General features: G+C 59.2%; 50 protein-coding genes, 1 tRNA gene and 3 pseudogenes (2 of these 54 cut by a window edge). 9 read left to right on the top strand and 45 right to left on the bottom strand.

Annotation, left to right across the window (positions count from 1 at the left end):
• The 9 genes from BXA07_RS10345 to BXA07_RS10305 all read right to left on the bottom strand — a co-directional run.
• Positions 1-1,174: the 5' portion of a lipopolysaccharide kinase InaA family protein gene (locus BXA07_RS10345; protein ID WP_076567858.1), read on the bottom strand. 260 nt of this gene lie to the left of the window's left edge; 1,174 of the gene's 1,434 nt are visible here — the first part of the coding sequence; its start codon is at positions 1,172-1,174; its stop codon lies off the left edge, out of view.
• Between the two features lies 1 nt (position 1,175).
• Entirely contained in the window at positions 1,176-1,883 is a 708-nt protein-coding gene (locus BXA07_RS30785; RefSeq protein ID WP_280175049.1) for a protein phosphatase 2C domain-containing protein, read from the bottom strand.
• A gap of 38 nt (positions 1,884-1,921) precedes the next feature.
• A complete protein-coding gene (locus BXA07_RS30780) occupies positions 1,922-2,428 on the bottom strand; it encodes a hypothetical protein (RefSeq protein ID WP_076567856.1) in 507 nt (168 codons plus the stop codon).
• Between the two features lie 77 nt (positions 2,429-2,505).
• Complete coding sequence (locus BXA07_RS10330; protein WP_076567855.1) at positions 2,506-3,189, bottom strand: vWA domain-containing protein; 684 nt, start codon at positions 3,187-3,189, stop codon at positions 2,506-2,508.
• A gap of 59 nt (positions 3,190-3,248) precedes the next feature.
• On the bottom strand, positions 3,249-3,554 hold the full coding sequence (locus BXA07_RS10325) for a DUF4258 domain-containing protein (protein WP_076567854.1): 306 nt from the start codon (positions 3,552-3,554) through the stop codon (positions 3,249-3,251).
• 146 nt (positions 3,555-3,700) lie between these two features.
• A complete protein-coding gene (locus tag BXA07_RS10320) occupies positions 3,701-5,203 on the bottom strand; it encodes an RNA repair transcriptional activator RtcR family protein (protein ID WP_076567853.1) in 1,503 nt (500 codons plus the stop codon).
• 598 nt (positions 5,204-5,801) lie between these two features.
• The gene (locus tag BXA07_RS10315; RefSeq protein WP_076567852.1) at positions 5,802-8,504 is read right to left on the bottom strand and encodes an ATP-binding domain-containing protein; all 2,703 of its coding nucleotides are present in this window, start codon (positions 8,502-8,504) and stop codon (positions 5,802-5,804) included.
• A gap of 333 nt (positions 8,505-8,837) precedes the next feature.
• The gene (locus tag BXA07_RS10310; RefSeq protein ID WP_076567851.1) at positions 8,838-9,425 is read right to left on the bottom strand and encodes an MBL fold metallo-hydrolase; all 588 of its coding nucleotides are present in this window, start codon (positions 9,423-9,425) and stop codon (positions 8,838-8,840) included.
• A gap of 3 nt (positions 9,426-9,428) precedes the next feature.
• Positions 9,429-10,160: an HNH endonuclease gene (locus BXA07_RS10305; protein WP_076567850.1), complete on the bottom strand. Its 732-nt coding sequence runs from the start codon at positions 10,158-10,160 to the stop codon at positions 9,429-9,431.
• 371 nt (positions 10,161-10,531) lie between these two features.
• On the opposite strand from BXA07_RS10305, the gene BXA07_RS10300 reads away from it, so the two are divergent.
• The 3 genes and pseudogenes from BXA07_RS10300 to BXA07_RS10290 all read left to right on the top strand — a co-directional run bounded on the left by BXA07_RS10300 (position 10,532) and on the right by BXA07_RS10290 (position 11,567).
• Positions 10,532-10,813, top strand: a complete 282-nt coding sequence (locus BXA07_RS10300) for a transposase (protein WP_139335521.1) — start codon at positions 10,532-10,534, stop codon at positions 10,811-10,813.
• Positions 10,746-10,883 (top strand): annotated as a pseudogene (locus BXA07_RS10295) (transposase); the annotation flags it as partial. The gene BXA07_RS10300 and the pseudogene BXA07_RS10295, both read left to right, overlap by 68 nt.
• A 327-nt stretch (positions 10,884-11,210) precedes the next feature.
• Entirely contained in the window at positions 11,211-11,567 is a 357-nt protein-coding gene (locus BXA07_RS10290) for a hypothetical protein (RefSeq protein ID WP_076567848.1), read from the top strand.
• A gap of 95 nt (positions 11,568-11,662) precedes the next feature.
• On the opposite strand, the pseudogene BXA07_RS10285 reads toward BXA07_RS10290, so the two are convergent.
• The 3 genes and pseudogenes from BXA07_RS10285 to BXA07_RS10275 form a co-directional block, all read right to left on the bottom strand.
• Positions 11,663-13,212 (bottom strand): annotated as a pseudogene (locus tag BXA07_RS10285) (IS66 family transposase).
• Positions 13,213-13,241: 29 nt separating this feature from the next.
• Positions 13,242-13,589: an IS66 family insertion sequence element accessory protein TnpB gene (tnpB, locus tag BXA07_RS10280; RefSeq protein WP_076567847.1), complete on the bottom strand. Its 348-nt coding sequence runs from the start codon at positions 13,587-13,589 to the stop codon at positions 13,242-13,244.
• On the bottom strand, positions 13,586-14,011 hold the full coding sequence (locus BXA07_RS10275; RefSeq protein WP_244556237.1) for an IS66-like element accessory protein TnpA: 426 nt from the start codon (positions 14,009-14,011) through the stop codon (positions 13,586-13,588). The genes tnpB and BXA07_RS10275 overlap by 4 nt, the downstream gene beginning before the upstream one ends.
• A gap of 59 nt (positions 14,012-14,070) precedes the next feature.
• Here BXA07_RS10275 and BXA07_RS10270 point away from each other — a divergent pair.
• From BXA07_RS10270 to BXA07_RS30095, 3 genes and pseudogenes are all read left to right on the top strand, one after another.
• Positions 14,071-14,499, top strand: a pseudogene (locus BXA07_RS10270) (transposase); the annotation flags it as partial.
• Between the two features lie 321 nt (positions 14,500-14,820).
• Positions 14,821-15,018 carry a hypothetical protein gene (locus BXA07_RS10265; RefSeq protein ID WP_076567845.1) on the top strand — a complete coding sequence of 66 codons (198 nt, stop codon included), beginning with the start codon at positions 14,821-14,823 and terminating at the stop codon, positions 15,016-15,018.
• A 604-nt stretch (positions 15,019-15,622) separates the two neighbouring features.
• The gene (locus BXA07_RS30095; protein ID WP_170909639.1) at positions 15,623-15,778 is read left to right on the top strand and encodes a TIGR04141 family sporadically distributed protein; all 156 of its coding nucleotides are present in this window, start codon (positions 15,623-15,625) and stop codon (positions 15,776-15,778) included.
• A gap of 469 nt (positions 15,779-16,247) precedes the next feature.
• On the opposite strand, the gene BXA07_RS10255 is transcribed toward BXA07_RS30095, so the two are convergent.
• From BXA07_RS10255 to BXA07_RS31065, 11 genes are all read right to left on the bottom strand, one after another.
• Positions 16,248-19,451, bottom strand: a complete 3,204-nt coding sequence (locus BXA07_RS10255) for a type I restriction endonuclease subunit R (RefSeq protein ID WP_076567844.1) — start codon at positions 19,449-19,451, stop codon at positions 16,248-16,250.
• Between the two features lie 203 nt (positions 19,452-19,654).
• The gene (locus tag BXA07_RS10250) at positions 19,655-21,301 is read right to left on the bottom strand and encodes an ATP-binding protein (protein ID WP_076567843.1); all 1,647 of its coding nucleotides are present in this window, start codon (positions 21,299-21,301) and stop codon (positions 19,655-19,657) included.
• Positions 21,298-22,518: a restriction endonuclease subunit S gene (locus tag BXA07_RS10245; protein ID WP_076567842.1), complete on the bottom strand. Its 1,221-nt coding sequence runs from the start codon at positions 22,516-22,518 to the stop codon at positions 21,298-21,300. The genes BXA07_RS10250 and BXA07_RS10245 overlap by 4 nt, the downstream gene beginning before the upstream one ends.
• Before the next feature lie 14 nt (positions 22,519-22,532).
• A complete protein-coding gene (locus BXA07_RS10240; RefSeq protein WP_076567841.1) occupies positions 22,533-24,098 on the bottom strand; it encodes a type I restriction-modification system subunit M in 1,566 nt (521 codons plus the stop codon).
• Between the two features lie 652 nt (positions 24,099-24,750).
• Positions 24,751-26,382: an ORC-CDC6 family AAA ATPase gene (locus BXA07_RS10230; protein ID WP_076567839.1), complete on the bottom strand. Its 1,632-nt coding sequence runs from the start codon at positions 26,380-26,382 to the stop codon at positions 24,751-24,753.
• Positions 26,375-27,034: a hypothetical protein gene (locus tag BXA07_RS30090; RefSeq protein ID WP_139335519.1), complete on the bottom strand. Its 660-nt coding sequence runs from the start codon at positions 27,032-27,034 to the stop codon at positions 26,375-26,377. Before BXA07_RS30090 ends, BXA07_RS10230 begins: the two co-directional genes overlap by 8 nt.
• Positions 27,035-27,292: 258 nt before the next feature.
• Positions 27,293-28,903 carry an AAA family ATPase gene (locus BXA07_RS10220; RefSeq protein ID WP_076567837.1) on the bottom strand — a complete coding sequence of 537 codons (1,611 nt, stop codon included), beginning with the start codon at positions 28,901-28,903 and terminating at the stop codon, positions 27,293-27,295.
• Between the two features lie 652 nt (positions 28,904-29,555).
• On the bottom strand, positions 29,556-29,897 hold the full coding sequence (locus tag BXA07_RS10210; RefSeq protein ID WP_139335518.1) for a plasmid mobilization protein: 342 nt from the start codon (positions 29,895-29,897) through the stop codon (positions 29,556-29,558).
• Positions 29,898-30,006: 109 nt separating this feature from the next.
• Positions 30,007-30,312 (bottom strand): H-NS histone family protein, encoded by a 306-nt coding sequence (locus BXA07_RS10205; RefSeq protein ID WP_076567835.1) that lies wholly within the window; start codon positions 30,310-30,312, stop codon positions 30,007-30,009.
• A 324-nt stretch (positions 30,313-30,636) separates the two neighbouring features.
• Entirely contained in the window at positions 30,637-31,557 is a 921-nt protein-coding gene (locus BXA07_RS30085) for a hypothetical protein (protein ID WP_139335517.1), read from the bottom strand.
• A gap of 3 nt (positions 31,558-31,560) precedes the next feature.
• Positions 31,561-31,779 carry a plasmid-related protein gene (locus BXA07_RS31065; RefSeq protein WP_076567997.1) on the bottom strand — a complete coding sequence of 73 codons (219 nt, stop codon included), beginning with the start codon at positions 31,777-31,779 and terminating at the stop codon, positions 31,561-31,563.
• 86 nt (positions 31,780-31,865) lie between these two features.
• Between BXA07_RS31065 and BXA07_RS30080 the strand changes: the two genes are divergently transcribed.
• On the top strand, positions 31,866-33,170 hold the full coding sequence (locus tag BXA07_RS30080) for a P-loop NTPase family protein (RefSeq protein ID WP_139335516.1): 1,305 nt from the start codon (positions 31,866-31,868) through the stop codon (positions 33,168-33,170).
• Positions 33,171-33,349: 179 nt separating this feature from the next.
• Here the strand turns inward: BXA07_RS30080 and BXA07_RS10190 are convergent, their stop codons facing one another.
• The 9 genes from BXA07_RS10190 to ybiB all read right to left on the bottom strand — a co-directional run bounded on the left by BXA07_RS10190 (position 33,350) and on the right by ybiB (position 43,390).
• Positions 33,350-34,423, bottom strand: coding sequence for an integrase (locus BXA07_RS10190; RefSeq protein ID WP_076567830.1), 1,074 nt, complete (start codon positions 34,421-34,423; stop codon positions 33,350-33,352).
• A 108-nt stretch (positions 34,424-34,531) separates the two neighbouring features.
• Positions 34,532-34,610: transfer RNA gene (locus BXA07_RS10185), tRNA-Ile, on the bottom strand.
• Positions 34,611-34,721: 111 nt separating this feature from the next.
• Entirely contained in the window at positions 34,722-36,965 is a 2,244-nt protein-coding gene (rpoD, locus tag BXA07_RS10180; protein WP_076567827.1) for an RNA polymerase sigma factor RpoD, read from the bottom strand.
• 464 nt (positions 36,966-37,429) lie between these two features.
• Positions 37,430-39,226 carry a DNA primase gene (dnaG, locus tag BXA07_RS10175; RefSeq protein ID WP_076567825.1) on the bottom strand — a complete coding sequence of 599 codons (1,797 nt, stop codon included), beginning with the start codon at positions 39,224-39,226 and terminating at the stop codon, positions 37,430-37,432.
• 128 nt (positions 39,227-39,354) lie between these two features.
• Positions 39,355-39,807 carry a GatB/YqeY domain-containing protein gene (locus BXA07_RS10170; RefSeq protein WP_076567823.1) on the bottom strand — a complete coding sequence of 151 codons (453 nt, stop codon included), beginning with the start codon at positions 39,805-39,807 and terminating at the stop codon, positions 39,355-39,357.
• A gap of 196 nt (positions 39,808-40,003) precedes the next feature.
• On the bottom strand, positions 40,004-40,216 hold the full coding sequence (gene rpsU / locus BXA07_RS10165) for a 30S ribosomal protein S21 (RefSeq protein ID WP_008451879.1): 213 nt from the start codon (positions 40,214-40,216) through the stop codon (positions 40,004-40,006).
• 154 nt (positions 40,217-40,370) lie between these two features.
• Positions 40,371-40,976 carry an FxDxF family PEP-CTERM protein gene (locus BXA07_RS10160; protein WP_076567821.1) on the bottom strand — a complete coding sequence of 202 codons (606 nt, stop codon included), beginning with the start codon at positions 40,974-40,976 and terminating at the stop codon, positions 40,371-40,373.
• A gap of 150 nt (positions 40,977-41,126) precedes the next feature.
• The gene (locus tag BXA07_RS10155) at positions 41,127-42,341 is read right to left on the bottom strand and encodes a BaiN/RdsA family NAD(P)/FAD-dependent oxidoreductase (RefSeq protein WP_076567820.1); all 1,215 of its coding nucleotides are present in this window, start codon (positions 42,339-42,341) and stop codon (positions 41,127-41,129) included.
• A 56-nt stretch (positions 42,342-42,397) separates the two neighbouring features.
• Entirely contained in the window at positions 42,398-43,390 is a 993-nt protein-coding gene (ybiB, locus tag BXA07_RS10150; RefSeq protein ID WP_076567818.1) for a DNA-binding protein YbiB, read from the bottom strand.
• 241 nt (positions 43,391-43,631) lie between these two features.
• Here ybiB and BXA07_RS10145 point away from each other — a divergent pair, with 241 nt between their 5' ends.
• Positions 43,632-44,693 carry a 3-deoxy-7-phosphoheptulonate synthase gene (locus BXA07_RS10145; RefSeq protein WP_076567816.1) on the top strand — a complete coding sequence of 354 codons (1,062 nt, stop codon included), beginning with the start codon at positions 43,632-43,634 and terminating at the stop codon, positions 44,691-44,693.
• Between the two features lie 56 nt (positions 44,694-44,749).
• Here BXA07_RS10145 and BXA07_RS10140 read toward each other — a convergent pair whose 3' ends face one another.
• Entirely contained in the window at positions 44,750-45,157 is a 408-nt protein-coding gene (locus BXA07_RS10140) for a Rieske (2Fe-2S) protein (protein WP_076567815.1), read from the bottom strand.
• Positions 45,158-45,367: 210 nt separating this feature from the next.
• Between BXA07_RS10140 and tsaD the strand changes: the two genes are divergently transcribed.
• Positions 45,368-46,408 (top strand): tRNA (adenosine(37)-N6)-threonylcarbamoyltransferase complex transferase subunit TsaD, encoded by a 1,041-nt coding sequence (tsaD, locus tag BXA07_RS10135; protein ID WP_076567813.1) that lies wholly within the window; start codon positions 45,368-45,370, stop codon positions 46,406-46,408.
• Here tsaD and eutC read toward each other — a convergent pair whose 3' ends face one another.
• The 12 genes from eutC to BXA07_RS10075 all read right to left on the bottom strand — a co-directional run.
• Entirely contained in the window at positions 46,409-47,182 is a 774-nt protein-coding gene (gene eutC / locus BXA07_RS10130; protein WP_076567811.1) for an ethanolamine ammonia-lyase subunit EutC, read from the bottom strand.
• Between the two features lie 9 nt (positions 47,183-47,191).
• A complete protein-coding gene (locus BXA07_RS10125; protein WP_076567809.1) occupies positions 47,192-48,580 on the bottom strand; it encodes an ethanolamine ammonia-lyase subunit EutB in 1,389 nt (462 codons plus the stop codon).
• Between the two features lie 43 nt (positions 48,581-48,623).
• Complete coding sequence (locus BXA07_RS10120) at positions 48,624-50,087, bottom strand: TIGR01777 family oxidoreductase (protein WP_076567808.1); 1,464 nt, start codon at positions 50,085-50,087, stop codon at positions 48,624-48,626.
• Positions 50,084-50,725, bottom strand: a complete 642-nt coding sequence (locus BXA07_RS10115) for a DUF4166 domain-containing protein (protein WP_076567806.1) — start codon at positions 50,723-50,725, stop codon at positions 50,084-50,086. Before BXA07_RS10115 ends, BXA07_RS10120 begins: the two co-directional genes overlap by 4 nt.
• Positions 50,722-51,276 carry a GbsR/MarR family transcriptional regulator gene (locus BXA07_RS10110; protein WP_076567804.1) on the bottom strand — a complete coding sequence of 185 codons (555 nt, stop codon included), beginning with the start codon at positions 51,274-51,276 and terminating at the stop codon, positions 50,722-50,724. The genes BXA07_RS10115 and BXA07_RS10110 overlap by 4 nt, the downstream gene beginning before the upstream one ends.
• Before the next feature lie 67 nt (positions 51,277-51,343).
• Positions 51,344-52,459 carry a fatty acid desaturase family protein gene (locus BXA07_RS10105; protein ID WP_076567995.1) on the bottom strand — a complete coding sequence of 372 codons (1,116 nt, stop codon included), beginning with the start codon at positions 52,457-52,459 and terminating at the stop codon, positions 51,344-51,346.
• On the bottom strand, positions 52,459-53,574 hold the full coding sequence (locus tag BXA07_RS10100; RefSeq protein ID WP_083708140.1) for a sterol desaturase family protein: 1,116 nt from the start codon (positions 53,572-53,574) through the stop codon (positions 52,459-52,461). The genes BXA07_RS10105 and BXA07_RS10100 overlap by 1 nt, the downstream gene beginning before the upstream one ends.
• A complete protein-coding gene (locus BXA07_RS10095) occupies positions 53,571-54,209 on the bottom strand; it encodes a phosphatase PAP2 family protein (protein ID WP_083708139.1) in 639 nt (212 codons plus the stop codon). The genes BXA07_RS10100 and BXA07_RS10095 overlap by 4 nt, the downstream gene beginning before the upstream one ends.
• The gene (locus BXA07_RS10090) at positions 54,206-55,501 is read right to left on the bottom strand and encodes a F390 synthetase-related protein (protein ID WP_076567802.1); all 1,296 of its coding nucleotides are present in this window, start codon (positions 55,499-55,501) and stop codon (positions 54,206-54,208) included. Before BXA07_RS10090 ends, BXA07_RS10095 begins: the two co-directional genes overlap by 4 nt.
• Positions 55,498-56,328, bottom strand: a complete 831-nt coding sequence (locus tag BXA07_RS10085) for an MBL fold metallo-hydrolase (RefSeq protein WP_076567800.1) — start codon at positions 56,326-56,328, stop codon at positions 55,498-55,500. The genes BXA07_RS10090 and BXA07_RS10085 overlap by 4 nt, the downstream gene beginning before the upstream one ends.
• Positions 56,321-57,358, bottom strand: a complete 1,038-nt coding sequence (locus BXA07_RS10080; protein WP_076567798.1) for an NAD-dependent epimerase/dehydratase family protein — start codon at positions 57,356-57,358, stop codon at positions 56,321-56,323. The genes BXA07_RS10085 and BXA07_RS10080 overlap by 8 nt, the downstream gene beginning before the upstream one ends.
• Before the next feature lie 10 nt (positions 57,359-57,368).
• Positions 57,369-57,671, bottom strand: the 3' portion of a protein-coding gene (locus BXA07_RS10075) for a 3-oxoacyl-[acyl-carrier-protein] synthase III C-terminal domain-containing protein (protein WP_076567796.1). The gene runs 678 nt beyond the window's last position; the window shows 303 of its 981 coding nt (coding positions 679-981); the start codon falls outside the window, past its right edge — the gene reads right to left on this strand; its stop codon occupies positions 57,369-57,371.

Genomic DNA, 57,671 nt, shown 5'->3' with positions numbered 1-57,671 from the left:
GGCCCGGCAACTGCGCTGCGGCGTCGAGGCTGTCCAGCGCCATCAGAAATACCCAGCATGGTGCTGGCAGAACCTCGGGCCAGCGGTGACTGTCGATACGCAGCAGGCGCGGGCGCGCGGCGCTGCAATAAGGGCATTGCGCACGATCAAGGGCAAAGTACGACATGCCACACGAATTGCAATGCAAGCTGCAGTCGGCGGCCGCGGCAAGCGCCTCGGGCCAATGCAGCATGGCGGGACGGCGCCACGGGGTCGTGCGGCCGGAACCGAACGTTTCCTCGAACAGGTCGGCAAGTCGCGACGTGCAGGTAAGCTCCAGTGGCAGTCCCTCGTCGGTGCGGTTGCTGTTGTCGCCAGCATCATGAATCCACGGTAAGTGGCCGTGCATTGCCTGCTGCTGCGGGTCCGCCTCATCCCGGCTCCAGTCGCCGCCGGCCCGAACCAGTTCGCCGACGAACGGATGATTCAGGCAAAGAACACTGAAAGCGATGACTCCGAACGCGTGGCAATCGGTACGGAACGAGACGCCGCTGTCGCCCCGTGCCAGTTCCGGTGCGGCGAACCCTTCCGTGAAAAAGTCGTCGCCGACCTGCCCCTCGTAATGGACATTGTCGGCGTCGATCAACCACACCTGCGCGTCGGCTCCGACCCCAGTAACAAACACATTCGAGGTCGAGAGGTCGCCGTAGACCAGGCCCGCCGCGTGCAGCCGCGCCAGCACAGCGGCGCACTTGGCTAGCAGCAGCAAGCGGCCCTTGGTCGAGCCGGTTGACGCATAGTCAGCCAGTTGCGCCGCCGCGCGCACGTCGTGGCGGGCAACCTCGGCCAGCCACGACGGCAACTCGCCCGGCTCCTCGGAACAAGGACGCTCGAAGACATCCTTAAACGAGTGCATGGCATCGAGCAGTCGCATCACGTAACCGGCGCGGTCGCGCAGTGCCGCGACTGGGCGGGCCAGGGGCAAGTCCGCCGGCAACGGCAGGACGCGCAGGCGGCGCAAGCGCTCCAACGCAGCAACGCGCGCAACCGGGTCGGACAGAGGTTGGCCCGCGCGGTCGGTGACCAGCTTGACGGCAATGTCGCTGTCCCGGGTGCGCAGCACGATGCCCTGTCCGCCTTGGCCGATCACCCCGGCGCTGTAGTAAACATTCTCGAACTCGTCGACTAAGCGCATATCACCTAACATTTTCCGTCCCTTCCGGTGCCATCATGCACACGATTGTCTTGTCATCCGTATGGCCCGCAACGGGCCAGTCCTGGAGCCAGCGGCGCGCTTCCCGCCGTTGCGTGCGGGCGCTGCTGCCGTGGCCGGCGGCGAGCAGTCCGGCGGCGAAGGCGGTCTCGCTGCCTGCGACGAGGTCAGCGGCGATACCGTCAGTGCACAGCACCACGCCGCCGAAATCCGCCGCTTCCAGGCTGGCCACGCGCCATGCCTCCGGAGCGTGCCGCTCGTGCAGGCATTCGGTCACATTGGCGAAGTCCGTGACGCCGGCGTGCAACAGAAATGACGCCTTGCCGGGCGGTCCGCATGCCACGGCCATGCCGTCGCCTAGTTGCGCCAGCAGCAGCAGCGGCCCGCTTCGCAAGGCCAGCACGCAGGTGGTAGCGCACTCGCGCACGGCGTGGGGCCACAGATTCTCCAGCCAGGCCGCGTGCAGCGCCGCCAGTAAGGGCTGTGCGGCCACATTCCCCGGCGTGCAGCAATGCGCGGTGGCGGCCTGTAAGGCTGCCCGGCAGGCGGCACGAGCGCCCTGATGCGACATCGCACGGCTGCCGAGGCCGTCGGCAACGACGGCTAGCTCACCCCAAGGCATGCATCGCAGCAGCCACGCATCCTGGTTCGGCAAGCCGTTGCGACGGTGCCCGGGCCCGACGCGTGACACTCCCCACCCCGTCCATTCGGGCGCCGATGTCACTGTGCTCACTGCCAGTCGTCCGCAGCGCAATCTACCACGAGCGCGGCCACCGTTTCCGCTAGCGAGCGCGGGGCGGCCTGCGGGCTCGCCCAGTCGTGCAGGGCCGCACCGATCTCCTCGGCGCCGTACAGCGCGCCCTTCCCGGCCAAGGCTTCGAGCGCTAGGCGCGACGCATCCGCGCCCAGCGCCACGGCACGGATGTCGAGTGCGAAGCGCGCGCGCCAAGTCTGCCAGCGCTTTTGGCAGGCATGGTCGATACCGCCATCCGACATCAACAGCAGGCGCACCGCTCCCCCGGCACCGACCAATTCACGCTCCAGCACATCCATCAGCACGTCCAAGTCAGCCCGGCCGGCCGGTCGGGGCGCCGCCAGTCCGGTTGTCAGCAGCAGGCCCAGTGGCAGTGGCTGAACCGTTGCGGCCCAGCTCAGGGCATGCACCCCGGCGCACCAACTGGGCATTTGCCCCAGGCGCATGCATTCGGCCACATAGGACAGCAGATAGGAAAGCATGCCTGATTTTCCGGGCTCGGCCATACTCCCCGAGCAGTCTGCTATGACGTACAGCGGAATCTTGGACATTCGAACGATCAGAAAAATTGGGGTGTCTCGTCCGCCGACATTGCCGGTTGCGCCGGGATGTCCGGCACCTCGTTCGGATTGTGCGCCTTCGAGCGGATTGACATGGACATCGTTACGCGCTGGAAGAAGGTGTGGATCTCGGCAGCCTTGCCAGCATCGAATACGTCATGCTCGGTGCCTTGCAGGAATTTCTCGAGCGGAAGAAGGCTGGCACCTTTGCCGATCGCCATCGACATACGGTCGCACTTGGCGCTGCGGCCGGAGCCGATAAACGCTTCCATGTGCTGCTCCCATGCATCGTTCGGAGCCCCATCGGACACTAAAACGATGGTCGGGCGGTAAGCGTTCGACGGGGTCACGCTCGGATCCTCGATCATTGCTTTCGCCATGGCCAGCGCTCCACCCATTGGCGTCATTCCATCCGCGGGCAGGTCATGATAGGTTGCATGCGCTTCCGATGCTGGCACGGTCTGCATTTCCAGCTGCACGCCATTGTGGCCGAACGAGATGAGAGTCACGTCGATGCGGGTTTCGCGCTGCTGTTCCCCCTCGAACGCCGCTAACATAGTACGGACAGCAGTGTTGAGTGCGCCAATATTATTGCTTTCCTTCATGCTGAAACTCGTGTCCAGCAGCAGATATAAAGGAATTGGCCTGGCTTTTGCGACGGTGAATTTTTTGGGATCGAACATGGTGGCTCCAGGTGAACGGGTATTTTAATGCTTCATTGAAATAAGTAGTGAAAACAATGCTAATGATTTTTTTGCAACCGCAGCTTTCGCAACTCGTGCGTGCGATAAGCAGTGATCACGACGCCTTCAGCAGAAAGGAGGAGATGGACGCCTTCAGCTGCCGAAAGCAGGGGGTCGATGAGGCCATAACGCTGGATTTCCTTACGACCTACCACGTGAAATATGGCGGCTCCGTGTGCGCGAACGGTTCTGCCATAGCGTAAAACTTGCTCGATGTGATTGCGATCGATACCGCGTTGCTGCATGCGCAGTTTAGCGTGGGTGCTGAGAAAGTACGGCTGGACAGGAAGATCGGTGGTAGACATCGTAGGCTCCTTGAAGGTGACCTAACCCATATAGCTAAAAGCGTGCCAGCCACCGTATGCCAATGGAATCAATCACTTATAGACAACACCCATCCTTCACGGCAGCACATTTCATATGCTTTCGAATACAGCCATATGAAAACGTATTACTCTTCATCACTTATCATGCCGAGCGCTTTCCTCCGGCGATTCATCTGCTGGTAATTGTTGTATCCGAGCAATTCAGACGCTGCGGTACGATTCGACGGGGACTGTTCGTGTGCACGCATTAGGTAATGGCGTTCGACGTCCGCTAGCAGATCGAGGATGTTAAAGCCGTGGCCCAGCGAATGATTCAATACGGCTTCGCTTGCTGGCGCGCCGCTCGGCAACAGCGCTGCCTCGACATCTTCCGCACCGATTTCCGACGAGGTCGACCATATAGCGGCGCGGAACAAGGTTCCGTACAGCTCCCGAATATTTCCCGGCCATGAATGCTTGAGCAATAACGCAACGGCGTGTGCTGACAGGGTTTTCGACTGCGCTTCAGGAGTTCCTGCAGCGTCAAGATTGATCTGCCCGAGAAAATAGTCGACCAACATCCGGATATCTTGGCCGCGTTCGCGCAATGGCGGAATGTTGAGAATGCCTACAGCTAAGCGCTGAAACAGGTCCTGGCGAAACTTTCCCGCCACCACTTCGGCCGCCAAGTCCTTGTGCGTGGCTGCGATGATCCTGACGTTGACAGGCACCGCACGGGTGTCGCCCACCGGGGTCAGCTCCTTTTCCTGCAAGACCCGCAGCAGCCTGACTTGGGAATCCAGGGCCAGATCGCCGACCTCGTCGAGGAACAGGGTACCGCCGTTCGCAGCCGTGAAAAAGCCTGCATGATGACGGTCGGCCCCGGTAAATGCCCCCTTCATGTGACCGAAGAGTTCGGAATTCGCGAGTTCGCGGGAAATAGCACCGCAATTGACCGCAATGAAGGGGCGCTCTCGGCGCCGGCTGGCGGCATGGATGGCCTTGGCGAACAACTCCTTGCCGGTGCCCGTTTGCCCTAAAACCAGGATCGGCACTTCAAACTCGGCCATACGCCTCGCCAGCGTGATCTGGTGGCGCATGACGTCACTCCCGTGGATGACCGCGGCAAACTCGGGCGGCACCACGGCCGGCGACTGCAGGCGCGTAATACGCGCTTCGCTGCGGCGCAAATACTCCGGCAGAAAGTCGCTGGCCAAGTCGAAAAGGAAGTCGGCCGTTTCCAGCCCCCGCTCAACCGAAGTCTGGATCAGGCGGGCGGGAAAACGCGTCTTTGCCAAAATGATCCAAATCGCGATCATCGCCGGGGTGCCGGGACTCAGGTGAAAGGTCAACTCGACCGCAGGGCTCAGCAATTTGAGATCGGCAAGAAAATCGCTGACCTGCTCATAGATTTCGCCATAATGCGTCGGACTGATCAACTCAACCTGATGCAACTCGACATCGCAAGCAACTCCGTCCTGCAACCACTGGCGATAACGGTCGCCCTGCTCAATCGGAAAATTGTTGAGCAGCCATACTTTGGCGAATCCATGATCGTAGCGAACAGCAGATGCGATCGGACCGCGGGGGCCGCCCGTCATTGCGTTCAGATCGTTTTTTCCCACCCAAGAAACCAGCCATCGCTCCATACCGCTTTTTCACTCCAATTATTACAGTGTTGTACATTCCACAAAAGGCATTGTGTCCGCCTTGATATGAGAAGTAGTGTCCGTTTTGAGAAGAATATTCACGAAGAACAGCGTGACATCAAGATCGGCACAAGTTCGCCCGCTGCGCATCAGGTATCCGACCCATTACAGGACAGCATTCGCTTTTTCCTCGTTTCTGTGCCAGCATCGCCATGGGTGGTCCTTGCGGGCGGGCCGCGGTCCCCGAGGGGAGCGATACGGAGTTTCCACGTTCAGCTTGTAAAAGTGCGTCGGGTTAAGTGCCTGCTGTCGACCGGGAGGCATTGAACAATGGTCTATCTTTGCACGATTGTTGGCGCCGACGATTTTTTGACCCAAACTGCCGATTTTCGATGACCCTCGCCCGTAGCCAGCAAACCCGCGTGCAACAATGGTTCCAGAGGATTTGAGTTGGGTCAGTTGGAATCGGGAGCCTGGATCAATTTGACGTCGGCGCTAACAGTTCAGGGGCTGTGTATGCGCTAAACCGGCTCGCCAGTGCCTCAGCTCGCTGGTGGCGACTGCCAGCCGAGAGAATCTGAACAGCAAATCGGGCTGTCTAGGTGCTCCCCCAGTCAGTGGTAAAGTGGGTTCGCAGCTCATTCATTGCTGGAGGCAAGCTTTCTTCACAAGTCAAGCCAAGGTAGGTAGCGGCCCGAGTTGCGCCAACGTATAGATACTTATCGAACAAGGCCGGCTGTTTAACCGCCAAACGGTCGATGCCCACGAAGAAGACCGCCTCAAACTCAAGCCCTTTAATGTGCTGAATATCGAATACGCGGATGTCATTATCTTGGCCCATCACTTGCCCCTTAGGGCAGGCTACGACGCGAATATTGCTGTCTTCCAGCTCAGCGCTAAGAGAATCGGCTAGGCCTTGCACTTCATCTTCTGCGTTGACGAAAACTGCGGTAGATGGCAACTGCCCCAAAAAGCGCTCGACTTCACGAATACGCTCAGCCAACCAGAGTACGGTGTCCATTGCATCTGATACATTTTCAAGTAACGCGGGTGGCCGTCCTTCGCTATCAACATTCAAAGGGAGACTTACATGCTGTTCAGCTCCTCCCAAAACAGAAATGATCGCCCTTGCAAGTTCGTTCAGTTGCCGACTCTGCCGATACGCTACGTTGACCTCACGAATTTCAATCTCGGGAAAGACCCAGCGCATGTCAACGACAGAGCGGCTCCCCCAAGTCGTGAGCCGCTGATTGAAGTCACCACAGGCGAAAAATGAGCGCAGTTGCGGATTCGCTAATGCTGCCATGCAAGCGAGTTGAATTGGCGAAAAATCAGTCGCCTCGTCCACCAAAATTTGGAGCTTATACAAACCGTGTACGGTTTGCAGCGCGGACCAATATGGCTCCTCCATCCGCCGCGTGATGTTAGGCCTACTTAAAAGCTCCCCTGCGCCACGGAGGCTGGCCAATATCAAGACATCAAGTTCCAATGGATGCAGGTCCGTCGCAAGGAAGCTGTTGGCGCTATACCATTTTTTCTGGCCTTGGTGTTCGCGTCGGAAAGCCCTGTAACGCTTATTAACACCCGCCAAGTAACGCTTCACAGGATTCATGAAACGACGCGTTGCAACCAGCATTAGCAACTGGGCACCAACTGCTGGACGGTCATTGACGGCAATCGAATGGTCGCCTATCCATTCAATAATCCGACCCGTTCGAGAGGTCTTACTAATACTACGCTTAGAAGCCAGCGCTCGAGCCTGGGAACGTACGGCTCGCATATAAACAGCTACAGCAGCGCTTCTACCTACTTTAGGCAGTGCTGGATCTTCGTCCTCGCCATCTTGCTCATCGGCGTCATCTGGGTCGTCGAGATCGACGTCCACAGCTGTATTGGCGCGAAGCTGCTCCAGAAATTTAGCCAACTCATCAACAAATCCACGATCACGATTAAACGCAAGATTGAACGCTTCGGAGATCTTCTTGTCGGACGCGTCCTTGAACGCAGTGACGAGAGATTGCACCTGCGTCAACTCTCCTGAAAGATCCAGAAACATCGATGGCAAATTGGTCGGTGACGCCTTCTCAAGCAAGCCAACGATCCGCCCTCCCAGCTTGGCTAGTTCAGGATTCTCGGCGACACTCATAGTCAGCGCTGCTTGGCGTAAATCTTGAATATAAGATTGCCGTTGCCAAGCATCAAAATCAGAAAACCAACCCGTCAAATCATGGGCCGCATCGTCAAGCAAAGTTGCGGCCGATTCTTTCAACGTAAAAGAACCCGTTGATCCCGCCGTTCGCAAAATACCCAAGACATTACGCCCCAGCACGCGCCGATAGTTATCCCACGTCTTGAGCCGCTCATCGGACGCCGGCACACCTTCGCGATTGAAAGCCTCCTTCAGGAATTGCTTGAGCAGCTCCGTCGGAGTAAACATTAGCCAGCTATCCGAGAGACTAACGCCGCCAGCTTGGCTTGCACTGGCGATCATCTGTTTTTCGTCATCCAATAGATATTCCGCGTCTAACTTTTGACCGAGGCGACGAATAAGAGTTGTTGTTTTCCCGGTCCCCGGCGGGCCAAGGATCAATAAACGTTGATTCAGCGGCAACCGAAATATCTCATCTTGATATTGGTCCAAGATCGGTTGATCACGCAAACTCATCTTGGTGATCACGCCACGCCGGATGCCCTCACTGATATTGGCTGCATCGCCCTCTTCAGCAATCAACTTCGCCAACAAATCTTCGAGTTGCTCGGGTTCAACAACTTGGCCCAAGAACCTGCGCAACGACTCAATTGTGAACGGAATACCTCGATCTGATTCAAAAACTGTGCTCTGTGAGTCCCAGATACCAGAAACGTCGACGGGACGTAACCGAGTCCGCTCGATGACCTCCACCACTTGACCGTTAGGGAGTGATACGACCGAGCCTATCGGCTGCGCGGCCAACTGCCCAATTGAGGCTTTGTAGCTCGCCAGGTTATTGATGCCGCTTACTGGCGTCGCACGACAAATGTAATAGACTCGCTCACTGCCGTCCTCACACAGTACGACAATACGAGCAATGGCGGGCTCTAGGGCTAGTGCCTGAGCGCTGCCAAGCATAGCATGGTTGATTGCGCCCACATTCTGAACTGCCTGTGCCGAGGTCAACGTGTTGACAATAGCCAATGCGCTCGAATTAAACCCGCCATTATTCAGTTCACTTCTCGCTCGACTAGCTATGCTAGCCAACATATCAAGCGACTCGGTTGCTACGCGGTCCACGTCTTTTTTTGATTCCGGCGACAGTAGCATCAGTTAATCCATCCACGAAAAGCTGTTCTTGTCCAAACGGACCCCACAAGGTTGCACGCAATTCACCACAAAAACGAAGCGCGTTGATATTTATTAAAAGTCAAGTTTCCACGTCAGCCAATCGGCTTTGCCAACTCAAATCAATGCCGACTCAACAATAATTCACCTGGGGAAATTGTAATCGAAATTCCTATAGACAAGGGAAATCCGCATGCTCATCTGTCAGCGTGATTAAGCTTCCCCTGAAATTTTGCCTTCCAAAGGTGACGTAAAATAATGTTACTTTGGAAGAGTTAGAAAGTAAGCGTCCGGCCACTCTTCCGATCTAGGCGCTCAAAGAGTGGCAGCAAAAGAAGCCGGAGCTATTCGTAAAGCGCGTTTATGATCAAACGGGACTGGACACCTAACTCCTAAGCCAACATCTGCCGATAGGCTCCTCCTACCTTCACCTTCATTCCAATGATAGTTCCCGGCCAACAACGCGGCGCCTAGTGAACTTCCCTCACCAGCGCTAATTTCTCTGACGGTCTCAGAAATACTGACTGCTGGGTAACCGCGGCTGGCGGCTGCCTGTAGAATGAACAAGTCCTCGCTCCCGACAGTTATTGACCCCTTCCCGTAGATACTTCTGACGCTGTTGTGCCAGACCGAATCGACTTCGATTAGCGAAGGGGTGGAAGCATTGCCGTTAAATTTGAAAAACTCTAGCAGTCCAACAACATGGTCTGCGTCGATATGTGATGCGATGACCAAATCAAGCTTATTTCCACTGGCGGCAAGCGCTTTGAGGTCGCCCCGGAAATAGGTATGAAAAGTCTCGCCATATCCACCATCGATCAAGATGGCAGTACTCGCTTGCCCCGTTTCCAGAACTAAAAATGCGTCGCCGTTTTTAGCAGGATACATTCTAATTTTGACCATGCTTCAGTCCACCCCAAAGTGGCGGTGCCGATGACAATTCGCACATAGTGCCTCGGCGTTCTCCACTGAATCGTCTCCTCCTGCCGACAGCAGGATTTTGTGGTGGACTTCCAGATATGGCGTACCGTCACTCTTTCTATTGAACGGTGCGGGCCGCTTACATCGGTTACATTCCCCCATCGACTGCGCCAGTACTTCGGCAACGACATCAGCACTTCGCTCATAGACATAAACAAGTTTTGCAACCTTACGCGGCAGCCTCGGAGCTGCAGCCAACCGCCGCCTTCGGGCGTCTCCGTTATCCACAAGTGCCAAGGCGACTTTGGCTTGAAACTCGCGGTTCACCTCTGCGATGCTGGTTACACCTTCGGCTAACAAATCGGCAAGACGCGCCTCCTGTTCAGCGAGAATTTCGCGATTACCATGTTGGCTCACCCGGTCCGATTCCCTCCATCTAATATGAAGTCTCAGGGCATCCAGCGCGCGCGATAATTCTTCGGCATTGCCATCTCCGCCGAATGACTGCAAAAAAAAGGTCATGTCAACGCGGCTCAAATGGCGTTTGAATAGACTTCCCTCGCACATCTTCTGGTACACCTCGATTACGATTTTCGCCGACCCATCTGGAATTTTCGCTTCCGTGCTGAGCAATCGCCTCCCCGCCGAAGCCTTCGTTTTCCCGTTATGAACCTCACGCGCTACTCGAAGCGCGATTTCCTGCTGCTGTCTATTCATCCGGCTTCCCTCAATATTATCTCGGTGTATGGGCAAAGCGACTTGTGCGCAATAGCCGATCTAAGTGCCCATCAAAATCTCAAATTAACTTTGTGGCCAATCCGTATGGAGCATCCACTCCACCTCAAGAATCGTCACATTGTGTTTTTCGAGAAGATCCGTGAGGTCGCCTTGATCCAACAACTCAACCTTGTTGAGGGACGCGTTCTCAGTAGCGTGAGAACTGGCGCACGAGTGCCAGAGACTGTTACGGCCATATTAGTAGTCAAGATACCTTTATTACCTTTGGGCAGCAAGTTTGTAAGCGTCTTCCCACCGCCGTCTATCTTTAAAAGTCCACATCCCCAAAAGTAGTTCCCGTCACTTTTTTGATGGGAATCACTTTGGATACAGATAAAACGGCAGGCAACCGCAAAGGCCGCCCCAACTATCCGGCTGACTTCAAACGGCGTCTCGCCATCGAGGCTTGTGCACCTGGTATCTCGGTGCCCAAGTTGGCGCAACAGAACGGCATCAACGCCAAGATGCTGTTCAAGTGGCGCCGCGAGCTGCGTACCGGTTTGTTCGAGCCAGCCGCCTCGGTGCTGCTGGGCGCATGCGCGCCGCAAGTTCCACGACCTGCATGCAGCCAGACCATCGGCCATCACGACTGAGGCCCTGCGCCGGATCGCCGAGCTGTATGTGATCGAGGCCGAGATACGCGGCAAGCCGCCGAACGAACGTAAGCGTCTTCCCAGCGCCGTCTAGACTGTCTGACCACCACCAGTGCTCGTCCGCGCCCGTCCATGCTGATGGGTATGCGTTCGACCACCGGGCGCGGCACCTTGCGCACCAGCAGAAAGGCGGCGGCGCTGCGCTGGCCGTAAGTGAGGGCCCATTCCAGGCCCTGGCGCACGATCGACGCATGGCGGGCATCGGTGCGCGGAGTTTTCTTGATATCCATCCCATCACTATCGAATACGCGACGATGGCGCACGGTACGGCGGCGTACAGTGCGAGGGTTCTTCCAGTACACTGCGTAGCTCGACTACAAAGCCAGGAAAAAAGACGATGTTACGTTTGATGTTGCCACTGCTGGCCTGCGCGTTACTGGCCGGCTGCGCCCTCACCCGCGTTTCCGACGCCACGCTGGCGGCCGAAGTGGACCAGCTGCACGCGGTCGGCCTGACCATGGACGCGGCCAGAAAGGTCGCCACGGAACAGGGCTTCGAGTGCAGTCCGTACATCAACCGGGACGTCTCGGTATCTACCCCGCAAGGCACGCGCAAGACCGACATGCTCGAATGCAGCAAGAAGTCGCTGGAACTGGTCTGCCCGCAGCGCCGCTACGTGGTGTTTAATATCGAACCTTCTACCGGCTTGGTGCGATCGGTTGGCAAGCGGTTCAACCAGAATTCATGCTTTTGATGTCCAGATCAGCGTAAGCGTCCGCTCAGCGCCTTATTGAGTGCAGGGGCGTTTTGATCGATGATGGCGTCACACCGCTGGGAAGCGGCGTGATCTCAAAGGGCTGCTGGCAGGTTGCAGTTCCAGGGCAAGAAATCATCAACCCGATTGACGGGATGATCGGCGATATGCGTCAGCACGTGACGCAACCAGGCTTCGGGGTCGACACCGTTCAGCTTGGCCGTGCCGATCAGCGAGTAGATCGCGGCGGCGCGCTCGCCGCCGCTGTCGGCGCCGGCGAACAAGTAATTGCGGCGGCCGATGGCCACGCCACGCAAGGCGCGTTCGGCCGCAGAGTTATCGATCTCGATGGCGCCGTCGTCGCAATAGCGCAGCAGCGCAGCAGCGCGGGCCACAGCTTGAGCGCGTACAGGATTGCTGCCGCCGTGTCGGACTTGTGCGATAAAGTATCGAGCATGCTGCGCAGCCAGCGCTCCAGGTCGTCGAGCAGTGGGCGCGAGAGGGTTTGTCGAACTTGCCTTCGTTCGTCGGGTGGTTTGCCCCGGATCTCGCTCTCGATCAGATAGAGCTCGGCGATCCGGCGCAGCGCCTCGGTGGTCAGCGGCGTTGCGCGCGCTGCGTGCAGGTCGTGAGATTTGCGCCGAGCGTGCGCCCAGCAGGCCGCTTCGCGGATCGTGCCGTCGTCGAACAAGGCGTTGAAACCCGCATAGGCGTCCGCTTGCAGCACTCCCTCAAACTTGGCCAAGTGGGTTTGCGGATGGATGCCCTTGCTGTCGGGCGTGTAGGCAAACCAAACGGCCGGTGGCGTCGAGTCGCCGGCTGGCCGGTCATCGCGCACATAGGTCCACAAGCGCGCCGTCTTGGTTTTGCCATTGCCGGGCGCCAGCACCGGGATCGGCGTGTCGTCGGCATGCAGCTTCGAGGCCGCCAATACGTGGCGGCGAACGGCGTCGACCAACGGGCGCAGCAACGCGCTGGCGGCGCCGACCCAGCTCGCCAGCAGCGCGCGATCGAGGTCGACACCTTCGCGGGCGTAAATGACGGCCTGGCGGTACAGCGGCAGATGATCGGCGAACTTTGCCACCAGGATGTGCGCCAGCAGGCCGGGGCCGGCGATACCGCGCTCGATCGGACGGCTTGGCGCCGGCTCCTGGACGATGGCGTCGCAGCAGACGCATGCCAGCTTGGGGCGTACATGACGGATCACGCGGAAGCTCGCTGGCACGAATTCCAGTTGCTCGGCGACGTCCTCGCCCAGCGGCCGAAGGCCGCCACCACAGGCAGGGCAGGCATCGGCCGTCGGCGCGTAGACCTTCTCGTCACGCGGCAAATGATCGGGCAAGGGGCGCCGCACTGACTTCTTGCGCGGCGCCCGGTCGGCCGCCGGCATCTCGCGCGCCGCCTCGGCCTCGTCGGCCTGCAAGTCTTCCAGCTGCAACTCCAACTGCTCGATCTGATGATCCAGCTTTTCCGACTTGCGGCCGAACTGCATGCGCCGCAATTTGGCGATCTGCAGCTTGAGGTGCTCGATGTCGATGGCGCGCGTGTTCAGTTGTTCACGCAGCCCTTCCACCACCTCGTCCTGGGCGAGCAGCAGCGCTTTCAAGGCGGCGATGTCGTTGGGGAGGTCGGCTGGGTTGAGCATGCGCCAAGTTTACGCGAGGCTTCTACCGTTTACAAGGCCGACGTTGGTTTACAGGTCCGCTCCGGCCTCCGCCAGTCTATGCCCTCAAGCAGCATCGACAGCTGCGCCTGCGTCAGCGCCACCGAACCGTTGCTGGCCTGCGGCCAGATGAAGCGCCCGCGCTCAAGCCGCTTGGCCAGCAGGCACAAACCATCGCCGGTCCACCACAATAATTTGATGAGGTCGCCGCGCCGGCCCCGGAACACAAATACGTGGCCGCTGAACGGATCTTCCTCCAGCGCCGTTTGCACTTTGGCAGCCAGCCCATTGAAGCCGGAGCGCATGTCGGTGGTGCCAGCGGCCAGCCACACCTTGGTGCCGGCTGGTAGGCCGATCATCGCAGCACCCGATCGAGCACCTGCGCCAGGACGGCCGGGTTGGGCTGGCCATCGATTCGCACCAGGACCTGGCCCAGCTCAAGCACGATCGTGCCGATGGCGTCGCCGTCGGCCGAGGCCTTGCCTGGAGCAGGCGCCGTCGGCGCCAGCACCACCGGCAACAAGCCATCGTCGCGCATCAACGCAGGCACGCCGAGGCGCCCTTGTTGATAAAGGCGGCGCCAGCTGAACACCTGGTTCGCGTTGACGCCGTGTTCGCGTGCAATGCGAGCGACGGAGATGCCCGGCTCCAGCGCCAGAGCCACCAATGCGCGCTTGAACTCCAACGAGTGCTGCCGATAATGACCGCGCGCGTTCTTGGAAGTGATCGGTTGAAAATTTGTGTCCATAATCAGAATTTGTGGGCACAAATGCTGTGCCAAAATTCGATCATGAATGGTGGTGATCAGACAGTCCAGACGGCGCTGGGAAGACGCTTACGAACGAACGACAACTGGCACGCCAGCAACGATCACGACCATTGCTCGACGACTTCAGCAGCTGGCTACGCGCCACGCTTGAAAAGCTGTCGCGCAAGTCGGAAACGGCGGCCGCTATCCAGTACGCGCTCAATCTGTGGCCGGCGTTGCTGCGATACTGCGACAACGGCATCATCGAGATCGACAACTCGGCCGCCGAGCGCGCCCTGCGTGGCGTTGCCATCGGCCGGCGCAACTACCTGTTCGCTGGCGCCGACAGCGGTGGCGAGCGTGCCGCCGCCGTCTACTCGCTGATCGGCACCGACAAGCTGGGCGGTGTTAACCCCGAGGCCTGGCTGCGCCATGTGCTGGCCAACGTCGCCGATCATCCGGTCAATCGGGTCGACGACTTCCTGCCCTGGAACTGCGCCGCGCAGCTCCCATCGGCTTAAACAACACGCCGCTTCCCAGCGGTGTGACGCCATCATTTTCTAATTCATTGCCGGGTTCAAGACGGCGCTGGCTTTACGCTTACGCAAGTTTAGCCTTCGAATATTTAGCCTATGCCGCCCTGAAAGAAAACCGTGTGGGCGATACTTGGCAAATCCCACTGATTCTCACCTAGACTCAAACACAACAATGTCGTTTAATACTGTTTTATACTGTTTCATTTGAAACCATATCTTTTACTATCTAGAATGGCTATTTGCAAGGGTGTTAAATTACTGGCAAGATACGAGATCGAGCTGTTCAATTGATTTAGGAGAATGAAAATGGGCGAATGGTCTGACTATTTTGATGATTTCCCAGAGGAAAATCCAGCCAACTATCTTGGGCATCAATTCAACCCGGCCGGTGCTAAAGTACAGCGAGACGCACAGCAAAAGGCTGAGCAAAAACTTCAAGCAGATCAGCAAAAACTGGATGCCGAGATAGCCGCCATTATTCAAAAACATAAAACTCCCGATTAAAATCGGCGCCGGTCCGCTTGACGCTTGCTCAAGATCGACGGCTCAAGGAATTTTACGCTCACTCGGACATGGGCATCTAGGATGTGGTACTCAAGCAGCACGGGGTGCCTTTGGTATAAATCATTAAGTGACGGGGAAGCCTGGTGATGGCGTTACACGAAATGCGGCAGTATGAGCGCGATGCAGCCCGTTGGGGCGACCGCAGCACAATGCGGGGCTATCGGTTCTTCTTCGTGAAGCCGGCCGACCTGGCGTAATGGTTGGTGGATGCTTAGGACAAGGATGTCATACTCGATGGCGTGTGAGTCGACACTCTGCATTTGCTCAAACTAGCCAAGGCTGCCGTAGAACTATAATTAACAAAAAAACACATCTCTAGGTTTTTGACTTATCACTTGAATTAATGCCAGCTTTGCTCGCGGAGTGCCATGGGTTTGCTTTCAGAGTGCCAATGTTGGCGCCGACACCAAATTGACCCACGGTGCCAATTTTTCTTGACCTAGGCTCTGACACGGAAAGACGCACTGAGCCTGCGTTTGCGCGAATTCGCCTGGGTCAATGAATCTCGGCCACCTGGTTCAATTTGGCATCGGCGCCAACAGCCTTGTTGCCCAAAGTGGCGAACATCAACCCATCGGACTACACCATTGTGTACGGTATCTTGAAGAAAAAACACGCGCGCACGAAAAAACTCAACATCCCCTTCTTCAGTAAGGTCACGCTGCGTGGCATCGTGGAACAGCTGACCATGATGGGATAGAAGACGGAACTAGATTTGATCGAAAAGTGCTAGTTCTCCTGCGCAATAGACCGGTCATACGGTTGCAACCCTCTGCCAGAAAGTGAAACAATTGGATGACACGGATAAGAAAATGAAAGACGATGCCATGCCGCAACTGTCACCCTAGGCCGATTGACGAAGTTACACATATGCTATCGTTCATATTCAATTTCTTGAAATCTACCTGTGCCAGACTACTTATATTTGACGCCTCCCGTTTGCCAGGTATTTTTGTGTGCTGTTGGACAGGATAGGCTGCTGCTTTATATCCGGCCTTCTTGCAGGTCGAACCTGCTGGCCCCGATGGAATCTGCTGACCCACGCCTCATTTGTCTCACGGACTGGTAATCCGAAGTAGTCTCCAGGCTTGGTGGATCACGGTCTGACCTGTTTGTCATCACACTTTGTACCTTACGCAACTGCGAACGTCCAAACGCATTCACCCGCATCACGCATGCATGTCCGGCCTCGCCCTTCCAGGATAAGTATCGTAGACAAACCCGTAAGCGCGGGCGGCCTTTTCTTGGCGCAGGTCGAGAGTGTATGGCTGCGGCAATGTGCGAAAAATGTCCCGTATCGTTTTCTGTACGCCGGCGCGCGCTTGCTGCTTCAGACGCCAGTCCAGAATCAGTTTTTCAGATTTCAGCTTACCTAGCAAATCCCTAGCGAGGCGCCGCACATCAAGCTCCTGTTCGCGGGTTAGCACCGGGTCTGGACGGGTCAGAATATCGAAGATGACCAGTTCCTCTTCCGACAAGCCGAGCGCCACGCCGCGCTGCTCTTCGGCGCTTAAGGTCTGGGCAAAGCGCTTCAGTTCCTCGAAAAACTGGTCGATGTTCTTGCTGCCGGTGTTGTACTCGTCGATCAGCTTCTGGAAGCGCTCGACAAAATCAATGCGCTGTGGGTTCTGGCCCGTCAAATCCTTCAGTTTCTTTTCGACCGCCGCCTTCAATTGCTCGGTCGTGACATGCTTGCGCTTCTTGGCTTGAAACGCGGCGTCGAGCGCCTCGAAGTCGATTTCTGACAGGTTGACCAGCGCCGTCGGCATGCCCATCGCATCAATGCGGTAGCCTTCGGTCGCAATCGAATCGTCGAGCAATGCCTCGATGTCGCTCATCACGTCACTGATGTCGACCGGCGGCATCAATGCCTTGACCTGGCGCGCGAGGAAAGACAATGCAATCGATTTGGCGGCGTGCCGCGATGCGCTGGCATCCGGCAATATGGCCTTGTAGCGCTTAGCCACTTGTCCGGCCAGTTGCAGGAAGCGTCCCTTGGTCTCGTCGGTGGCGACAATGGCATCCACCGCATCCATCATCAAGCCGACGCGCTCGAACCCCTGCGCCGCGATAATGGCCGGCAGGTCGATGCGCCGCACGGTACACCAGTCCTCGGCGGTGGCCAGCGCTTGCCCCAACAAAGCAATCAATTGCTCCTTTCCTTCGACCGGCACATCGGCAGGGCCAGTGCCACCTTTACCGGGGCGAGCGTAGATTGCCAGCGCGTCTTGCAGGCGCTGGAAGATGCCGATGTAATCGACAATCAGGCCGCTGGTCTTGCCCTCTGCCACACGGTTGGCGCGGGCGATGGCTTGCATCAGCGTGTGCGCCTTCATCGGCTTATCCAAATACAGCGTCGAGCAAGTCGGCACATCGAAGCCGGTAATCCACATCGCGCAGACAAACACCATGCGCAAGTTCGATGCCGGGTTCTTGAAATCGTCTTCCAGCTTGCCGGTCAACATGCGGCGCCGGTGCGGCTCGATATCGACGCCCTTGGCCTTCAGCTCTTCCACTTCGTTCTGGCCCTGCGACACCACTACCGCCATGTCGGTCGATTCCATCAGCGCGATGCGTTCGTGCAGCGCCTTTTTACGGTCGCCGCTGGCCTGGGCCAGTTCGCCCTTCAATTGCGTCAATGTCGCTTGCCAATGCGCCTGCACCTTGTCGTACATGCGCACGGCTGTCACTTTGTCGATGCACACCATCATCGCCTTGCCGCGATAGCCGCGTCCAGTGAAATGCAGGACGATATCGGCAGCGATGGCATCAAGGCGCTGGCCACGGGTAATCAGGTGATATTGGCGCCCGAATTCGCGCTCCAGCCGTTTTTCCTGTTCATCGTCGAGGGCTGCGCTTTCCAGGATACCCTCAAGGTCGCTGTTCAAGTCATCGTTGGTCAGTTGCAGTTCGGGGATGCGGTTCTCATAGTACAGCGGCACCGTTGCACCGTCTGCGACAGCCTGGGCGAAATTGTAGACCGATACATAGTCGCCGAACACGGCGCGGGTTTTCTCGTCTTCGCCGGCAATCAGCGGCGTTCCTGTAAAGCCGATGAAGGCGGCGTTCGGCAATGCTTTGCGCATGTTCATTGCAAAGGTGCCGTATTCGCTGCGGTGGGCTTCATCGGTCATCACGATGATGTCGGAGCGCAGCGACAGCACCGGGTAGTCGGTGCCCAGGTCGCTGCGGAATTTCTGAATCAGCGTGAACACATAGCGCTGGTTGCCAGCCAGTAGTTCCTTCAAGTGCGCGGCGCTGTCGGCTTGCACTTCCGCGCCGCCGGTCGCGCCAGTGTTGGCAAACGTCTTGTAGATTTGGGTATCGAGCTCCTCGCGGTCTGTGACCACCACGAAGGTCCACGCGCCCGGCAAGGTGCGCAGGATTTTCTGCGTGAAGAACACCATCGACAAGCTCTTGCCGCTGCCCTGCGTGTGCCAGAACACGCCTAATTTGCCCTGGTTTTCCTTCAGATTACCGATTTCGACTATGGCCTTGTTAACCCCCAAAAACTGATGGTTTTTGGAAATTTTCTTGATGAGACCGCCACGGACTTCTTCAAACAACGTGAAATTTTCCACCATGTCCAGCAAGCGCACGTGGTCCATGATGCCGCGCAGCGCCGTTTCCAGCGATACCCTAGCCGATTCCTCTTCGCTGGAAATACGCTTCCATTCGGCAAAGTGCTCCCACATCGACGTCAGCGTGCCGACCTTCGTCTCGCGCCCGTTGGACAGCATAATGAGCGCGTTGTAATGAAATAGCTGCGGTATACTTTGTCCACGGTAATCGCGCAAATTGTCGTCGAAGGCCGACTTCAGATTGACCGACGGCGCCTTGAACTCCAGGAACACCAGCGGCAAGCCATTGATGAAGCCCACGCCGTCGCAGCGGCGCCGGTACATGTCGCTCCTGACCCAGAACTGCGTTGCGACGAAAAATTCATTGCGGGTCGGGTCACGCCAATCGATGACGGCCAGCGTCTCATTGCTCATCGTGCCCTCGTCATCGGGCAGTGCAACCTTGACGCCATCGCGCAGCAAGCTGTAAATGGCACGATTGGCATTGACTGGCGTCTCGCGGCTGCGGTCGGCACTCAGTTGCTCGACAGCTTGCTCGTAGGCAGCCGCCGGCAAGCCGGGGTTCAGCCGCTCAAGCGCAGCGCGCAAGCGACGCGGCAGCACCACCTGATGCTCGCTTTCGCGCCCTTCCGTGCCAGCCTTGCCCATTCTTTCCTGATACAAGTCGGCGTGCGCCCAGCCCAGCGTTTGTAGCAGGGCGATGGCCGGTGCTTCCACCAGCAGCATCTCGCCGTAGGCGGCCGACGCTTCGCGCGCATGAAGAGGAATGGTTTGTTCGGAGTTGTAGAGCATAGTTCCGGTCACTCCCGAAAGGTAGTTTCAAATACAAGCAAAGCGCAAAAAACAATGCCTAATCGATACCGTGCATTGACAGTTTTCACTTATAAATTTTACGGATTTCGGCAATCAAAACCATAGAATTATCCTTAATTAACAATGACTTACGAAATCCTTAGTCAATTAGATTGACAAAACTTTGACACCGACCCGGTTATTCACGTCTTTTTTGTCAATCCATAGCGCCGGCCACCACGCTCGCCTATAGCCTCCAGCACACCGTCCTCCGCCATGCTCATCAACTCGCTGCGCAACTGCCGCTCCGGCACGTCCCGGCCAATCCGATCATGAATCTCACCCCGCTTTGCCACGCCATAAATTTGCAGGTCACTGACAATCAGCTCGCGCAGCCGGTGGCGCTCGATGCCTTTCAGCGAAGTACGGCCCCGGAAGTCGTGTGCGCGCAGCACGGCCGGGCTGACCGAGTAAGCGGTGCCCTTGGTCCGGCCTTTGGTCACCACGATACCGAAATTCTCCAGGCGCCCCAGCCAGGGCTTCAGCAAGTCGGCGCTCTTGATCGCCAGCGCCTTACAAAGCTGCGTCGCCGTCATCGACTCATGCTGAGCAATCAAGCCCAGCGTGATACGTTCGCGCGCCTGCAACTGATAGGCGCGGTCCGCCTTGTCAATCAAATCAATGACCGCCGGGTGCGCCACGCGGCGTGCCACGGTTACCGTCACCCGGTCGTCGCCTTCCACCACCACTGGACCGGGCCGACCACTCGCCAGCAGCACTTCGTACATCTTGTCAAAACCCGACCCCTCGCGCTCCATCAGGCGCAGGTCGTAAAAGACTTGCGCCAGATGGTCGTTGCGTTTCTTCGTAGTATGCAAGATATTGGCTACAGTCACACCCAGCGGCAGCAAGCCCGGGTTGTGCACTTCCAGTCGGTCTGGGTACAAACAGATGAAGATATCGCCGCCCTGTGTATAGGGCCGATGCACCAGCGCATTGGCCAACAGTTCACGCACTACCACCTCGTCGAAGTGCGGAATATTTTTGCGGAACAGGCCGTCAGGGAATTCATAACTGTCCTGCCAATCAGGTACATCGCGCCAGATGGCTTCGATCAGCTCCTGCGGGTTCAGGCTGTAATCATCCCAGGTGCGTTTGAATACCTTGTTGCCAAGCTCGTCGTAACGGATGAACTGGACAATCGGCGCATAGCGCAGCACCGCACGGTCATTGCGCAAGCCCACCCACAGCACACCCAGATTGGTCAGGCAATCATCGCGCACCATCAGGTAGTGCTCCAGCACTTCGCGGTCCGACTTCTGCTTCACGCGCTCGCTGACCCGGTCAGAGGTACGAATGTTGCGCAGGAAGTCACGCAGCTTGTCCGCATCCACCTGCTGCATTGGCACTTGCCGCATCGGCTGGGCTTCCCATACGAAAGCCGACTTGTCGTTCATCAGGCGGCCGAGGTCTTCCGGCATCAGGCGGCGCGACTCGTCGGCCACGCGCAAAAAATAGCGCCCGTCCGACGTGGCCGCGATGTTCTGGCTCGATGGAAACACTTGCAGCAACAGGAGTTCAGCACCGTTTTCCGTCACCTGTTTGGTAACCGAAATGGCTACGTTCACCGTCAGGCTGGGAATCATTTTCTGCAGCTTGCCAAGCTGCGCATCGCTCACGCGCTGCCCGGGCTCTGGCGCGCTGGCGTCGTCCTCGATGCCGATATCGATGCGGCCGCCGCTGGCATTGGCAAAGGCCACGCAATCGCTTGCCAAGTCGCGCAAGCCGACGTCGCCGCCCTTGAGCACTTTCAACGATTTCTTGTCGTAGAGCTGATTTTCTTCGCTCATGCGGCCATGTCCTCGGGCACCGGCATCGTCGAAACGTCGAGTTCGCCAGAAATCAGGCGCGGCAGCAGCAGGTCGCGGGTTTGACGGAGGTTCTCATTCTTGCGAGCCAAAACATAAATCATGTCGAACATCGGGTGAACCATGCCATGAAATTTCTCCAGCGTTTTTGCGTCGGGGAGAGCCAGCATGTAGGACGCAAAGCAGGCCTCCTTGACGCGCTGGCGTCCATCGGAACCGGCCATACTCTTGATGGCGTTATTGCGAAAACTGTCCGACCGGGCCAGCAAGTAGACGAATTCCGGCGTTAGTTTCTTGGAGCGTAAAACGATGAACTCGGTAGAGCCAAATGCCACCGATTCGGGCGAAGGTAAAAATTGCACGTAGGCTGTTTTTCCATTTTCAAGGCAGGGAGTTATGCGGGCAAAAAGCGTATCACCATTTTGAAATTTGGCACCGCTATTTCCTGCTCTCTCTTCAACATTGGAAATTAGCATATTGACTTCTGACAGGCAGCCCATCGGAGCGAATGGTTTCTCCCCCTCTTTAGGCACCTTGACCTTGGGGTTGACCTCGACGGCATCGGCAGCGCTGACAACATCCCAACCTTCCGGCACTGGCCCAAGTTCGGATTCGACGAGTGGTACAGCTTCGTGGCCCGGGAAGCGATAATTGACGAACCATTCTTCATAAATCTGCATCGCCATTTCCTCCAGAATAGCGATACGCCGACTATTGTTTTCAATCAGGTCGTCGTAGGCGGACAGGATGGCGGCAATCTGGCGTTGATTCTTAAGAGTTGGGGCATCTATCTTCAGATCTTCGATAGCGCCAATTATGGCCCTTTGGCGTCCTGATGCACCAACCATACTTTTCTCAGCTGTCTTTCGGATCAAGTGAGAATTAGCCAAATAATAAATAAATGATGGATCAGAAATACCTTCTCTAGCTCGAAATACCCAGTATTCAGTTGATCCAAAGCCAAGTTGACCGGACTTGGCTCTAAATTGAGAAATTTTCCCATTTTGAAGGCATGGTGTAATACGAGCAAACAGAGTATCCCCATGGGAAAATTTAGCCCCTCCCCCCGCCATCCTTACTATTGAAGCTGAAACATAGCGACGGCCTGGTGTGATGTCTTCCATTCTGACAAACGGATAATTAGCATCCTTAGTTAATTTTACGCTCGGATTGATTTCAACAAAATCTTTAAAAAGCATAACGTAATCTCTCTTTAAAAACGTAAGCGTAAATCAGCTAGACACTGAGAAATTGAAAACTCTAGCTCATGGGATTTTGAGTTTAATTCTTCAATTTCCTCTCCCAGCATTTCAATTTTTTCAGAAAAAATAAAATCATCAGCGCCTTTACCCGCTACCCCAACATACCGCCCCGGATTTAAGCTCCATCCCTGCGCCTCAATCTCGGCCAGCATCGCCGCCTTGCACAGGCCTGCCACATCGACATAGACTCCAGCAGGAAAATGCTGCGCCATCAGTTCGGCGCTGCCGCGCATGTTTTCAGGCTGCTCGCCGCGATACAGGCGCGCGATGTTGGACAGAAATTCACATTGGGCTGGATTGAAGTCGCGCACCGAACGAGTGACTTGCCGGTAGATGTGGCGGGCGTCGATGAACAGCACTTTGTCTTTGCGCTCGCTACTGCGCTTGCCCTTGTCGAAAAACCAGAGCGTGCAAGGCAGCGTCACCGTGTAGAAAAAATTGCTGCCGATGCTGACAACCGCATCGACGCTGCCCGACTGCAGGATTTGCTTGCGGATTTCCAGTTCGCTGCCGCGCGCGTCGCCGGCCGAATTGGCCATCACAAAGCCGGCGCGGCCGGTGTCGTTCAGCGCACTGTAAAAATATTGTATCCACAGGTAATTGGCATTGTCGGTGCTGGGCACGCCGAATGGCAGGCGCGGGTCACCCTGGATGCGGTCCTTGTCGATGCCGCTGACGTTGAAGGGCGGATTGGCCATCACGAAATCGAACTTACCCTTGCCATTCTTGCCAACGCTTTCGTGCGGGTCTTCAAAAAAACTGTTGGCCACGCGCACATCGCCGGACAAGCCATGCACCGCCAGATTCATCTTGCCGAGCTTGACGGTATCCGACGATTTTTCGGTGCCGAACACGGCCAGCTCATCGACCGCGCGCCGTTGATGGGCCGTGACGAACGCCGCGCTCTGAACGAACATGCCGCTGGAACCGCAGGCAGGGTCGAAAATCCTGCCATGGTAGGGTTCCAGAATCTCGACTATCAGCTTGACGATGCTGGTCGGGGTGTAGAACACGCCGCCCTTTTGCCCTTCGGCCATGGCAAACTTGCCGAGGAAATATTCATAGACCTTGCCGAAGGCGTCGCCCTCAACATTCACCGGCGCCAGCAGGCGCAACAGTTCCTGTATTACCGCATTGTCGAGCTTGGCGTAGTCGCGCGGCAGCACGCCGCGCAAGTCTTCGTTTTCCCACTCGATGGCAGCCATCGCGTCGTTGACAGCTTTGCTCAAGTTCTCACCTTCCGGTAGATTAACCAGGTAGCTAAACCGCGTATGTTCGGGTAAGTACAGCACGCCCTCGGCCTGGAAGTCGGTCTTGTCAATGTCGCCATGCTCCATGCCATCGGCAGCGAAGCGCGCTTCGGCATCGGTAAATTTCTTTTCTGCGTAGCGCAGGAAAAGCAGGCCCAGCACGGGGGTGGAAAACTCGGACGGCTTCAGGTCGGTCATCGCCCAAAGCTGGTTGGCTGCGGCCCAGAGACGGTTTTCGAGGTCTTGCAGCGTGGTTGAACTTGTCATTTCTTATCAATTTCTGGAATGCTGTTGCGTGACGGATAACCGTGAGTGTTTTTTCTTAACAAATGATTGTAGATTGTAACAAATCGCAGCAGGCAGAAATCACGCTGGTGGTTCAATCGTTGTGACTGAAAAATTGGCGCCTGCATGATGAAGTGCCATTGACGCGCATCTCGTCATGGGCCTTGCGCCATTTGGCGGCCTCAGCAGACGGACACTCCCGGCTGCCGCAAACATGCGTAACTCCAGGATCACCGGCCCGAACCGTAGCTCCTCGGGCTTTCCACCCGTACTGCACCACGCGAGCTCTGCCAGCTTGCGGTTCGCGATCCAGACGTTGGTCCGGCCGGCGCACAGCTTTTTCGCGTTCAGCGCCTCGCTGCCCACGGCTTCGGCTTGCGAGAGGCGGCCAGCCTGCGACAGCAGCAACTCGCCCGGAGATCCCCGCAGGTAGCCAATGTTGGCGCCAACGCCAAATTGCCCCACGTGGCCGACTCAAACTGCCCCGTACGGAGTCGGCCAGAAACCGCTCCCATCCATCGTTTAGCCACAGGCTAGCTGGGTCAGCAATTTCCGGCGCCGTGGGTCAATTAAGCGTCGGCGCCAACAGCAGGCCCCCTAATCGATTAAACTTGGCGTGCTTAGTCATCCGGTGTCAGCCCGACAGGAACTCTAAGACCGCTGCAGTAACGACGTTCATCATTTTTCGCGACCGAACGGGACCAATGTATGACGCTTGTCGGAATCTGGCCTCCGTCGAAGTCAATGCTTCCCCAACCGTCTTTATGCCTACAGAACTTAGCGCCCACTGTTGATGCGCCGTTAAATCGAGTACCGATGTCGGCTTCGATAACAATCGCGCGAGTTCCGTTGAAAGATCCGCGTCTGCCATAGCACCTACCCGAGCCGCGATTTCAACAAACGCAGGCATATTCTGGCCGTACTCGGTGAACCGTTTAACGGTCAGTCCTTTTCTTAATTCAGTTATATATGCCACAGGGTTCGCTGAAGGAGCAGCAACACAACCTATGTTGATCGCATAACGGACACCAACCTCACTGCGGGTCGCTATGACTCCGGAATCCAGCTTTGTGATTACTCCAGTGTACGCAAGTAGACGGAGCGCTTCCTTAACCGCTTCCGGTGCGTCACGATGCACCCAAAAGTAGCAAGTACGTTCGGGTTTACTTTCAGCCTTCCAGACCTCATTTTTCTTGATCGCATCAGGAATCGCAAACTGCTCAACAAATACACGCCCCCAGTCGATCAATTCTTTGTGTCCAGGATAGCGTTCAGCAAGGGCGCTGTGCTCGGCCCAAATTGCGTTTCGATAGAAATCCTTTAGCACAGCCTGCGAATCAGAAGAGCGAAGTTTTCCGGCGAGCGCTACGGTCTTGAGCAATAGTCGCGGATTGCCACTAACGGCGAGAGCAAGCGCGTTGAAGTTTTCACCGTTCCGTTCGATATCACTTTGAAGTTCAGCACCAGATTGCTTCAGCACAATCTCCCGCATCTGCTCGCGGTATGTTGGCGCGTGAATGTCGCGATTTAAGGATTCAATCTGTGCATCATGCACTGCCTCAAATGATGGACCATACGACGTTACACCAGGATAAACCGCAGCATTGCATGTCATGTAAGGGGAGCGAAGGTCCCTGAACAACGTGAAGAACTGCCTCTGTTGCTCCGGCCTAAAAATATGGGCCGCTTCATCAAAAAGAACATTGATACGGCGCAATCCAAGTTCGCCGCACAGATCCTCAACCGCATCCTTAAAGGACTCCACGTCCGGAACGTCTCCAGCATCAACGAGATCGCCAGGCTTCTTAAACGAATCCTCAAAGCGCTGCGCAATTCGTTCTAGGGGCGTCTCCTCACCAACCACACCGACCGCTCCTCCTGCAAGCACTGTCGCAGAGGCGGTGGGCTTTGCAAGCAAACCGAGCTGGTACAAAGTGCGAAGTACACGCGATGCAAGCCGGGCAAGCATCCATTGCTGGAATTGTTGATCGTTTTTCGTGCTGAGTAGCGAACTCTTCACAAATGAGATGTACACAGGGACGACTTGCGTCGTCGGATACTCCGCGAACTGCTGCTGCTCACACACTCGCAACAAGAATGACTTTCCTGTTCCACGACTGCCCTCAAGGATCATCGGACTAGCCGACTTCAAACTAGCGATCAATTGTAAGTCTCGTTCGGTCGGAACGAATAAGCCTAGGATCTCTTCCGGTCGGAGATCCTCCGTTCGAATTACGAAACTATTTGAATCATTCACGTTAGGCATCTGTATTGCACTCCGTGCGGATTGCCGCAATATAGCCAAGTTGTTCGATCAACACGGCCTCAACTCCCGTACGCTTCTGGGTCGGAAGAGTTCGAAGGTAACGAACAGCAAAAGCGAAATGAACTACAAGGCGAACGATTTCTGCTTTCTTATGCCACAAATCGAACGTTTCCTGCGAAAAGTCCAGTTTTGAAGGAAGGGGGATGTGATTGGGAACATTGCCATGTATGCATTCCGAAAGCTCACGATAAATCGTTCGCGCTAGCTGCCGGAAGTGCCCAGTGTGCTCCCCTAACTCAGGAAAAAATGCTCTGCAGAATCGAAGGCTTAAAGGTCCATTTTCTTCATCCACCAACGTCGCCCACACCGTATCCTTTTCGCCCCGAATCCACTCCTCTCGAAGTAGGAGATTCGCGGATAAATGCGTGCCCTGAAGGCAAAGTTCAAGTACTAGGCGCAATCCTTTGAATCCGTTGCGATACTGCCCCTGGCAAATATTCAGCATAGCAACGACATACTCGGTTGCCGCCGTCGCCAACAGGCTCGCTTCAGAACTTCCACCTATCGCGTCACGCCATGCTTCCAGGTCGCTTGCGAAAACATAGCTCTCTCCTAGAACATTCTCATTCGCACCTTGGAGTGAGGATTCCACAGCGCTACTACATTGCAAGTGGAGACTTCGCAATACGTCACTAAGGCATTGGGGCCGCTGACCGCCCCTAGGTGCAGGCGTAGGATTAAGTTGGTTCGTCAATTTTCTCTATCAATGGGTTAAAAATCATCCGCTTCGCGAGGCGATATGACTTTAGTACACTCGCAATACAGAGCGGAAGAATAACACAATTGCAAAGCCAAAAATTCACACTCTTACTATTCAGGCAATATGGTGTGCGCCCAACTACTCGGCTCATCAATGAAAACCGATGCTGCGCTTTCCATCTTGCTTGGGCACTGCAATGCGCGCCACAGTATCACTGGCTTGCATTGCCCTAGTAAATGCCTCATGGACCAGCCTGGTGACTCGTCGAAGGTCGATGTCTACGCGTTCTGACAACGAGTTCACGGTGCTTTCGTCCAGAGTAATTTTTCGCTTTGTTTTGCTACGCAAAATTTCAGCCGTTTCTTGGATGATGCGCAGCCGCTGCACGGGCCCCGGCGCCGGCACGTTGAATACCTCAACACGCGACAACAGGGCCGGAGGAACGTTTTCTATGCTGTTCGCTGTCAACACAAAGATGATGCGGCTGACATCGAATTGGAGCTCAAAAAATTCATCTTTAAACTGTTTGCTGCTATCAGCATCGAGCAAGTCGAGCAGTACCGGCAAGACAGGAAATTGAGCGTCATGGATTTTATCGACTTCATCAATGACTACGACCGGCGCAGCCGAATCACCGTCGGCAAGCAGCGAAAAAAGCATGCCTGGCCGCGAACCAGTCCACGAACTATGGGAACCGGTTATCTGAAATCCCCCTTGCGCGCCACCGGCACTAATTTTCTCAGTAGACACTCCCAACGCATCGGCAAGCTGCGTTGCTAGAAAAGTTTTTCCGATACCTGGATCGCCAAGCAAAAGCAGCGGTGTCACACGAAAATCGCTTGGCTTCATGGCGCCAGCAAGGATCAAATCAATTTGCAGCCGCTCAATCGGCTCCACGAGATTTTCAAAACGAGACTTTGCCGCCTCCAGCCGAACATGGGCCGCTTTGGTATCTGGCAATGTTCTGTTGCCGCTGTTCGCATGGGCATTTTGCAAAATGCGTGCGCCGGCATCGCGCCTATCGTCTTTCAGTTCTCCGACCCGCATGGTGGCTTTTGCGAGGTCATCCGGGTCAAACACTTGTGTTCGGGCAGGCGTCTTTGTGCTCTTTCTACGTTTGATTATGGGTTGGCCAGCGCTCGTCCAATGCTTGTAGCAGTTGGCCACCAACGTATCTTTTTCACCCGTCGTCAGCTTCCTGATTTTTCGGCAAAAAACACTCATCCAGTGGGCTGCATCTGGTTGCTGGAACGCGGGTTGAGGCTGGAAAAACTCTTGGAGTATTTGTGCCGCGCTATCCCATAGTGGATCGCGAAGAAAATTAAGAACATCGATCAGGTTGCCGTCACCATGCTCGTAAGCAAGACTCATGGAAATAGCAACAAGCAAGTCGTTGGACATCGCCGCCGAAGCACGGTCCAGCGCAGCTGTCGATTGTGCCAGCAAACGAGACGCGAGCGTCATCGCGTCCGACAAGTCGTATTTGGTGTCTGTGCGAATGCTGGAAAGATCAAAATCGACTTGACGTAACCTTAAAATATTCTCGTGCTGCGGCCCTGACTTCGACTCGACGAATGTCGTTTTCATCACGACTGGGGCTGCCGCAGCGCTAGCAGCCTTTTCCGCTACCGCTTTCTGTGTCGCGAGGTCAGCTTCGGACACAAGCTCGGCAACGGTGGCGATCGGCAGCAGAAAACGTTGATTACGTTTGCTGAAATAAAGTGTGAAGCCGGGTGCAATGTTACAATCTTCGTTAACCATAATGGCTCCTGGATGGAATTGTTGTGGTCAGGGCATGGACGGGGTGACAGCCCCGTTCATGCCTGCTTCCTGCTGGTCGTTACGTCACCTCACCTCCCGTTCGATCACTCCTACTTTCCGGCTTCTTGTGGAGAAACAGCTCCCACAACCCGGGGTGCATATTCGCTTTTCCAGCCTCCCAATCCTGCCAGGTTCGCAATGTTGAATAGATCAATTTTGCTGCGGCGGTCTGGGAAAGCCCAGATGCTTGGCGCACAGATCTGATTTCTGCTGGCGTGGGGCTAGTCTTATTCAAAAATTCCTCATAACTAACGAAAGTCGTTTCTCTCATTCATATAATACACGGAATCCGTGCATAAATACACTTGATCGCTGAAAACTTTTTCCTACGCCGAGTTTGTCCAATCGCGCTCCTCAACCTGCTCATCAGCATTGGCGGCAAGTCGTTTTCGCAGGCTGCGCGTCCAACTCCCCGATTTCGTGCCGAATCGCGGCCGCATCGGCAGCGGAACGATTGCGCCGGCGGCCTAGCTAGAAGAAAGTCGTCCTGCTTAGGTCACATTCAGAAAACCCTCGCGCTGCTGAGCATTGGCCTGCAAACTGGACTGCACCTGTGCCTGCGCGCCGCTGCTATCGCGATTCGCGTGAGGATTCACTTGCTGTCAGAAATTCGATGGAGCGCAATGAGTATCTCTTCCATCGCTGGGCGAAGGAGCTCCTCCGGCGGTTTATATCCGATATCAAGATACGCCTTGTGAAGATGCCGAATCGCCCTGGTGGCATCGGAAAGACATAGAACGAGATCCGTATCAAAATCCACCGGCGCAGCCCGACCCAGCGCCGCTCGGCGCAAGAATTCGGAGAGAGGCATCTGGCGCACAGCGGCCAAATGTTTTATCTTTTCACGCTCGGCTTTTGACGCGCGAAACTCAATACGCACTTCTTTACCGACGCCATCTGGTAGTGGTGTAAATAGTTTATGTCTTCGCATCATTTACTCGAAAAAATCAGGCAGGGAAGACCCTAGCTCTAAGAGGGCGACAGGGCCAGGGGCACATCGCCGAAGGCGTACATCGATTGATTTAACATAACGAACACTGTGCTCACATGCGAACCATATCGAGCGATTTTCCCGCCGCCTGCCAATCTAGAAGCCACTGCGGTTTGGCACCTCGCCCCCGCCACTGCTGAGAAATGTTCTCCGGATTCACATAAAACAGTGGCCCGGGCGCGGTGCCACGTTGCATCAGTTGCCTTAGGGTGATTCCCATCAGTTGAGCGAGTGATACTAGCTCGACATAAAGTTCTTGGGTCGCGGCGAGTTGAATCGCTTCAAACTCGCGCTCGCGTTTTTCGCGCTGTTCGAACAGCTCGTCAAGTAGATATTTTTTTAACTTTGTCGATTCCATACGTTCCTTAGTTTATTGAGAAGAGCTATGAAGAATTCGCCGGGGTCTCGGGGCGCAGCCCTGAGTGGAAGTGCGTGGCGCGCAGCGACCTAACTTCAAACTCCAGATGGCCGTGTACGGACATCTGGCATCCTGTCCAGAACTGCGTGGAGGGAATTGCTATGAATATGAGGTAGATTCGAACCACATGTGGGACGACCTCCGTCCGATATCTGAGTGAAATTCCGGCGCCTTTTTGGGCGATACACAACAGTACTTCGACGCCCGTGAAGCACAGTAGGAAAGCGCTGCCTCCCGGCACTATGCTTGATGGCTTGCAGCCCCTCATCCATTAGGATGTTTCACCATTTGCTCCCGCACACGTCGCGCGATGTTCGGGGGAAGTCTCGCGATATCAACTTCAGACATCGGCAGCCACGCTTGCTCTGGCGCAGCCGAAACCGCGACCGCCAACTCATGCCTACGGCGCTGTTCCCGTTGCGTTAGTACATTGTGTCCCGCGCTCAAAGTGAACTCACCATTTGCGACCTTCGCGATGAGCGCCTTCGCAAGTGCTACGGCGCCACGTTTAATTCCACCCTTCTGACGGATACCCTCAATCTCATCTAATACCGCTTGCCGCGCGTTGACGTGACAAAGCGGGATCAGCTTCTCAAGCGCCGCCTGCTCCGTGTTCGTGACTTTCGGATAATGAAGTTCCTCAACAGATTCCGGGCCTACGACATCGTTACATCGCCGTTCGTCCGGACCCGCGCTAGTACGCTTCTTAGTAGTGGTAGGTTTCTTAGTTGGTAGTTCTGGACTTGGTATTACTTTATGGCCGGGTTGATCGTCCCCGGCTCGGCCGTCGATGGATGAACCATGCGCGGCTGAACCAGAGCTGGCGAAGACGGCTACGGTTAAACTCGCGGGCACGGGGTTGAAGGTAATGTGCCAAACCCACTTGCCCGCTTCACCGTTCACTTTCCTACGAACGAGATAACCCGCGGACTCCAACTCAAGTGCAATGCGCTGCCATCGATCCTTGCCGAGCATCTTACTACCCTGGGGCGGTAACCTTAGACGCAGATTCGTAACGCTGATTTGCCACCCGGACGGCTTAACGGCCAACCATGCCGCCACAGCGCGACTATCAAGATCAAGCCGTGAATCCTCCAATAAAGATTCGGGTACCGAGCCGTATCGCGTGACGTACTGCACGCGAACGACGCCACCGCTATGATGAGGAAAGGTACTTTTGCTCATGGCTTACTTTTGTGCTCCACTCAACACGTATGCAACCTCGGAGGTACGAAAATACAGCCGCCGGCCCACCTTCAGTTTGCTCTTATTGATGTATTGGGCAAGGTCACTGTTCGAACGAAGGAACATGCGCACGGCCTCCGGCGAACGGTCCAGTACCGTGGCCAAACCAGCAAGTGGCATAAGAGGGCCAAACCGGGTCACTAAATTTTCTTCCATTGTCATGGCAGCCTTTACGTAGGTTTCGATGGATTGAACAATACCCGGCAATCGGTTACAGTTAAAGGCCTTAGGTAATCATTGGAGTTGACATGAGAAAGAAGCTGCGCATCCAAACTTGGGATCATTGCGCAGCAGGTGTTGCCAGCGCTGTCGACACTTTTTGTGACCAATGGGAGCCGTACTCGAAAGAATCCCGACAACATTCGTTGGACGGGCTGTTCGCACGGCTGATTGTGCCGGCATTCACGACCTATCTAGCAGCGCTTCCGGCACATCATCGTGGTCGAAACCTATTTCCAAATAATTCGTTTTCAGAGTTGGTGAGGCAGCATGGAGGTTTCGGCTTAGTAGAAAAGGTTCTTCACATTAGCCTTCGCCAGTTCACCAAGACTGATGTTCAAGACCTACAATTTCAGGAAACATTGGAAACGCTTCGAGTTTTAGCTGCTGCATGCAAGGCCAAGCGCCCCAAGAAGCCAGCTTTAAAGAAATCAGAATCCGCTAAGACTAGCCGCGTCTATGCTGAATACTGTGAGTTCTGCGGTTTCCACACTGAAGCAGCAGCTAAAGAAAAAGGTAAGTCCGTGCCTGGCTACGACGTCACCAGCAACGCGAGATTGAGTGCCAAATATTGCTGGGACCATCGCCCTAAATTTTTAGATGGCTCGCGAAATCCTCGGTACCTGAGGGCGCAGAGACATCAGCTTAACTTCGAAACCGAGCTTAAACGCCTGACCTGGCAAGCCAGGTCCATGAGCAAGCCCAATGCAGAGACTGGCGATCAGCATCTTGATCTTTTTTATTTCAGGGTACTTGGACACCTTGCCGTTTATCCAAGTGACACCTCTCACTTGCGAAATGAAGCACGGCGACTGATCGACTGGAATATCAGCGACAAAAAGAAGCGGATCGTTGCAATGCGCACTGCCCAATACTCACTCGACGCAATTGCAAAAGAAGTGGGCGTAAAGAGCAGGCAAGCCGTTGCCAAAGCGCTAGCCTCAACTCTATCGATGTATAGATTTGACTTACCACCACTTGGAAAAGCTGGGGCGCCGCAACTGATTTCAGCGGCCCATGCGCGCTTCATCGACCTGCTTGGTCAAGCTGCTTCGAGTGCACTTGAAGATCCCAATATTGTCGAGCTACTATTGAACGATGACGGCAAGCTGTGGGCAGAGAGTCGCTCCTTAGGGATGCGAGAGATCGGCGCCCTTACAGCCTCCGATGCAGAGCGGATAATCCGATTTGCAAATCACAATTTTCCACACGAAACGGACTCGGGCGAAGCTCCGCTGATGATCGAACTTCCCTTTTCCAGCGCGCGCTTCACCGGTCTCTTGCCGCCATTCGCTTACGGTCCGGTCTTCGGCATCCGAAAAGGGGCTCGCTAAGTATCCACTCGAAAATTCTTGCGATTTCTGGCTTTATTAACCGGCTCGCTGCTGTATTGCCCAACGCACCGCTTGCACTGCCAGTACTACTGCGCGACGGGTACCTTGCATCGCATCCGGTTATGTTCGCGATAATTTCACATTTAATTTTTGAGCGGGCACTTAACGGTACGGAAAGCCTATCCATTCCTAATATTGTCGAGCTTCACAACCAGGTCTTCGGCTCGAAGATGTGTGTATCGCCGCAGCATTTGCATTGACTTGTGCCCACTGATGGATGCCACCTCTTGGTCGCTCAACCCGGACTCCACCAAACGGCTTACCGCTTCATGTCGAAGATCATGAAATTTGAAATCGGTGATACCGACGTCTTCCTTAATGTCCGCCCAAACTTTATTGAAATTGTACGGTCGGCGCTGCCCATCTCTCCCAGGTTCACCGTAGAAAATAAGGTCCGTTCCATCGGGGCGAGCGGGATTACTCAAGGCGAGTCGGAAACTCTCAGTTGCGGCCATGGAGAGCGGCACGGTACGGGGCAAAGTATTTTTTGTTTCAATCAAGCGTACGATACGGCGCTCAAGTTCAACTTGAGGGCGTCGTAAGGTCGCGATCTCGGAAGACCGCATACCCGTTTCAATGGCAATGCGAACGATCCAGCTCAGCATGGGATTGGAATGTTTATCGACGGCGGCAAAGAGCCGCGACTCCTCCTCTGCGCTTAGGCGGCGATTGCGACCAGGCCCAGGCGACGGACGGCGCAAATTCAATACCGGATTATAGGGGAGGCCTAGACCCCATTCTTTCACCGCAACTGTGAACAGATGGCCAAGCAAGGCCAGATCAAGCCGTACGGTATTTGCTGCACGGGGTTGGGCATTACCAGCCTTCATCCGGTCTTCGCCCGCAAGCCTAGCATCTCGATACTGTGCGATCAATTCTGTCGTGATCGCCGCCAGCGAATATTTTCCAAAGAACGCAACCAAGGAGCCGGCCCGGTTCTTTTCGGCGTTCTGCGTAAGTGGCCGTTTCGTCGGCGTCACGTCAGACAGATAGCGCTTCATCGCGGCCTCAAACGTCATCCGTTCGGATGGACCACGCTGAATAAACAAACCGCGCACCATCTCATCCTCGGTTCGACGCGACCAGTCGTCCGCGTCTTTTTTGAGACGAAATGTCTTAATGGTGGTGGGCCATCCTGCCTTGCGGATGACCGCTTTCCAGGTGCCTGACGGGGTCTTTACAATGGTAGCCATGAACTCTCCAGTACTGTCGAATTTTTGCTTACTGTACCGAATTTGTACCGGACCACACAATAGAAACGAAAAAAGGACTTAGATTTTCACCTAAGTCCTTGATTTAATTGGTGGGCCTCCCGTGAGTCGAACACGGCACCAACGGATTATGAGTCCGCTGCTCTAACCAAGCATGAGCTAGAGGCCCAGGGGGGACTGCGGCGTGGCGGCGCTGTTGATGCCCGCCTCGCGCGGCCGTTTTGGAAACGGACACGCGAGGATAGGGGTATCAGGGGCGCACGTCAAGCCCTATTGGCTTCTAGTTGCCTTCCAAGAAGCTTTTCAGCTTGTCGGAGCGCGATGGGTGCCGCAGCTTGCGCAGCGCCTTCGCTTCGATCTGGCGGATGCGCTCGCGCGTCACGTCAAACTGCTTGCCCACTTCTTCCAGCGTATGGTCGGTGGACATCTCGATGCCGAAACGCATGCGCAGCACTTTGGCTTCGCGTGGCGTCAGGGAATCGAGCACGTCCTTGACCACGCCCCGCATGGACGCGTGCAGCGCTGCGTCGGCCGGGGCCAGGGTGTTGTTGTCCTCGATGAAGTCGCCCAGGTGGGAATCGTCGTCGTCGCCGATCGGCGTTTCCATCGAGATCGGTTCCTTGGCGATTTTCATGATCTTGCGGATCTTGTCCTCGGGCATCTCCATCTTGATCGCCAGGGTGGCCGGATCGGGTTCCGCGCCCGTTTCCTGCAGGATTTGGCGGGAAATCCGGTTCATCTTGTTGATCGTTTCGATCATGTGCACGGGAATGCGGATCGTGCGGGCCTGGTCGGCGATCGAGCGTGTGATGGCTTGGCGTATCCACCAGGTCGCATACGTCGAGAACTTGTAGCCGCGGCGGTATTCGAACTTGTCGACGGCCTTCATCAGGCCGATGTTGCCTTCCTGGATCAAATCGAGGAATTGCAGGCCCCGGTTCGTGTATTTCTTGGCGATCGAAATGACCAGGCGCAAGTTGGCCTCCGTCATTTCGCGCTTGGCCTTGCGCGCCTTCATTTCACCGGCCGCCATCTGGCGGTTGATGTTGCGCAAGTCCGGCAGCGGCAGCACGACTCTCGCCTGCAGGTCGATCAGGCGCTGCTGCAGTTCCTTAACGGTCGGAATGTTGCGGCCCAGGATGGCGCTGTAGGCGTGTCCTGCGTTGACTTCGCCATCAACCCAGTCCAGGTTGGTTTCATTGCCCGGGAAGACCTTGATGAAGTGGGCGCGCGGCATGCCGCAGCGGTTCACGGCCACATCGAGGATCTGTTTCTCGATATGGCGCACTTCATCGACCTGGCCGCGCAGGGTGTCGCACAGCTTTTCCACGACCTTGGCCGTGAAGCGGATGCCCAGCAACTCTTGCGAAATGGCTTCCTGCGCCTTGGCGTAGGGCTTGGAGTTGTAGCCTTCCTTCTCGAAGGCGCGGCGCATCTTGTCGAACTGCTGCGAAATGACGGCAAATTTTTCCAGCGCCGTGCGTTTCAGGGTTTCCAGCTGCTCGGCGGAGAAGCCGGCGGCGCCCGAAGCGCTCGCTTCTTCTTCCTCTTCTTCTTCCTCTTCTTCCGCTTCGCCTTCTTCCTCGTCTTCTTCGACGGGAGCGGCCACGACAGGGGCGGCGGCGACCGGTTCGTTTTCATCGACGAGACCGTCGACGATTTCGTCGATCTTGATCTCTTCGTTGGCGATGCGGTCGGCGGCGGCGATGATTTCGGCGATCGTCACGGGACAGGCGGAAATGGCCTGGATCATGTCTTTCAAGCCATCTTCGATGCGCTTGGCAATCTCGATCTCGCCTTCGCGCGTCAGCAGCTCGACCGAACCCATTTCGCGCATGTACATGCGCACGGGGTCGGTGGTGCGGCCGAAATCGGAATCGACGGTCGACAAGGCGGCCTCGGCCGCCGCTTCCGCCTCGTCATCGCTGGTGACGACGGCAACGTTATCGGACAGCAACAACGTTTCCGCATCGGGCGCGTGTTCGTAGACGGCGATGCCCATGTCATTGAAGGTGCCGATGATGCCTTCGATGGCTTCCGGATCGACTATGTTTTCGGGCAAGTGATCGTTGATTTCCGCATACGTCAGGAAACCGCGTTCCTTGCCGAACTTGATCAGGGTCTTGAGTTTCTGGCGCCGGCGCTCGAGTTCTTCCTCGCTCGCTTCCGTGTCGGACGAGAAGGCGTCTTTCAGCAGCGCGCGCTCCTTGGCCTTGCGGTCCTTGGCCTTGGCCTTGTCGACGGCCTTCAGTTCGGCCCGCTCGACGGCGTTCAGGGCGGCGACTTCATCATTTTCTGGCTGGAATTCTTTTGGCTTGCGGCCGCGGCGGCCTGGCACCTTTACCGACGGCAAGACATAGCCGGACGTATCGATGGCCGCCAGGGTGGCGGCGTCGGTGGTCTGGCTGACCACCGGCGGCGCGCTGGTCACGCGCGCTTCTGGCCGGTCGAGCGCCTTTTCGGCTTTCGTGGTAACTTTGGTGGGCTTTGCAGCCGCTTTGGATTCGGGTTTCTTGATTGGCACAGGCGCTTTCGATTACACAACGACTTGCTTTACGGTGGATTAGGATAAAGTTTGCTGCCAGTTCCCTGTCTACCTGCGGGAACCACCATCTCCGAACCTGCCGACAACTCAGGTTCGACACTGTTACGTTACTTACACCTCATCGGCCACGATCCGCGGGAAGCGCAGCAATTCCTGTCCACCGGCTGTTGCCAGCCGCCTCGGCAAAAATTCCTGCATCGACCGCGTTGGGAGCGAGAGCCTGGCGCGGCTTGCCAGCGCCCGCGAGCCTGGCCCGCAACGCTGAAAACGCCAGTTGGCCCTGGCTGCCGACACGATCCACCGCGCCGATCAAGAGCCTAACTTACTGAAAACAAATACTATTTACGAAACAGAACTAGCTTGCCAAAGCACACAATACTTAGCATTTAATTATAGCACGCGAAAAATGTTTTTCCAGTGCGCGCCATACCATCAGGGCAAGATTAGCGATTCACCAACTCGGCATCGCGCTGGCGCTCCAGCTCCCCCTGCTCCTGCATGATTTCGCGGTAGCGTACACCAATTTTCTCCGATGGCAAACCCGACGCAAACAATTGCTGCAATTCCGCCTTCAAGGCATTCAATTTGATCTCGCGGATGGTGCTCACCAGCCACGACAATTCGCTGTCGTAATCGGATTCCGTGCCGGCCGCGATCTCGCCGATGATCTCGTCATATTCGCTGCCCAGTTCCTTCAATTGCTGCGCCAGCGCGGCAAAACTGCCATGCTCGCCCAGCGCCTGGCCCACGGCCACCAACTGCCCCAGGCTGTGCGCCGCGTCCGGCCCCAGGTGCTGGAAGGCGGTCAGCGCGGCCTCGTCGATCTGCAAGGTCAGCGGCGGATGCGCCACCAGCATGCGCATGATCTTCAATTCCAGACCCACGGGCACGGGACGGCCCGACTTCGGCGGCGCGCGATGCGCCACGGCAACGGGTTTCGCCAGCTCGAACAGGGCTTCGATCTCGGCCGGCGTGGACTGCGTCAGCTGCGCCAGGCCCCGCACGATCTGCAGGCGCAACGACGACGGCGCCATCAGCTGCAGCAGGGGCTTGGCGTCGAACTGCACGCGGGCGCGCCCTTCCGGCTCCGACAGATCATGCTCGCCCGACACTTCTTTCAGCAGGAACTGCGACAGCGGCATGGCTTCATGCACTTGCTGCTCAAAACCCTCGGCGCCGAATGCGCGGATATAGCTGTCCGGATCGTGTTCCGACGGCAGGAACAGGAATTTGATGGTCTTATTGTCCGACACATGGGCCAGGCTCGCTTCCAGCGCGCGGCGGGCGGCGCGGCGGCCAGCCTTGTCGCCATCGAAGCTGAAAATCACGTTATCGGTCTGGCGCAGCAGTTTTTGCACGTGGGTGGGCGTGCACGCCGTGCCCAGCGTGGCCACCGCTTGCGGGAAACCCATCTGCGCCAGCGCCACCACGTCCATATACCCCTCCGTCACCAGCACGTAGCCGGCGTCGCGGATGGCCTGGCGCGCCTCGAACAAGCCATATAGTTCGAATCCCTTGGAAAACAAGGGCGTTTCCGGCGAGTTCAGGTATTTCGGTTCGCCATGGTCGAGTACGCGGCCGCCGAAGGCGATGACCTGGCCCTTGGTATTGCGAATCGGAAACATGATGCGCTCGCGGAAACGGTCGTAGCGCTTGCGATTATTGCCCTCTTCATCGACCTTGTCGATCACGAGACCGGCCTCGGCCAGGGCCACCACGTCGTAATCGGGGAAGACGGAACGCAGATTATCCCAGCCGCCGGGCGCGAAACCCATGCCGAAGCGAGCGGCCACTTCGCCCGTCAAGCCCCGGTTTTTGAGGTAGGCGATGGCTTCCGGCGCATGGCGCAGCTGGCCCCGGTAGTAATCGCAGGCCTGCGTCATGGCGTCGGACAGGGCCAGGCTTTGCGCCTGGATCTGCGCGCGCTGGGCCGGCGGGATCTTGTCGTCCGCTTCCGGCACGACCATGCCCACGTTCTGCGCCAGGTCCTTGACGGCGTCGACAAAGCCCATGCCCGAGTATTCGATCAGGAAGCCGATCGAGGTGCCATGCGCGCCGCAGCCGAAGCAGTGGTAGAACTGCTTGGTGGGGCTGACGGTAAAGCTGGGCGACTTTTCACTGTGGAACGGGCACAAGCCCATGAAATTGGCGCCGCCTTTTTTCAGCTGCACATAGCGGCCCACGACATCGACGATATCGACGCGGTTGAGCAAATCGGAAATGAAGGATTGAGGTATCACTGGCGAGGGCGGGTCTTGTTATAGGTCAGACTATACTACCGCACGTGGCCGGAGGTTGAGCCAGGTCAACGTGTGGGCGATTGAGCGGCTGCCAGCATGGGCCGGCAGCCAGGGTACTGATATGGGGCTTAGGCAGCCGGCGTCAAGGCTTTCTTGACCAGGGCAGACACCACCGTCATGTCGGCGCGGCCGGCCAGCTTCGGCTTGACGATGGCCATGACCTTGCCCATGTCCTGCGGACCGGCGGCGCCCGAGGCGGCCACGGCGGCAGCCACTTCGGCCGCCACCTCCTCTTCCGACAGGCCGGCGGGCATGTAGCCGATCAAATGCACCAGTTCGGCTTTTTCAATGTCGGCCAGGTCGGCGCGGCCACCGGCTTCGAACTGGGTGATCGAATCCTTGCGCTGCTTGATCATCTTTTCCACGATGGCCGTCACGTGCGCATCCGTCAATTCGATGCGCTCGTCGACTTCCTTGCGCTTGATTTCCGCCAGCAACAGGCGAATCGTGCCCAGCTTGCCCGCTTCCTTGGCGCGCATGGCGTTTTTCATGTCTTCGGTAATTTGTTCTTTCAAGCTCATGGCAATCCTCGTGTTGGTAAGTGGGGGTTCGATACTCGTGTGTGCACTCCAAGCAGGCGGCCACAAAAGCGAAAACCCGCTGCGGCGAACCGGAGCGGGCATGCGACTCATCTGAAGTATCACTCCAGGCGAATCAAAACAAAACCCGTGGCGAACAATGCGCCGAACTACCCGGGTTGGTTCTGACTGAACAGTCTTAGAATAATTTTTTCGGCAGTTGTTGGCTGCGGATGCGTTTGTAATGACGCTTGACAGCAGCTGCCAGCTTGCGCTTGCGCTCAGCTGTTGGCTTTTCGTAGAATTCGCGAGCGCGCAATTCGGTCAGCAGACCAGTTTTTTCGATGGTGCGTTTGAAGCGACGCATTGCGACTTCGAACGGCTCGTTTTCTTTAAGGCGAATAGTGGTCATGTAAAATTCAAACCGTTGAGGTGGTGTATAGGAAGAGATAGATAGTAGCAGCTTTTATTGCGAAAGGGAAGCCCCTCGCCACTTGCGTGCGGCTTGCCGCCTGAGATTGCCGGCCAGATGTGGCGTAAACCACGCATCCGGACGGCAGCACTGCTTAAACGGCCGTCTTGCGGCGGCGCGCCATGAAGCCCAGCAAACCCAGGCCAGCCAGCAGCATGGCGTAGGTGCCGGGTTCCGGCACGGCGCTGACATTCATGCTGACGCCGTCCAGGAAAGCCGACGTATCGCGCGCATTGCCAGGGTTGGTGCCGGCAAAGCTCAAGGTATGGCTGCCGGCGCCGATGTTGAGCGCATTGACATTGAAGCTGGTCCAGCCCGTGCTGGTCACAGCATACTGCCCCAGCTGCGTGCCGTCCAGGCTGACCGTCACGGCCTGGCCCTGGTCGTAGCCGGGACGCAGCGCCAGGTTGAAGCCAAACGAGTAGTCGGCAGCGCCCGAGCTGACGAAGCTTTGCGAAATCGATGCCGTATTTTGCAGGAAAGCAAAGGCATTGCCCTCTTGCGCCACGCCGTTCCACGCCGTGTAGCTGGCCGACACGCCGGAGCCGCCCGTGAAACTCCAGCCTGGCGCGACATTGCCATAGACGTAGCCGCCACCGACGGTATTGTTTTCAAAACCACCATTGCTCAGCACGGGGGTGCTGGCAAAGGCGCTGCTGCTGAGCAAGGCAACTGCGGCGGCGGCGATCAGACGTTTCATATTGACTCCAGGGTAATGTTTATTTAATTGCCACCAGACATTGAAAATGTCCAAAAGTCAATTTACATGCCAAGTATTCAATACTGTTTCATTGAAGTCAAGAAAATTATCACCGGTGGTCACAAACCGAGGCCGCCGTACAACTAAGTATTACCGCAAGGCAATACCTGCCGCCACGCCGGAAGCCCAGGCCCACTGGAAGTTGTAGCCGCCCAGCCAGCCCGTCACGTCGACCGATTCGCCGATGAAATACAGGCCCGGCACCTTATTGGCCATCATGGTCTGCTGCGACAGCTCGCGCGTGTCGATGCCGCCGCGCGTCACTTCCGCCTTGCGATAGCCTTCGGACCCGTTCGGCACGATGGACCAGGCATTGATGGTCTGGCCCAGCTTGCGCAGCTGCGCGTCGGGCATGTCGGCGATGCGCGCGTCCGGCGCCAGGCCGTTGACGGCCAGCAGGCAGTCCGCCAGGCGCTGCGGCAGCCACTGCGCGACGATATTACCCAGCTGCTTCTTCAGGGTCCCCTTGCCTTCGATCAAGGTTTGCGCCACGTCCACTTCCGGCAGCAGGTTGATGACGATGGGTTCGCCCGGCAGCCAGTAGCTGGAAATCTGCAAAATCGCCGGGCCTGACAGGCCGCGATGGGTGAACAGCAAATCTTCGCGGAAACGCGCACCCGTGGCCTTGCGGCCTTTCAGGCTGCCCGTCTCCACGTCCACTTCCAGCGCGATGCCGGACAGTTCCGCGAACGGCGCCCAGCTGGCCGGGTCGAACGTCAGCGGCACCAGGGCCGGACGCGGCTCGACCATCGCCAGGTCGAATTGTTTGGCGATGCGGTAGGCAAAGTCGGTGGCGCCGATCTTCGGGATCGACAGGCCGCCCGTGGCGATGACGATGCTGGCCGTCTCGATGTCGCCGCTGTCCGTCTGCAGCAGGAAGCCGCCGTCCGCTTGCTGGACAACATTGTCGATCTTGCACGGCATGCGCCAGTGCACGCCGCCGGCGGCGCACTCGTCCTTGAGCATGTCGATGATCTGTTCGGCCGATTCATTGCAGAATTGCTGGCCCTTGTGCTTTTCGTGGTAGCCGATGCGGTATTTTTTCACCAGCGCGAGGAAATCCTGCGGCGTGTAGCGCGACAGCGCGCTCTTGCAGAAATGCGGATTTTCCGAGAGGAAATTTTGCGGGGTGGCGTTAATATTGGTGAAGTTGCAACGCCCACCACCCGAGATGCGGATCTTTTCGGCCAGCTTGGCCGCGTGATCGATCAACACCACGCGCTTGCCTTGCTGGGCGGCAACAGCCGCACACATCATGCCGGCCGCGCCCGCGCCGATCACTGCCACATCAAATTGTTTTGCCATAAGAATTCCGGTCACCGCTGATTACAAAGACGCCATTGTAAACTGCGGCGGCGCGGCTAGCGCGGCCGTGCTGCAATCTGCCGTGATGCCATCAGGCATTGCGCCACCTGCCCGGCGATCGACGGCGGCACGGGCACCTCGCCGCGCAGCACGGCGGCGATCCAGGCGGCCGTGGTGACAGCGTCGCGCTCGGCGGGCAAATGCGGCAGTTCTTCCACCAGCAATTGCTTTTCCACCAGTACCGTGCGTTCGCTACCGTGGAACCAGTCGATCTGCTGCGCCTTGTTGGCGTTGGCCACCGTTTCGCCTTCCGTGCCGCGCATGAGGAAGGCGTCGCCGCGCGCGGGATCACAGGCGGTCAGGAAATACTCACCGAGCATTTCCAGGTATTCGGGGTGCGTGTACGACACCAGGCGCAGGGCGGGCCCGGCGAACGGCTGCATGATTTTCACGAGGGTGTGCGTGGAGTTGCGCACGCCCAGCACGCGGCGCAGCGACAACATCCAGGCCAGGCGCGGCGCCAGCGCCTCGATGGGCAGGAAGGCGGCTTCCCCGCGGGCCATGGCGGCCTCCGCATGCGCATGGTCGAGCGAGGCCGGGACGCCCAGCGCGGCCAGCACTTCGGCCGTCGTGATGCGGCCCGGGTCGCTGGTCACGCCATGCACGAGCACGGGCGCGCCCGCGCGCGCCAGCAGCAGCGCCAGCAAGGCCGTCAGATTCGCCATCTTGCGCGCGCCGTTGTAGCTGGGAATGATAATCGGGGCAAATGCACCGGCCGGCGCGGCCAGCGGGGCAAATGAGGCTTCGGCAGCGTCGAGGAAACCGGCGATCTCGTCCACGGACTCGCCCTTGATGCGCATCGACAACAAAATGCCGCCCAGTTCCAGGTCCGACACGCGGCCCTCGAGCATGGCGCGGTACAGGGCACGGGCGTCATCGCGGGTCATGCTGCGCGCGCCATTCTTGCCGCGTCCTATTTCTTTGATGAAACGTGCAGCGGGAAATGGCTCACCGGCCACATCGGTATGGGGGATGGATACAGTCGTCATGGCGCCAGCTTACACGGATTTCCCCCCGCATCGGGCGCCGGACGTGGTGATTGGCGCCGATGCAACAAAGGTAGGCGCATGCCCATCCTATTGGCCGCCAGAAATACCCGCGCGGGCAGACCGCGCTGTCACAAAAACAACTGAGCAATAAGCGTTTTCCCCCACCCGCCCGCCGCCAGGCCGCATTTCCGCTACACTATTGCCTCTTAAAGAACGCAATAGCGAAAGCCGAGCCAGAATCATGAATACGCCAGACATCGAAAATATCAACGTCACCTCCTTCGCGCCCATGCCGACGCCAGCCGAACTGCACGCCAGGCTGCCGCTGTCGGAGAGCGCGTTCGACACCGTCAGCCGCGGCCGCGAAGCGCTGCGCAACATCATCGACCGCAAGGACCAGCGCCTGTTCGTCGTCGTCGGTCCGTGCTCGATCCACGACCCGGTCGCCGGCCTCGATTACGCGCGCCGCCTGAAAGCGCTGCAAGAGGAAGTCAAGGATACGATGCTGCTGGTGATGCGCGTGTATTTCGAAAAACCGCGTACCACCACGGGCTGGAAAGGCTATATCAACGACCCGTACATGGACGATTCGTTCAAGGTCAACGAAGGCATGGAAAAGGCGCGCCAGTTCCTGCTCGACGTGTGCGAACTGGGCCTGCCCACCGCCACCGAAGCGCTGGACCCCATCTCGCCGCAATACCTGGGCGACTTGATCGCCTGGACGGCCATCGGCGCGCGCACGACGGAATCGCAGACGCACCGTGAAATGTCGTCGGGCCTGTCGACACCGGTCGGCTTCAAGAACGGCACCGATGGCGACATCAGCATCGCGGTGAACGCCATCCTGTCGTCGGCGCACCCGCACTCCTTCCTGGGCATTAACGCCGAAGGCAACGTGGCCATCGTGCGCACGCGCGGCAACGCCTACGGCCACGTGGTGCTGCGCGGCGGCGACGGCCGTCCGAACTACGATTCGGTCTCGATCGCCATCGCCGAACAGGCGCTGGCCAAGGCCAAGCTGCCCGCCAACCTGGTGGTCGACTGCTCGCATGCGAACAGCTATAAAAAGCCGGAACTGCAGCCGCTGGTGATGGGCGACGTGGTCAACCAGATCCGCCAGGGCAACCGCTCGCTGGTGGGCGTGATGATCGAATCGAATATTGTCAAAGGCAACCAGAAGATCCCGCAAGACCTGTCGCAACTGACCTACGGCTGCTCCGTCACGGACGGCTGCATCGACTGGGACACGACGGCCACCATGCTGCGCGATGCGCATGCGCATTTGTTAAACCGCCCGGCATAAGCCTCTCGCGGATACGAAAAACGGCGCCCTGTGCGCCGTTTTTGCTTTTCCCTTCATCACGCCATCTGCACATGCGGCAGCACGGCGTACGATCCCGCCAGCGCCTGCTCCGCCTTGCTGGCCGGGATATTGAGTTCATTGAAGTCCAGGTAGATGCGCCCATCGAGGATGCGCACGGCGTACATGCGCGCCATGCCCTGCACGGGCGCCACCAGGCGGCCCGAATCGAGTTCGATGATCCAGCTATTTTTCGGCCCCATCAGGTTTTTCCCCATCAGCACCCCGTGCGCCAGCGGGCCGCCCAGGCAGGGCACGAAATCGAGCAGCGCATACACCGTGTCGTCCACCGCGCGGAACAGCGCCACGCCGGGCAAGTCCTGCCATGCCAGGCCCCGCTGCACTATGCGCGCGCCCGCCAGCGGCATGTCCTTCAGGCGGCAAATCATTTTCCATTGTTCCGACATCGCAAGCTCCCTTGAGAAAGGCACACGCCTGTCTAAGCAAGAGCGGTGCCAGTGCCGTTCCAGGCGCAAAGCAGCCAAAATCCCGGGCAAAACCGGCCCGCGGCGCACTGCGCAAGTGCACACTGCCGCCGAAATGGTGCGCCGGCCGCACGGTGGACTGCGCGGCTTTCCTTTACAATGGCGGATTACTCCTCCCTATTCAGTACCTTCATGATTGTTCTTGGCGTCGAATCCTCCTGTGACGAAACCGGCCTGGCCTTGTACGACACGCAACGCGGCCTGCTGTCGCACGCCCTCTATTCGCAAGTCGCCATGCACGAGCAGTACGGCGGTGTGGTGCCGGAACTGGCGTCGCGCGACCATATCCGCCGCGCCATCCCGCTGCTCGAAGAGACCCTGACGAAGGCCGGCATCACCCTGCCCGAGATCGACGCCATCGCCTACACGCAAGGGCCGGGACTGGCCGGCGCGCTGCTGGTGGGTTCGTCCGTCGCCTGCAGCCTGGGCCTGGCCATCAACAAGCCGGTGCTGGGCATCCACCACCTGGAAGGCCATCTGCTGTCGCCGCTGCTGGCGTCCGAGCCGCCGGAATTCCCCTTCATCGCGCTGCTGGTATCGGGCGGCCACACGCAGCTGATGCGCGTCAACGGCGTGGGCCAGTACACGATGCTGGGCGAAACCCTGGACGATGCGGCCGGCGAGGCATTCGACAAGTCGGCCAAGCTGCTGGGCCTCGGTTACCCGGGCGGTCCCGCCATTTCGCGCCTGGCCGAATTTGGCGACCCGCTGGCGTATAAACTGCCGCGCCCCATGCTGCACTCGAAGGATTTCAATTTCAGTTTCTCCGGTTTGAAGACGGCCGTACTGACGGTGGTCAAGAACCATGAAGAAAAAGTCATCGCCAATATCTGCGAACAGGACAAGGCGAACATCGCGCGGGGCTTCGTCGACGCCATCGTCGACGTGCTGACGGCCAAATGCGTGTCGGCCCTCAAGCACACGGGCTTGAAGCGCCTGGTGATCGCCGGCGGCGTGGGCGCCAACGCGCAGCTGCGCGCCTCGCTCAACGCGGCGGCCGCCAAGAAGCGCTTCAAAGTGTATTACCCGGAGCTGGAATTCTGTACCGACAACGGCGCCATGATCGCCTTTGCCGGCGCCATGCGCCTGCAGATCAACCCGGACGCCGCCAAGCGCGATTACTCGTTCAACGTGCGCCCGCGCTGGCCGCTCGACGAAATCCGCGAAGTCTGATCACGCCAGCAGGAAGTTGCGCGCCCCCGCCAGGGCCGCGCCCTCTTCCACCGTTTCATCCTTCAAGTCCACGCCCGACAACTGCCTGGTAAATGCCTGCGACAGCAAATAGTGCAGCCGGTACGCGGCCGGCGCATACGCCAGCCCCTCGGGGCGCACATTCGAGATGCAGTTGCGGCGCTCGTCCAGCAAGCCGGCTTTGGGCGCCCACGTCAGGTACAGCCCCAGGCTGTCCGGGGAACTCAAGCCCGGCCGCTCGCCGATCAGCACCAGCACGGCCCGCGCTTTGATCAATTCCCCCACCTCGTCGCCGACGGCCACGCGCCCCTGCGCCACGATGTGCAGTGGCGACAGCGTCCACGCCTCCAGTGCCAGCCGTGCGCGCAAGGCGGCGAGGAATGGCGCCGCGTGGCGTTGTATCGCCAGCGCCGACAGGCCATCGGCCGCCACCAGCGCCAGATCCACGCCCTTGGCACCGCCATCCAGCCGCGCCCGCGAAGCGTCGTCGAGCCGGCGCCCCAGGTCGGGGCGTTGCAGGTAGTCGGCGCGCGTGGCGGCGGCGCTGTGCAGCCGCACGCAGGCTTGCCCCTGCGCGGCCAAGTCGCGCGCCAGGGCTTCGCCATCGAGCGCCAGGTGCACGGCATCGCGCGCCTGCGCGTGGGCCAGCTGGAACGCCAGCTGCGCACGGGTCGGCACGCTCACGCCGCGGCGCCCCAGCGCGATGCGCGCCGCCGTATGCGCGCGCAGCGCCTGCCACGGGGTTTTCTTGTCCATGCATCCTCCCTAGCCTTCCAGGCGCAGCAGGGCCGCCTGGAAGGCGGGCGCCAGCGCCACATTCAGATTTCCCCGTGCATCCGTGATCTGCATGCGCGCCAGCCAGGCCTCGAATTCGGGCGCGGGACGCAAGCCCAGCACGCGGCGCGCATACAGGGCGTCGTGGAACGAGGTGCTCTGGTAGCCCAGCATGGTGTCGTCCGCGCCCGGCACGCCCATGATGAAATTGCAGCCGGCCACGCCCAGCATGGTCAGCAAGGCGTCCATGTCGTCCTGGTCCGCTTCCGCATGGTTGGTGTAGCACACGTCGCAGCCCATGGGCAGGCCCAGCAGTTTGGCGCAGAAATGGTCTTCCAGCCCGGCGCGCATGATCTGCTTGCCGTCGTACAGGTATTCGGGGCCGATGAAACCCACGACGGAATTGACCAGCAGCGGCCGATACGCGCGCGCCACCGCATACGCGCGCGCCTCGCACGTCTGCTGGTCCATGCCGTGGTGGGCGCCGGCCGACAGGGCGCTGCCCTGCCCCGTCTCGAAATACATGACGTTCTGACCCACCGTGCCGCGTCCCAGCGACAGGGCCGCCGCCTGCCCCTCGGCCAGCAGCGCCAGGTCGATGCCGAAGCTGCGGTTGGCCGCCTGCGTGCCCGCCACCGACTGGAACACCAGGTCGACGGGCGCGCCGCGGCGGATCGCCTCGATCGTGTTGGTGATGTGCGTCAGCACGCAGGACTGGGTGGGAATCCGGTATTGAGCGATGACGGCGTCGAGCAGGTGCAGCAGCGACACCACCTGCGCCACATTGTCGGTGGCGGGATTGATGCCGATCACGGCGTCGCCGCTGCCCAGCATCAGGCCATCGAGCATCGACGCGGCAATCCCCGTGGCGTCGTCCGTCGGGTGGTTCGGCTGCAAGCGCGTGGACAGGCGCCCTTCCAGGCCCAGGGTATTGCGGAAAGCCGTGACGACACGGCACTTGCGGGCTACCAGCACCAGGTCCTGCAGGCGCATGATTTTTGACACGGCCGCCGCCATTTCCGGCGTGATGCCGGCGGCCACTTGCGATAGCGTGGCCGTGTCCGTCGCGTCGTCGAGCAGCCAGTCGCGGAAATCCCCCACGCACAGGTGGGAAATCGGCGCAAAGGCGGCGCGCGCGTGGGTGTCAACGATCAGCCGCGTGACTTCATCGTCTTCATACGGCACCAGCGCCTCATTGAGGAAGGCCGACAGCGGCACCTCGGCCAGCGCCAGCTGCGCCGCCACCCGCTCGCGCGCGCTGGCGGCCGCCACCCCGGCCAGCATGTCGCCGGAACGGGGCGGCGTGGCCTTGGCCAGCAGCTCCTTCAGGCTGGCAAACTGGTAAACATGGCTGTCTATCGTATGGCTGAAGCGGGGCATAGATTGTGCTCCAAGGCATCCCAATGCCCCATTCTACGCCAGGCTACAGGCTGCGCAGCGCCCCTTCCAGCTGCGGATAACGGAAGACAAAGCCGTCGGCCAACAGGCGGCGCGGGGCGACCCGCTGGCCTTCCACCAGCAAGTCGGCCTGCTCTCCCAGCACGGCGCGCATGAGGAAGGCCGGCGTGGGCACGACGCTGGGGCGGTGCAGCACGGCGCCCGCCACTTGGGCGAAGCGGCGCTGCTCGATGGCTTGCGGCGCGCAGAAGTTATACGCGCCATTCACGGCACCCACTTCGCTGCGGCGCGCCACATGGGCGATGGCGCGGATGACGTCGCGCACGTGCACCCACGAAATCCACTGTTTTCCACTGCCCAGCGGGCCGCCCGCGCCGAAGCGGATCGGCAGCAGCATCTGCGGCAGCGACCCCTGGTGGCCGAAGACGAGGCCGAAGCGCATGCAGCCCACCTGCACGCCATGCTGCTGCGCCTGGCGCGCGGCCGCCTCCCACTCCTGGCACAGCTGCGACATGAAGATGGTTTGCGGCGCGCTCTCCTCCGTCAATTCCGTCGCGTCACCCTGCGGCTGCACGCCGTAGTAGCCGATGGCCGACGCCGACAGCAGCACCCTCGGCTTGTGCTGCGCGCGGGCGATCCACGCCACCAGGTCCTGCGTCAGCGCCACGCGGCTGCGGCGCAGGGCCGCCTTGCGCGCCGGCGTCCAGCGCTTGCCGACGATGCGCGCGCCGGCCAGGTTGACCACCATGTCGATGCGCTGCGCCTCCGACAATGCGTCCAGCGACCGGATGCAGCGCACCTGGCCATCGAAGGTCCAGGCAGCCTGCTTGGGCTGGCGCGTCAGCACCGTCACCGCGTGGCCGTCGGCCAGCAGGGCGCTGACCAGTTGCTGGCCGATGAAACCCGTGGCGCCCGTCACCAGCACGGACTGCGGCGCGGCGGCAAAGCGCAGGCGCTCCTCCTGCTCCGCCGTTTCCTGCACCTTGCGCCGGCCCAGTTGCCACACGGCGTAGGCGTCGCGCAGGCCGGACAGGCCCACGCCCACGCCGCACAGGGCGAGGAAGACGCTGAGCCAGCCATACGGCTGCCACACGAGGGCCGTCGGCAAGGTCGCCCATTCGCTGCTATTGAGAGCCAGCAGGGCGATGAAGGCGCCCGCATTGATCGCCAGCACCGTGTGCGTGACCCGCTCCGTGGCGGGCAAGAGGCGGGTTTGATCTTCCACAACAAAATCCCACAGGGTGAGCACGATTTCCACGCCAAACACGATCACCAGCACCCAGGCCCAGGCGCCGTGCCACTCCCAGGCGGCCAGGCCGACGAACAGCAGGCTGTAGATCAGCGCGCGCGTGGCATGGATGGTCAGTTCCAGGCGCGCCGAGGCCTTTTGCGGCAGCGCTTCCGTGATTTCATGGTGATAGATGGTGTCGAAGGCGCCCAGGCAGCCTTGCGCCGCCATCAGTTGCAGGGCCAGCAGATGCGTATTCATGGTGTCTCCTTCATTTCCGGTGCGGCGGATTCGCGGAACACGCCGACCTGGGTGAATGTGGTGCCAAACAGGGCGTGGCGGATCTCGATGCGGATGTTGAACTGCTGCTGCGTGTCGTTGCGGTGGCACAGATAGGTCTTGCCGGGCGTGAGCAGGCCAGGCAGCGGCAGGCGCCAGCCGAACAGGTCCCAAAAATAGCCGTCGCTGGTGAAATGCAGGTTGCCATCCTCGACGTGCAGCACGAGCTTCATGCCCAGGCCCATGCCCACGTATTCGAGCACTTCGCCTGTTGCGCTTTCAGCCATGTAGGACGTGAAGCGGATCGGCGCGCGGCCATGCAGGCGGTAGGTGCGCTGCTTGAAGATGAAGGGGCAGCCGGGGCGCGAATAGACTTCGATATCGACGGGGAAGTCGTGGTCGTCATGCGGGATAAGGGCGCCGTCGATGAAGGGACGCGTCAGCCAGCCCAGCACCTTGCCCAGGCGCGAGCTGGTGAGTTCACTGAGTTCGCCCCGGTAGTACAGGGGCTGGCCGGGCGCCGGGTTTTTCTCGAAACGGCGGCGGATGTCCGGGTGCAGGGCCAGCCACCGCTCGCCCATCACCTTCCTGAACAACTCTCCTTCCGAGGGGCCGTTCATGCTTTTCCCGGCTTGCCAGGCTTGTCGTCCGGGCTGAGGAACTTGGCCACCTTGCCGCCCATCGACAGCATGCGCTGCAGGGTCGCCGGCGGCAGGTTTTTATAGTCGCTGTAGGTGGAACTGAGCATTTCCAGGAAGGCCAGCACTTCGCCCATGCGCACCAGCGTTTCAGGCGGTATCGCCGCATCGTGCTCGCCCTCGATCGCGCACTCGCGCAGCACCGTCAGGGTGGGGTCGATCTCGCGCCGCTTGCGCTCTTCCATGATGACGCGGAAGATTTCCCACACATCCTGCAGGGCGACGAAATGGTCGCGGCGGTCCCCCATCACGTGCGTGATACGCACCAGGCCCCAGCTTTGCAATTCCTTCAGGCTGTTGCTGACGTTGGACCTGGCCACGTTCAGGCTGGCCGCGATGTCTTCCGCCGTCAGCGCTTCATTGGCCAGGAACAGCAGCGCGTGGATCTGCGCCACCGTGCGGTTGACGCCCCAGCGGGTGCCCATCTCCCCCCAGTGCAGAATATATTTCTGCGTAGTCGGACTCAATTCCATGGTTTTCTCTTATTTCTGTCGTTACAGAAATGTAAGATGAAACAGAAGCCCAGTCAAGCGCGATTCGTCAGGACTGTGTCGGCGGCTGGCCCATGGCGCGCAGGAAGGCTTGCTGCGAGGCGTGCAACTGGCCGTAGCCGAGTTCGCGGTACACGAGGCCGTGGCGCGGCGCCAGTTCGGCCAGGATGCGCGCCAGCGCCGGGTAGTGGCGGTGGCTCCAGGTGGGGAACAGATGGTGCGTCAGGTGCAGATTCAGGCCGCCCAGCCAGTAGCCTAGCCAGCGCAGCGCGCGCGGCTTCGGCGTCCAGTCGCAGGCCGTGTAGAACGTGTGCTGGTACCAGTCGTGCGGCAAGGTGCCGTCCTGCCCCGGCTGGAAGAACTCCACTTCGGCCCAGTGCGTGCCGAGGATCAGCGCCACCAGCGCGCACGAGGCGAGCATCTGGCCCACGAAATACGCGCCCAGCACCACGCCCCAGCCGATGCCGTGCTGCTGCAGCACCCACATGGGCAGGGCCAGCACCAGCGCCACGTGGCCCAGTTTCCAGCCCAGGAAGGACAGCCAGCCGCGCCAGCCCTGCAGGCGGCTGTGCGCCGCCACGGGCGTCTTGCCGAAGCGGTCCAGCCAGTCGCCATACCAGTTCAGATACGGCAGCGACAGGGCCGCCACCACGGGCCAGTACAGGTATTGATAGCGGTACCGGGGCGACCAGCGTTGGAACGGCGTCTGGCGCAAAAACGGATTCGGCTCCGTGTCGAGGTCATAGCCTTCCACGTTCGCATACGTGTGATGGAAATGCACGTGGCGGATGGTCCAGAAATCCGTGTCCACGCCCACCGGCAAGCCCACCAGGCGGATCAGGATGCGATTCAGGCGTCCCTGGCGGAAGACGGCGCTGTGGGCCGCGTCGTGCAGGGTATTCATGGCCAGCGCCATGGCCGCCACCAGGCAGGCGACATAGGCAGCGACAAACGGCCAGGTGCTGCCGGCGCTCAAGGCCAGCGCATACAGCCCCGCCGTCAGCGCGGCCAGGAAGACGGTTTTCGCGTGCAGGCGCCAGTCGCCGAAGCGGTGCTTTCCTTCGGCCGCCAGGTAGGCGTCGGCGCGCGCGCGCAGTTCGCGGCGGAAGGCGGAATCGCGGGCGGGCTGGAAGCGCAGCGGAGGAAGCGACGGTACAAGCGACATCACGCGCGCGTCCCCGCCGCGGCCGGCCACCACAGGCGGCGCGCGCCGTCGAGGCCATGCGCCAGCAGCGCGGCCAAGAACACCATGCCCCACGCATCGCGCACGCCATACCAGCCCAGATACAGGGCCGGCATGGCCACGGCGATGGCGACCCAGGCGATGGCGCCCCAGCGGCGCGCATCCGACAAGCCGCCCAGCGCCAAGGTGCCGCCAAAGATCAGCGCGAACAGGATCGCTTGCTGCGCGCCGGCCAGCGCCGCTTCGTGGTTGACGTAATAGATCACGAGGCCAAACAGGATCACGCCGCCGATGCCGATGAACAGCTCGGGCACTTCGACAGTGCCGCGCGGCTGCCAGTGGGGAAAGCGCGCGCGCAGCCATGTGAACAGCTTGCCGTTGCTGGCCAGCAGCGGGTTGTGCGTGGGTGTCATGCCCTTCACGCCATAGCGCATTTCCACGCCTTCGAGTTCGGGCTGGAAGCTGCCGAACAGTTTGTCCCAGATCAACAGGGTGCCGCCGAAATTGCGGTTGATGTAGCGTTTATCGGTGCCATGGTGGACGCGGTGGTGCGAGGGCGTGACCATGAATTTATCGAGGATGCCGGACTTGTTCACCAGCGCATTGTGGTTGTAGAACTGCACCGTGTAATGCAGGGACGAGACGACGAGGAAGATTTCCAGCGGCACGCCCAGCACGGCCAGGATGGCGATGAAGGGGAAATTCGTCAGCGACGAATACCAGGAATTGCGCACGCCCAGCGACAGGTTGAAATGCTCGCCCTGGTGGTGCACCACGTGCACGGCCCACAGCAGCGGAATTTTATGGTGCAGGCGGTGCATCCAGTAAAAGCACAGGTCCCAGGCGACAAAGGCGAATGCCCACTGGGCCGCCACGGGCCACTGGTCGACGAGGTGCAGGTTCGCATGGCGCAGCAGCAGGGCGAACGCCGCCACTTCCACGCCGCGGAACACCCACATCAGGATGTGGCCGGAATTGAGGTTGAAGATGACGTCTTTCCACGGCACGGGGGTCTTGCGCACCCATTTGAGGATCAGCAGTTCGGCCAGCACGAAGGCCAGCATGATCAAAAACGACAGGGCAAAGGGATTCATCATGATGCGGCTTTTATGGAAACGGTGCGGCGGAGCGCCCAGAATAGCTGCATTTTCGCCAACATGCCGCCCGCTACGCCCACGGCCAGGCCGGCGGCCAGGTCGATGCTCACGTGCCGGCGCAGCGCGATGATGGCGTAGCAGATGGCCACGCCCAGCACCAGCGCCAGCGCGGAGCGCAGCAGGTGGCGCTTGTCGCACAAGGCCCACACGCACAGCAAGGTCAGGGCGCCATGCAGCGAGGGCAGGCAATTTTGCGTGGAGTCCGCCGCCTGCAGCAGGCGCAGCGCCTGCGTGCTCCAGGCGCTGCCGTCACCCACGGGCGGATACGCGAGCGTGGTCGGATACAGCAGGAAGACCACGCCGCAGGCCAGCGCGGAGAGCGCCATGGCGCGCGCCAGCCAGCGCACGCGGGGCGCATCGGCCGCCAGGTAGGCATACGGGATCAGGAGAAAGAAGGACAGGTACAGCCAGATGGCGGCATCCGTGTAGGGAATCGCGCGGTCGAGCGCCGTTTCCGGCAGGAGCACTCCCTGCCCTTGCAGCAGGTCGCTGGAAAAATACACGAGGCCGACGCTGCCCCAGCCGGCCAGCAAATGCAGCAGGCGGCCGCGTACGGTCATGGAAGAAGGGTTCATGCGGTCGCAAGGCGCCGGATGCGGCGCCGTTTCATGGTGGGGTCAAAGGGAGGCAGTTCGCCGCTCGTCGTCCAGGCCAGGGGGTCGACGGCCACGCCCAGGCCGCGCAGCACCGCCGCCAGGTGGTCGCGCAGGGCGGCCAGGCCAGCGTCGTCCAGGGCCGCATGCAGCTGCAGGGCGATGTCGCCCGACTGCACCAGCCTGTAGTCGGCATCCGGCGGCAAGGCTTGCGCGAAGGCCCGCGTCAGGACGTCGGCAAACACGGCGACAGGGGCGCCGCCGCGTGCAGAGGGAAGCAGCAGCATGTCGTCGCAGCGCCCTTCGATGCCATCAAGCGCGCGCGTGGCGCGGCCACACGGGCATGGCGTGGCGCGCGCGATCAGGATGTCGTCGAGGCGGTAGCGCACGATGGGCTGCGTCATGCGGGTAAAGTCCGTAATGACGGGCACAAAACGACGTTCTTCAGAGTCCAGCCATTGCGGTTCGATGTGCACGTATTCCTCGTTCAGGTGCAGCACGCCATGCTCGCAGCTGCTGGCAAGGAAACCTTCGGTCGCCTGGTAGATTTCGTGCACGGCGCCGAACGCCTGCACGATCAGCGCGCGGTCCTGCGCTTCCAGCACTTCGGCCACGGAGATGACTTTTTTCGGCGCCAGCGCCAGGCTGCCATCGATGACGCGCAAGGCCAGCTGGCGCAGCACCTGGGCCGGCGCGACGATGACGGTGGGTTGATATTGCGCAAGCTGCGCGCACAGGCTGTCGAACGGTGCGAACAGGTCGTAGAAGGCAAACGTCAGCCATGGCGAGCGCACGGCCGTGTACAGATTGCTGTTCGCGCGCAGGAACAGCGCCACCTTTTCGCCGGAAAACAGGCCGTCGGGCAGCGCCTTGGCCAGCATCACGCCCGCCCATTGGGCTTTTTCGCGGGGGCTGACGGTAAATACGGCGCGCCGCGACGAGGTGCCCGACGACAGGCCCACCGTGATGTCGCCCACGGCCGGCGTGAAGTCGCGGCTATGCTCGGCCGCCATGGCCGCCTCCATCGCCCGCGCCAACGTCACGCCCTCGGTATTCATGGCGTCGAAATGTTCGAGCATCAGCGCCTTGTTCATCGTCGGCCACTGCGCCAGGGGCAGCTTGCGGTACGGCGCAAAATACGTGCTGCGCGCGCACAGGACCTCGGTGAAACGGGCCAGCTGCTTGCGCTGGTAGGCGTCGAGCTGTGCGCGATCCGCAAAATGCAGGCGGCGCGTGCGCCAGTACGACAGCAACAGCCAGACAATACGCTTCACGGGCGGCCCGCCACAGGCAAGTAATCATTGGTATCTTCATGCGTGATGCGGATCTGCGCATTGCCCGACCGGTGCAGCTGGTGCAGCCGGTTCAAGGTGGCATAGTACGGCGCGCGCTTGTGCTGGATGAGGAAGGACAGTTCCGACGGTCCGCGCAGCTGCTGGAAGCTTTCCGGCACCCAGGCAGCGTCCGACGCCAGCAGGGTCCAGCCGCCGTCCTGCAGCACGAAGGCGCCCAGATGGCCGATGGCGTGGCCGGGCAGGTCGACGATGTAGATCTCGCCCGTGCCGCTGACGTCGCGCCCGTGCGTAAACGGCAGCAGGGCCGCCGGCAAGGCCGTCTCGGGCACGCTTTCGACGAAATCGAGGCGATCCGCGATGTCGGGCGGCAGCAGCTCGGGCACGAAGGCCTGGCGCACGGCGGCGACGCCGGACAAGCCGCGCACGGCGTCCCAGCCCGTTCTGGAGGCCATCAGCCGCGCGCCGGGAAAGTCGCGCAGGCCGGCGATATGGTCGGCGTGGAAGTGCGACAGCAGCAGGGTGTGGATGTCGCCGGGCGATACGCCATGCGCGCGCAGCTGGCCGTGCAGCGACTCGTTCTCGTCGAAGGCAATCGGCGTGACCCATGCGTACATGCGGTACACGCCTTTCGACGTGGCGGCGCGGAAGTGTTCGGCATACCCCGTGTCCCACAGGTACAGGCCCGCGCGCGTTTCGATCAGGTAGGCGCGCGAGGGGAAGCAGCGGCTGGCCAGCCCGCTGCCTTTCAGTACCATGCAGGACGGATGGGTGCAGTGGCCGACACGGAATGCGGTGATGCTAGCCATTGCGCTCCTTGCCCACCTTGTGCGCCGCCGCTTCCTGGCGCATCCACTGCGCCGTGCGGGCGATGCCGTCCTGCAGGCTGACGACGGGACGGTAGCCGAGCACCTTGCGCGCCTTGGCGCTGTCGAGCGTCATGTCGAAACTGAGCGCGCCGATGCTGTAGGGCGTCAATGAGGGCTCGCGGCGCGTGAAGCGCGAGGCGAACTGCATCAGGCGCGCCGCCAGCGCCACCACGCGGTAAGGCACGCTGACGATTTCGAACGGCTGCTGCAGGTGCTCGCAGAACAAGGTGCGCAAAATGTCGCACAGGCGCGCCGGTTCGCCGTTCGTGATGTTGAAGGCGGCGCCCGACTGCACGGTCTTGTGCACGGTGGCCAGCCACATCGCATGCACGACGTTGTCGACATAGGTGACGTCGATGGTGGCCGCGCCGCCATTAGGCAGCGGCAGCTTGCCGCCGCGCTGCTGCAGCACGCGCGCCAGGCGCGGGATCAGCACCTGGTCGTACGGGCCGAAGATGGCGCGCGGGCGCAGGATCACGCAGGTCATGCCGCGGTGGCGCTCGACCGACTCCTGCACCAGCTTTTCCGCCATCGCCTTGGAACGCGCATAGGCGTTGACGAAGGCGTCGGGGCGGAAGGTTTCCGGCACGTCGTAGCGGTGGTGGTAGTCGAAATAGATGGCCGGCGTGGAAATGTGCACGAAGCGTTCCACATGCTGGCTGGCTGCCGCGCGCAGCAGCTGGCCCGTGGCCGTGACATTGGCGGCGATGAAGTCGCGCTCCGCGCCCCACGGCGAGGACAGCGCGGCGCAGTGCCAGACAGTATCCATGCCGCGCACGAGTTCATCGACCTGGCGCGGGGTGGCTTGCGCCAGGTCAAGCGCGACGAACTGCGCGCCCATGCGCTCCAGTTCGCGGCCCACGGCCACGTTGCGGCCCGTGGCGCGCACTTCCACGCCCTGCGCCAGCAAGGTGCGCACGGCATTGCGCCCCAAGCCGCCCGTCGCTCCCGTGACCAGTATCCGCCTCATCGCACCACCTTCACAGATCAAGAATCATGCCGCCTATGGTCAGGCCGGCGGCCGTGCCCATCATCAGCAAGCGCTGGCCCGCCACGGCCCGCCCCGTCATCACCGCCTCGTGCAGGGCCGTGGGCAGGGACGCGGCCACCTGGTTGCCGTGCGTTTCAAAGATCTTGATGATTTTAGCATCGGGAACGTCGAGGATGCGCGCCGCATGCGCGAGCCCCAGGGGGCTGGCCTGGTGCGGCACGACCACATCGACTTTTTCCAGCCCGGCGCCCGATTCCAGCATGAGTTCCTCCAGGAAATCCGGCATCACCTT

Source organism: Janthinobacterium sp. TND4EL3, from assembly GCF_900156175.1.
Lineage (GTDB): Bacteria > Pseudomonadota > Gammaproteobacteria > Burkholderiales > Burkholderiaceae_D > Janthinobacterium.
This window is presented reverse-complemented; position numbering and strand designations above follow the sequence as displayed.

Excerpts from the sequence above, each read along its gene's own strand:
- BXA07_RS10325 (WP_076567854.1), bottom strand. The coding sequence starts at position 3,554 with ATGTCTACCACCGATCTTCCTGTCCAGCCGTACTTTCTCAGCACCCAC.
- BXA07_RS10245 (WP_076567842.1), bottom strand. The coding sequence starts at position 22,518 with ATGCTTTTTAAAGATTTTGTTGAAATCAATCCGAGCGTAAAATTAACT.
- BXA07_RS10105 (WP_076567995.1), bottom strand. The coding sequence starts at position 52,459 with ATGTCGCTTGTACCGTCGCTTCCTCCGCTGCGCTTCCAGCCCGCCCGC.
- tsaD (WP_076567813.1), top strand. The coding sequence starts at position 45,368 with ATGATTGTTCTTGGCGTCGAATCCTCCTGTGACGAAACCGGCCTGGCC.
- BXA07_RS10305 (WP_076567850.1), bottom strand. The coding sequence starts at position 10,160 with ATGAATAGACAGCAGCAGGAAATCGCGCTTCGAGTAGCGCGTGAGGTT.
- BXA07_RS30085 (WP_139335517.1), bottom strand. The coding sequence starts at position 31,557 with ATGAGCAAAAGTACCTTTCCTCATCATAGCGGTGGCGTCGTTCGCGTG.
- BXA07_RS10300 (WP_139335521.1), top strand. The coding sequence starts at position 10,532 with ATGGGAATCACTTTGGATACAGATAAAACGGCAGGCAACCGCAAAGGC.
- BXA07_RS10205 (WP_076567835.1), bottom strand. The coding sequence starts at position 30,312 with ATGGAATCGACAAAGTTAAAAAAATATCTACTTGACGAGCTGTTCGAA.
- BXA07_RS10190 (WP_076567830.1), bottom strand. The coding sequence starts at position 34,423 with ATGGCTACCATTGTAAAGACCCCGTCAGGCACCTGGAAAGCGGTCATC.
- BXA07_RS10290 (WP_076567848.1), top strand. The coding sequence starts at position 11,211 with ATGTTACGTTTGATGTTGCCACTGCTGGCCTGCGCGTTACTGGCCGGC.
- BXA07_RS10145 (WP_076567816.1), top strand. The coding sequence starts at position 43,632 with ATGAATACGCCAGACATCGAAAATATCAACGTCACCTCCTTCGCGCCC.
- BXA07_RS10160 (WP_076567821.1), bottom strand. The coding sequence starts at position 40,976 with ATGAAACGTCTGATCGCCGCCGCCGCAGTTGCCTTGCTCAGCAGCAGC.
- rpsU (WP_008451879.1), bottom strand. The coding sequence starts at position 40,216 with ATGACCACTATTCGCCTTAAAGAAAACGAGCCGTTCGAAGTCGCAATG.
- BXA07_RS10155 (WP_076567820.1), bottom strand. The coding sequence starts at position 42,341 with ATGGCAAAACAATTTGATGTGGCAGTGATCGGCGCGGGCGCGGCCGGC.
- eutC (WP_076567811.1), bottom strand. The coding sequence starts at position 47,182 with ATGGACAAGAAAACCCCGTGGCAGGCGCTGCGCGCGCATACGGCGGCG.
- BXA07_RS10265 (WP_076567845.1), top strand. The coding sequence starts at position 14,821 with ATGGGCGAATGGTCTGACTATTTTGATGATTTCCCAGAGGAAAATCCA.
- BXA07_RS30080 (WP_139335516.1), top strand. The coding sequence starts at position 31,866 with ATGAGAAAGAAGCTGCGCATCCAAACTTGGGATCATTGCGCAGCAGGT.
- BXA07_RS10210 (WP_139335518.1), bottom strand. The coding sequence starts at position 29,897 with ATGATGCGAAGACATAAACTATTTACACCACTACCAGATGGCGTCGGT.
- BXA07_RS10310 (WP_076567851.1), bottom strand. The coding sequence starts at position 9,425 with ATGGTCAAAATTAGAATGTATCCTGCTAAAAACGGCGACGCATTTTTA.
- BXA07_RS10250 (WP_076567843.1), bottom strand. The coding sequence starts at position 21,301 with ATGAGCGAAGAAAATCAGCTCTACGACAAGAAATCGTTGAAAGTGCTC.
- BXA07_RS10125 (WP_076567809.1), bottom strand. The coding sequence starts at position 48,580 with ATGCCCCGCTTCAGCCATACGATAGACAGCCATGTTTACCAGTTTGCC.
- BXA07_RS10240 (WP_076567841.1), bottom strand. The coding sequence starts at position 24,098 with ATGACAAGTTCAACCACGCTGCAAGACCTCGAAAACCGTCTCTGGGCC.
- BXA07_RS10170 (WP_076567823.1), bottom strand. The coding sequence starts at position 39,807 with ATGAGCTTGAAAGAACAAATTACCGAAGACATGAAAAACGCCATGCGC.
- ybiB (WP_076567818.1), bottom strand. The coding sequence starts at position 43,390 with ATGACGACTGTATCCATCCCCCATACCGATGTGGCCGGTGAGCCATTT.
- BXA07_RS31065 (WP_076567997.1), bottom strand. The coding sequence starts at position 31,779 with ATGACAATGGAAGAAAATTTAGTGACCCGGTTTGGCCCTCTTATGCCA.
- BXA07_RS10315 (WP_076567852.1), bottom strand. The coding sequence starts at position 8,504 with ATGCTACTGTCGCCGGAATCAAAAAAAGACGTGGACCGCGTAGCAACC.
- BXA07_RS10085 (WP_076567800.1), bottom strand. The coding sequence starts at position 56,328 with ATGGCTAGCATCACCGCATTCCGTGTCGGCCACTGCACCCATCCGTCC.
- BXA07_RS10330 (WP_076567855.1), bottom strand. The coding sequence starts at position 3,189 with ATGTTCGATCCCAAAAAATTCACCGTCGCAAAAGCCAGGCCAATTCCT.
- tnpB (WP_076567847.1), bottom strand. The coding sequence starts at position 13,589 with ATGATCGGCCTACCAGCCGGCACCAAGGTGTGGCTGGCCGCTGGCACC.
- BXA07_RS10100 (WP_083708140.1), bottom strand. The coding sequence starts at position 53,574 with ATGATGAATCCCTTTGCCCTGTCGTTTTTGATCATGCTGGCCTTCGTG.
- BXA07_RS10120 (WP_076567808.1), bottom strand. The coding sequence starts at position 50,087 with ATGAATACGCATCTGCTGGCCCTGCAACTGATGGCGGCGCAAGGCTGC.
- BXA07_RS10220 (WP_076567837.1), bottom strand. The coding sequence starts at position 28,903 with ATGGTTAACGAAGATTGTAACATTGCACCCGGCTTCACACTTTATTTC.
- BXA07_RS10320 (WP_076567853.1), bottom strand. The coding sequence starts at position 5,203 with ATGGAGCGATGGCTGGTTTCTTGGGTGGGAAAAAACGATCTGAACGCA.
- BXA07_RS10110 (WP_076567804.1), bottom strand. The coding sequence starts at position 51,276 with ATGGAATTGAGTCCGACTACGCAGAAATATATTCTGCACTGGGGGGAG.
- BXA07_RS10095 (WP_083708139.1), bottom strand. The coding sequence starts at position 54,209 with ATGAACCCTTCTTCCATGACCGTACGCGGCCGCCTGCTGCATTTGCTG.
- BXA07_RS10115 (WP_076567806.1), bottom strand. The coding sequence starts at position 50,725 with ATGAACGGCCCCTCGGAAGGAGAGTTGTTCAGGAAGGTGATGGGCGAG.
- BXA07_RS10230 (WP_076567839.1), bottom strand. The coding sequence starts at position 26,382 with ATGCCTAACGTGAATGATTCAAATAGTTTCGTAATTCGAACGGAGGAT.
- BXA07_RS30780 (WP_076567856.1), bottom strand. The coding sequence starts at position 2,428 with ATGCTTTCCTATCTGCTGTCCTATGTGGCCGAATGCATGCGCCTGGGG.
- BXA07_RS10255 (WP_076567844.1), bottom strand. The coding sequence starts at position 19,451 with ATGCTCTACAACTCCGAACAAACCATTCCTCTTCATGCGCGCGAAGCG.
- BXA07_RS10140 (WP_076567815.1), bottom strand. The coding sequence starts at position 45,157 with ATGTCGGAACAATGGAAAATGATTTGCCGCCTGAAGGACATGCCGCTG.
- BXA07_RS10080 (WP_076567798.1), bottom strand. The coding sequence starts at position 57,358 with ATGAGGCGGATACTGGTCACGGGAGCGACGGGCGGCTTGGGGCGCAAT.